Annotated in this window: 43 protein-coding genes (1 of these 43 running past the window's edge); 29 read left to right on the forward strand and 14 right to left on the reverse strand. The window is 35.9% G+C overall.

What is annotated here, in order from left to right:
- Positions 1–289 precede the first annotated feature (289 nt).
- The 17 genes from rfaH to I6F53_RS11090 all read left to right on the forward strand — a co-directional run bounded on the left by rfaH (position 290) and on the right by I6F53_RS11090 (position 19,312).
- Positions 290–784, forward strand: coding sequence for a transcription/translation regulatory transformer protein RfaH (rfaH, locus tag I6F53_RS11010; protein ID WP_197239567.1), 495 nt, complete (start codon positions 290–292; stop codon positions 782–784).
- Between the two features lie 439 nt (positions 785–1,223).
- Entirely contained in the window at positions 1,224–2,339 is a 1,116-nt protein-coding gene (locus tag I6F53_RS11015) for a polysaccharide export protein (protein WP_197239568.1), read from the forward strand.
- A 10-nt stretch (positions 2,340–2,349) separates the two neighbouring features.
- The gene (locus tag I6F53_RS11020) at positions 2,350–2,784 is read left to right on the forward strand and encodes a low molecular weight protein-tyrosine-phosphatase (protein ID WP_197239570.1); all 435 of its coding nucleotides are present in this window, start codon (positions 2,350–2,352) and stop codon (positions 2,782–2,784) included.
- A 15-nt stretch (positions 2,785–2,799) separates the two neighbouring features.
- Positions 2,800–5,046, forward strand: a complete 2,247-nt coding sequence (locus tag I6F53_RS11025; protein WP_197239571.1) for a polysaccharide biosynthesis tyrosine autokinase — start codon at positions 2,800–2,802, stop codon at positions 5,044–5,046.
- 387 nt (positions 5,047–5,433) lie between these two features.
- Positions 5,434–7,047 carry an aldolase catalytic domain-containing protein gene (locus I6F53_RS11030; protein WP_197239573.1) on the forward strand — a complete coding sequence of 538 codons (1,614 nt, stop codon included), beginning with the start codon at positions 5,434–5,436 and terminating at the stop codon, positions 7,045–7,047.
- Positions 7,031–7,687 (forward strand): HAD family hydrolase, encoded by a 657-nt coding sequence (locus I6F53_RS11035; RefSeq protein ID WP_197239575.1) that lies wholly within the window; start codon positions 7,031–7,033, stop codon positions 7,685–7,687. Before I6F53_RS11030 ends, I6F53_RS11035 begins: the two co-directional genes overlap by 17 nt.
- On the forward strand, positions 7,684–8,364 hold the full coding sequence (locus tag I6F53_RS11040; RefSeq protein ID WP_231616582.1) for an acylneuraminate cytidylyltransferase family protein: 681 nt from the start codon (positions 7,684–7,686) through the stop codon (positions 8,362–8,364). Before I6F53_RS11035 ends, I6F53_RS11040 begins: the two co-directional genes overlap by 4 nt.
- On the forward strand, positions 8,364–9,374 hold the full coding sequence (locus tag I6F53_RS11045; protein WP_197239576.1) for a polysialyltransferase family glycosyltransferase: 1,011 nt from the start codon (positions 8,364–8,366) through the stop codon (positions 9,372–9,374). Before I6F53_RS11040 ends, I6F53_RS11045 begins: the two co-directional genes overlap by 1 nt.
- Positions 9,375–9,451: 77 nt before the next feature.
- Positions 9,452–10,672, forward strand: a complete 1,221-nt coding sequence (locus I6F53_RS11050; protein WP_197239577.1) for a lipopolysaccharide biosynthesis protein — start codon at positions 9,452–9,454, stop codon at positions 10,670–10,672.
- A 70-nt stretch (positions 10,673–10,742) separates the two neighbouring features.
- Positions 10,743–11,801 carry a glycosyltransferase family 4 protein gene (locus tag I6F53_RS11055; RefSeq protein WP_197239578.1) on the forward strand — a complete coding sequence of 353 codons (1,059 nt, stop codon included), beginning with the start codon at positions 10,743–10,745 and terminating at the stop codon, positions 11,799–11,801.
- Positions 11,794–12,447: a glycosyltransferase family 25 protein gene (locus I6F53_RS11060; RefSeq protein WP_197239580.1), complete on the forward strand. Its 654-nt coding sequence runs from the start codon at positions 11,794–11,796 to the stop codon at positions 12,445–12,447. Before I6F53_RS11055 ends, I6F53_RS11060 begins: the two co-directional genes overlap by 8 nt.
- On the forward strand, positions 12,444–13,577 hold the full coding sequence (locus tag I6F53_RS11065) for a hypothetical protein (RefSeq protein ID WP_197239581.1): 1,134 nt from the start codon (positions 12,444–12,446) through the stop codon (positions 13,575–13,577). The genes I6F53_RS11060 and I6F53_RS11065 overlap by 4 nt, the downstream gene beginning before the upstream one ends.
- Positions 13,564–14,340 (forward strand): hypothetical protein, encoded by a 777-nt coding sequence (locus I6F53_RS11070; protein WP_197239582.1) that lies wholly within the window; start codon positions 13,564–13,566, stop codon positions 14,338–14,340. The genes I6F53_RS11065 and I6F53_RS11070 overlap by 14 nt, the downstream gene beginning before the upstream one ends.
- A gap of 21 nt (positions 14,341–14,361) precedes the next feature.
- A complete protein-coding gene (locus I6F53_RS11075; protein WP_197239584.1) occupies positions 14,362–15,246 on the forward strand; it encodes an NAD-dependent epimerase/dehydratase family protein in 885 nt (294 codons plus the stop codon).
- On the forward strand, positions 15,243–15,791 hold the full coding sequence (locus tag I6F53_RS11080) for a sugar transferase (RefSeq protein WP_197239585.1): 549 nt from the start codon (positions 15,243–15,245) through the stop codon (positions 15,789–15,791). The genes I6F53_RS11075 and I6F53_RS11080 overlap by 4 nt, the downstream gene beginning before the upstream one ends.
- A gap of 381 nt (positions 15,792–16,172) precedes the next feature.
- Positions 16,173–18,128 (forward strand): polysaccharide biosynthesis protein, encoded by a 1,956-nt coding sequence (locus I6F53_RS11085; protein ID WP_197239586.1) that lies wholly within the window; start codon positions 16,173–16,175, stop codon positions 18,126–18,128.
- A gap of 710 nt (positions 18,129–18,838) precedes the next feature.
- Entirely contained in the window at positions 18,839–19,312 is a 474-nt protein-coding gene (locus I6F53_RS11090) for a hypothetical protein (RefSeq protein ID WP_197239587.1), read from the forward strand.
- 144 nt (positions 19,313–19,456) lie between these two features.
- Here the strand turns inward: I6F53_RS11090 and I6F53_RS11095 are convergent, their stop codons facing one another.
- From I6F53_RS11095 to I6F53_RS11125, 7 genes are all read right to left on the reverse strand, one after another.
- Complete coding sequence (locus I6F53_RS11095) at positions 19,457–20,611, reverse strand: tyrosine-type recombinase/integrase (protein ID WP_197239588.1); 1,155 nt, start codon at positions 20,609–20,611, stop codon at positions 19,457–19,459.
- 260 nt (positions 20,612–20,871) lie between these two features.
- Positions 20,872–22,158, reverse strand: coding sequence for a hypothetical protein (locus tag I6F53_RS11100; protein ID WP_197239589.1), 1,287 nt, complete (start codon positions 22,156–22,158; stop codon positions 20,872–20,874).
- Positions 22,155–24,953: a site-specific integrase gene (locus I6F53_RS11105; RefSeq protein WP_197239590.1), complete on the reverse strand. Its 2,799-nt coding sequence runs from the start codon at positions 24,951–24,953 to the stop codon at positions 22,155–22,157. Before I6F53_RS11105 ends, I6F53_RS11100 begins: the two co-directional genes overlap by 4 nt.
- Positions 24,946–26,523 carry a hypothetical protein gene (locus I6F53_RS11110; RefSeq protein ID WP_197239591.1) on the reverse strand — a complete coding sequence of 526 codons (1,578 nt, stop codon included), beginning with the start codon at positions 26,521–26,523 and terminating at the stop codon, positions 24,946–24,948. Before I6F53_RS11110 ends, I6F53_RS11105 begins: the two co-directional genes overlap by 8 nt.
- Positions 26,524–26,536: 13 nt before the next feature.
- Entirely contained in the window at positions 26,537–27,010 is a 474-nt protein-coding gene (locus I6F53_RS11115) for a hypothetical protein (protein WP_197239592.1), read from the reverse strand.
- 146 nt (positions 27,011–27,156) lie between these two features.
- Positions 27,157–27,564: a hypothetical protein gene (locus I6F53_RS11120; RefSeq protein ID WP_197239593.1), complete on the reverse strand. Its 408-nt coding sequence runs from the start codon at positions 27,562–27,564 to the stop codon at positions 27,157–27,159.
- 79 nt (positions 27,565–27,643) lie between these two features.
- Positions 27,644–27,961: a hypothetical protein gene (locus tag I6F53_RS11125; RefSeq protein WP_197239594.1), complete on the reverse strand. Its 318-nt coding sequence runs from the start codon at positions 27,959–27,961 to the stop codon at positions 27,644–27,646.
- 891 nt (positions 27,962–28,852) lie between these two features.
- Here I6F53_RS11125 and I6F53_RS11130 point away from each other — a divergent pair.
- Together I6F53_RS11130 and I6F53_RS11135 are read left to right on the forward strand one after the other, a co-directional pair.
- Positions 28,853–29,185 (forward strand): hypothetical protein, encoded by a 333-nt coding sequence (locus I6F53_RS11130; protein ID WP_165725293.1) that lies wholly within the window; start codon positions 28,853–28,855, stop codon positions 29,183–29,185.
- A 240-nt stretch (positions 29,186–29,425) separates the two neighbouring features.
- Positions 29,426–30,037, forward strand: a complete 612-nt coding sequence (locus I6F53_RS11135) for a hypothetical protein (RefSeq protein ID WP_197239596.1) — start codon at positions 29,426–29,428, stop codon at positions 30,035–30,037.
- Between the two features lie 262 nt (positions 30,038–30,299).
- On the opposite strand, the gene I6F53_RS11140 is transcribed toward I6F53_RS11135, so the two are convergent.
- Entirely contained in the window at positions 30,300–31,430 is a 1,131-nt protein-coding gene (locus I6F53_RS11140; RefSeq protein ID WP_197239597.1) for a hypothetical protein, read from the reverse strand.
- A 590-nt stretch (positions 31,431–32,020) separates the two neighbouring features.
- Positions 32,021–33,388: an MFS transporter gene (locus I6F53_RS11145; RefSeq protein WP_166421173.1), complete on the reverse strand. Its 1,368-nt coding sequence runs from the start codon at positions 33,386–33,388 to the stop codon at positions 32,021–32,023.
- A 236-nt stretch (positions 33,389–33,624) separates the two neighbouring features.
- On the opposite strand from I6F53_RS11145, the gene I6F53_RS11150 reads away from it, so the two are divergent.
- Positions 33,625–33,843, forward strand: coding sequence for a hypothetical protein (locus I6F53_RS11150; protein WP_166421172.1), 219 nt, complete (start codon positions 33,625–33,627; stop codon positions 33,841–33,843).
- A gap of 118 nt (positions 33,844–33,961) precedes the next feature.
- Here I6F53_RS11150 and I6F53_RS11155 read toward each other — a convergent pair whose 3' ends face one another.
- From I6F53_RS11155 to I6F53_RS11165, 3 genes are all read right to left on the reverse strand, one after another.
- On the reverse strand, positions 33,962–34,513 hold the full coding sequence (locus I6F53_RS11155; RefSeq protein WP_197239599.1) for a hypothetical protein: 552 nt from the start codon (positions 34,511–34,513) through the stop codon (positions 33,962–33,964).
- Positions 34,513–38,343, reverse strand: coding sequence for an AAA family ATPase (locus I6F53_RS11160; RefSeq protein WP_197239600.1), 3,831 nt, complete (start codon positions 38,341–38,343; stop codon positions 34,513–34,515). The genes I6F53_RS11155 and I6F53_RS11160 overlap by 1 nt, the downstream gene beginning before the upstream one ends.
- A 426-nt stretch (positions 38,344–38,769) precedes the next feature.
- The gene (locus I6F53_RS11165) at positions 38,770–44,355 is read right to left on the reverse strand and encodes a tetratricopeptide repeat protein (RefSeq protein ID WP_197239602.1); all 5,586 of its coding nucleotides are present in this window, start codon (positions 44,353–44,355) and stop codon (positions 38,770–38,772) included.
- A 620-nt stretch (positions 44,356–44,975) separates the two neighbouring features.
- Here I6F53_RS11165 and I6F53_RS11170 point away from each other — a divergent pair.
- From I6F53_RS11170 to I6F53_RS11210, 9 genes are all read left to right on the forward strand, one after another.
- Positions 44,976–48,707: an ATP-binding protein gene (locus I6F53_RS11170; RefSeq protein ID WP_197239603.1), complete on the forward strand. Its 3,732-nt coding sequence runs from the start codon at positions 44,976–44,978 to the stop codon at positions 48,705–48,707.
- Positions 48,700–49,332, forward strand: a complete 633-nt coding sequence (locus tag I6F53_RS11175; RefSeq protein ID WP_197239605.1) for a hypothetical protein — start codon at positions 48,700–48,702, stop codon at positions 49,330–49,332. Before I6F53_RS11170 ends, I6F53_RS11175 begins: the two co-directional genes overlap by 8 nt.
- Entirely contained in the window at positions 49,332–50,579 is a 1,248-nt protein-coding gene (locus I6F53_RS11180; protein WP_197239606.1) for a hypothetical protein, read from the forward strand. Before I6F53_RS11175 ends, I6F53_RS11180 begins: the two co-directional genes overlap by 1 nt.
- The gene (locus tag I6F53_RS11185) at positions 50,566–51,432 is read left to right on the forward strand and encodes a DUF7281 domain-containing protein (RefSeq protein ID WP_197239608.1); all 867 of its coding nucleotides are present in this window, start codon (positions 50,566–50,568) and stop codon (positions 51,430–51,432) included. The genes I6F53_RS11180 and I6F53_RS11185 overlap by 14 nt, the downstream gene beginning before the upstream one ends.
- A 50-nt stretch (positions 51,433–51,482) precedes the next feature.
- Positions 51,483–52,274, forward strand: coding sequence for a helix-turn-helix transcriptional regulator (locus I6F53_RS11190; protein WP_197239610.1), 792 nt, complete (start codon positions 51,483–51,485; stop codon positions 52,272–52,274).
- 202 nt (positions 52,275–52,476) lie between these two features.
- Positions 52,477–53,424, forward strand: coding sequence for a hypothetical protein (locus I6F53_RS11195; protein WP_197239611.1), 948 nt, complete (start codon positions 52,477–52,479; stop codon positions 53,422–53,424).
- Between the two features lie 9 nt (positions 53,425–53,433).
- A complete protein-coding gene (locus I6F53_RS11200) occupies positions 53,434–56,046 on the forward strand; it encodes a hypothetical protein (RefSeq protein ID WP_197239613.1) in 2,613 nt (870 codons plus the stop codon).
- Entirely contained in the window at positions 56,043–56,231 is a 189-nt protein-coding gene (locus I6F53_RS11205) for a hypothetical protein (RefSeq protein ID WP_197239614.1), read from the forward strand. The genes I6F53_RS11200 and I6F53_RS11205 overlap by 4 nt, the downstream gene beginning before the upstream one ends.
- The gene (locus I6F53_RS11210; protein WP_197239616.1) at positions 56,228–56,524 is read left to right on the forward strand and encodes a hypothetical protein; all 297 of its coding nucleotides are present in this window, start codon (positions 56,228–56,230) and stop codon (positions 56,522–56,524) included. The genes I6F53_RS11205 and I6F53_RS11210 overlap by 4 nt, the downstream gene beginning before the upstream one ends.
- Before the next feature lie 331 nt (positions 56,525–56,855).
- On the opposite strand, the gene I6F53_RS11215 is transcribed toward I6F53_RS11210, so the two are convergent.
- Together I6F53_RS11215 and I6F53_RS11220 are read right to left on the reverse strand one after the other, a co-directional pair.
- Entirely contained in the window at positions 56,856–57,383 is a 528-nt protein-coding gene (locus I6F53_RS11215; RefSeq protein WP_197239618.1) for a hypothetical protein, read from the reverse strand.
- A 22-nt stretch (positions 57,384–57,405) separates the two neighbouring features.
- Positions 57,406–57,671, reverse strand: partial view of a hypothetical protein gene (locus tag I6F53_RS11220; protein WP_197239619.1) — the 3' portion only. 292 nt of this gene lie beyond the right edge of the window; only the last 266 of its 558 coding nucleotides appear in the window; its start codon lies beyond the right edge, outside the window; the stop codon is at positions 57,406–57,408.

The raw sequence follows: 57,671 nt of genomic DNA on the forward strand, positions 1-57,671 counted from the left end.
AAGTTTGCTGTTGGATCTGAGAAAAAAGAAGCAGCCTAGCATTCAAAAGCTAGACTGTAGAAGCCCATTGATCGACACGTAGTGGCGTCGATGGGTAGTTCACAAAATGCTTACGAACTTTCTATCATTCAATTTTTGTCAAGTGTTTTAGGGCAATACAAAACACCATTTGTGTACTAAATGCTCTTTACACGGCAGCTAGTGAGTCCGTATAATACGCCACACATTTGACTCAGTGTTGTGTTATTTGTGTTTAAATTGTGTTTAAAAGATTCGCTGAAGGATTAGCATGAAAAAATGGTATTTAGTATTTTGCAAGCCTCGGCAAGAAGAACGAGCTAAAACAAACTTATTTAATCAAGGAATTGAAGCTTTTTACCCAAAATTAACCACCGAAACATTGGTTAGAGGTCGTAGGGTCGTCAAAAGCGCTGCTTTATTTCCAAACTACTTATTTGTTTGCCTAGATTCACAAAATGATAATTTTTCTGTTGTGAAAAATACACGCGGAATCAGTGGGTTTGTGTCTTATGGTGCAATATATCAGGTAGCTTCGGTAAAATTAATAAATATTTTAAAGACCAATTGTTCTCATACCAGCGAATCAAACATGCCAAAAGCAGGTGATGTAGTAAATATAAATAACAACTCATTTAACAGTATAGACGCCATATATAAAGAACCCGATGGTGACATGCGCAGTATTTTGTTAGTTAACTTACTTAATACACAAATAGAAATGAGCGTAGACAACAAAGAAATAAAAATAAAAATAAAAAGTTAAACTGCTAAATAACAGTTAGCACAACATTAGCACAATCAAATTTGATATACGTAAGGTTACACCTTACCTAAAAGAGCATTAAAGCATAAAACCAGTACGTAGGAACTGCAACCTAGGGGCGGTAGCGTGCCTAAAGCACTTGTAAACGCGCAGCTTGCCGGCGTGACGAGCAAAGCTCGTAATTTCTGCTTTTGAGTGTTTACTCACTTACTCGCATTAATTTTTTATGTAAAATATTTTAATTACATTTTTTATAAATATCTTAATGAAAATACTGATATAATTTAAGTGTTAATTAAAGCTCAGTAACAAAGCTTTTTCAAAGCAAAGCCTATTGCTTCACAATAGTGCACATGTTTTAATTAACCTGTTAAAATACAAGTGCTCACCAAGGTAGGTGAGTAAGTGCAATATTTAAAAATAATTTTGGGATTCTACAATGGCGTTGAGCTATAAATCACTCGTTACTTCACTCGCATTTTTATCTATAACTGGGTGTACTATTATACCAGGTAGCCATTTTGAGGGGATTGACTCTGGCGAGCAAACACAAAATCTTGACAACGATCTCGAAAAAGTAAACATACAAATTATTGACTCATCACTAATAAGCCAACAAAAATTAACGCGTAAAGCGGCTAAACCATTATTAAATTCTAAAGAGTTAGACGTTAATGGTTACGAATATAAACTAGGCGTAGGTGACGTACTCACAATAGGCGTATGGGACCACCCAGAGCTAACTATTCCTGCGGCTGTACAACGTACGGCAGAATTTGATGGTTTCCGTGTTCAAAAAAATGGCACAATCACTTATGCATACGCTCCAAATATTGCTGCTGCAGGCAAAACGGTAGGGCAAGTACGCGAAGAGCTAGTTAAGCGCCTTGCACGAGTAATCGAAGACCCACAGGTAGACATAAAAGTAGTTGGTTTTAAAAGCCAAAAAGCTTACGTTACAGGTGAAGTAAACCAACCTGGTGTTTACCCTGTAACCGAGATCCCGTTAACACTTATTGATGCACTTAATCAAGCAGGTGGCCTAACGGCTGCCGCAGACTGGCGTACAGTTACATTTACTCGCGGTAATAAAACTGAAGTAATACAGCTAGAAGACTTTTATGCACACGGTGATATTTCGCAAAATCGTTTATTACAAAATGGCGATATAGTGCATGTAAATCGTAACGATCAACAAAAAGTATTTGTACTGGGCGATGTAAAAAAAGCAGGCTCAGTTACATTAACGCGTTATGGTTTAAATTTAGCTGAAGCATTAAGCGATACCGGTGGCTTAAATGAAGCAACTGCAGACGCCAACGGCGTATTTGTACTTCGTAAACGTAATTACGAACAAACAGGTATTTTAGCCGATGTATACCAACTACATGCAAAAAGTATTGCAGCACTCGTGTTAGCTGAGCAGTTTGAACTGCAACCACACGACATAGTTTATGTAACATCTGCACCACTAGCGCGTTGGAACCGTGTAATAAGCTTATTACTGCCTTCTATTGCTACTGTTGATAGCCTTGACGATATAAGCACTAATTAAGGGTTACAAAATGTTTGATGCTGTATTAGTGGTTTGTGCCGGTAATATTTGCCGAAGCCCAACCGGTGAGTATGTTTTAAAGCAAAAGCTTGAAGGTAAAAATATTAAAGTATCGTCTGCTGGGTTAACCGCACTAGAAGGTAAACCAGCTGACGCGACAGCAAAACAAATTGCACAGTTACACGGTGTAAATATGGATGCCCACCAAGGGCAGCAGCTTACATCTAGCTTAGTAGCACAAAACAGCGTAATACTCGTAATGGAACAACGCCATTTAAATGACGTACACGCTCGCTACCCAGAGGCACGCGGCAAAACTTTTTTATTAGGTAAGTGGATTAACAACGCAGAAATACCCGATCCCTACCGCCAAAGCCAAGAGGCTTTTGAACACGTTTACGCATTAATCGACAGCGCCTGTAGCGCTTGGCAAAAGTATTTATAAGGAATGGCTAATTTAATGAATGCCCAGCCGAATAACAGCTCTAATAGCGCTAGTAACAACAAAAATACAGCACAACCAACACAAGAAATCGATTTAATGGCGCTATTAGGCGCATTGCTCGATCGTAAATACTTTATAGTCGCAATTACTGCATTATTTATGTTTATAGGTGTTGTATATGCTGTACTAAGCACACCTGTTTACCAAGCAACCGCAATGATACAGGTTGAAGACGGCAGCGCATCGGTACCTGGTTTTGACGACATGGCCGGCATGTTTGAAAGCACATCGGCCGCAGTGACCGAAATAGAGTTACTTAAATCGCGCAGTATAATTGGTGAAGCAGTTGACACGCTAAACCTTGATGTAATAGCCGAGCCTAAATTATACCCATTTATTGGTAGCCGAGCATTTCGTAAATTTACCCCAACACAAAGCGGTGAGCTAGCAGAGCCAAGCTTTGGTGCTAGCAGCTACGCATGGGGTGGCGAAAGCATAAACGTATTTAGATTTGACGTACCGCGTTCAGCAATTAATCAAACATTTACTCTTGTAGCGCAAGTTAACAATAGCCTTGCACTTTTAAATGCAGACGGCGAGAAAGTGTTAGTCGGTAAAGTAGGGGAAGAACTTACAAACGGTAAGTTTAGTTTAACTATTCGTACTTTAAACGCGCGGCCTGGCACAGAGTTTACAATTACCCGAAGAGACCGCCTTAATACTATTTTAGATTTGCAAACTGCTATTAGCGCAAGTGAAAAGGGTAAAGATTCAGGTATTATAAACCTTAGCTTACAAAGCACTAACCCAAACTACGCTGAAAAAGTGCTCGACAAAGTAGCCGCTATTTATGTACGCCGTAATGTTGAGCGTAATAGTGCAGAAGCACAAAAATCACTCGAATTTTTAGAAGTACAATTACCTGAAATTAAAAAACAACTAGAATACGCAGAGGAGCGTTTTAATAACTACCAAATAAAACGCCAGTCTATAAACATAACGCTCGAAACCCAAGGTGTGCTTGAACAAGTAGTAAAGCTCGAAACCAAACTACAAGAGCTAAATTTAAAACGCCTAGAACTTGGCCGTAAGTTTAAAAAAGACCACCCAACATACCAAGGTATTTTAGAACAAATAGAAGCGGTTGAAAGCCAAAAACAAGAGCTTGTTGGTGAGGTAGGTAACCTACCCGAAACCCAGCAAGAGCTACTGCGCTTAAAGCGTGACGTAGAAGTAAGTAACCAAATTTACACACTACTACTAAGTAAAACACAAGAGCTTGATATAGTTCGCGCAGGTACGGTAGGTAACGTGCGTATTATTGACTTCGCTGAGGTAAATACGAGTAAGCCAGTAAAACCTAAAAAAGCATTAATTGTAGTAATGGCAACTATGTTAGGTGGAATGTTAGCTGTAGCTATAGTGCTAGTACAAAAAGCTATGCACAAAGGGGTGGAAGATCCAGCCGAAATTGAAGCGTTAGGCCTACCTGTTTATGCAAGTATCCCGCACTCAGATTACCAAGATAAACTAAGTGGCTTTGCCGAACGAGCTCGTAAAAGCAAAACAAATAAACCTAAAAGTATACTCGCGCTCGATAACCCAGCCGACTTAGCAATAGAGGCACTGCGTAGCTTACGTACCAGCTTACACTTTGCGATGATGGAAGCAAAAAATAACATTATTGCAATATCGGGCCCAAGCCCAAGTGTGGGTAAATCGTTTGTGTCGGTTAACTTAGCAAGTGTACTTGCACAAAGCGGTAAAAAAGTACTAATTATAGATGCCGATATGCGTAAAGGCTATTTACAAACTCAGTTTAATTTAAAGTGGGATGATGGCTTAAGTGACTACCTATCTGGTCGTTTAAACTTAGAGCAAGTTACAAAAACAACTAAAGTTGATGGTCTAAGCGTTATTACACGTGGACAAATACCGCCAAACCCTTCAGAGCTACTAATGAACAGTAACTTTAGCAAATTAGTTGAAGAAGTAAACGCCGCTTACGACATTATAATTATAGATACACCCCCAATTTTAGCTGTAACCGACCCCGTAATAGTTAGTGCACAAACAGGTACTACATTACTTGTGACACGTTTTGGCCAAAACCATATACGTGAAATAGAACTAACCCGTAATCGCTTTGAGCAAAATGGAATAGACGTAAAAGGTGTTGTTTTTAATGGTGTAGTTAAAAAAGCCAGTAATGCATATGGGTATTATGGTTACTACAACTATGAATATAAAAGCGATAAATAGCCTTTAATTTTTATAAATGTAAATAAAAATTATATAAAAAAGATAGGGCCTATTGGGCACTTTTTAGAACAACCACAAAAACAAGCAATTACAATGAGATAGTTGAAATTGACTGTCTCAATGTCGAAAAAAGTGTCTCAGTGGGTAGTTTAATTGCTGAGACACTATGATGCGAAGATGTAATTTATATTGGCTCTTATCAGCCTTATTCAACTATATAAAATAAATTCATTTCCTTGAACTTAATTTTCTCTAATTTCTGGTTGGTTTAAAATCACTATTAATATTGATAATATTGATAATATTGATAATATTTTGAGTAGTTTGATCAAGGTAAGTTACAATAAGTAATTATAATTATGAATTAAATCAAAGGAATTAAAACTCATGAAAATTCTCGATTGCACATTAAGAGATGGTGGCTATTACAATAATTGGGATTTTGATGCTGAAGTTGTAGAAGCATATTTAAATGCAGTTAGCGGCGCAAAAATTGACTACGTAGAACTTGGTTTGCGTAACTTTCCAAAGCAGGGTTTTCTTGGGGCGTATGCCTATACAACTGAAGCGCATATTAATTCGCTAGAACTGCCGCATGGTCCTATCTATGGTGTTATGGTCGACGCTAAAACTATTTTAGAATCTGGCTTTAGTATTGAGGATGCGATAACTAAACTATTCGTACCTGCTATTGATAGTAAAATTGGACTTGTACGTATTGCTGCCCATTTTCACGAAGTAGAAAAATCAGGTCCAATAGTTAAACAGCTTAAAAAGTTAGGTTATGTTGTCGGTTATAACTTAATGCAAGCAGGTGGCAAAGCTGATGACGTAATTGCAGATAAAGCACGCCAAGCAAAAGAGTGGGAGGAGTTAGATTCGTTATACTTTGCTGACTCGTTAGGTAATATGGATAGCGACGAAGTAACGCGTATAGTTAATGCATTACGTACTCAGTGGGATGGCGCACTGGGAATACATACGCATAATAATATGGGTAAAGGTCTTGATAATACTCTTACTGCTAAAGCATTAGGTGTTACATGGCTTGATACAACAATTACTGGTATGGGTCGTGGTGCTGGTAATACACAAACTGAAAACTTATTGGCAGTACTTGATAAAGAGGGGTCTACTTATAACTCAAAACCTATCTATGAATTAGTAATTCGTCATTTCGAGCCAATGCAAAAAAAATATGGTTGGGGTAGTAATTTACTGTACTTCTTAGGGGCTCAAAATGATGTACATCCTACCTATATTCAGAACTTACTATCAAATGCACATTACGGCACAGATGAAATTGTTGGTGCAATTGATTATCTAAGTAAGTTAGAAAGTACTACATCTTATAATGGAGCAGTATTAAATACAGCTCTTAGTTTTAATATAGATAGTAAAGATGTTTCTGGTTCTGAGATGGTATGTGACTTGTTCAATGATAAGCATGTACTTATATTAGCTAATGCACCGAGTACGGTTAAATATTTAGATGCTATTAAGCTTTATATAAATCAATTTAAGCCAGTAGTTATCTCAATAAATATCAGCGAAGTAATTCCAGCAGATATGATCGACTATTATGTCATATCGCATAATTCAAAATTTTTAGCTGATGCTAAGCGCTATCAAATTTTAAATAAACCTATTATCTTACCAGTACATCGATTTTCAAAAGACGAGCTAGAGCTCATTAACAAACTTAGTTTAATTGATTATGGTTTGACCATTAAAGAATCTACGCTAATAGCCAATAAAACTCATAGCATTGTTCCTTCTGATATCACCACTGCATATGTACTCGCTATTATGTTGGAGTCTTGTCCACTTACTGTTAAAACTGTTGGTTTTGATGGCTACGATAAAAATGATTCACGTCAACAAGAAATGATTGAAATTTTAGATTTATATAACAGAAATGAATCGGCAACAGACGTTATATCACTGACACCAACTACATACTCATTAATTGAAGGGTCTGTTTATGCACCCAATAACTGATTATGATGTATATATTTTTGATTGTGATGGCGTGATTTTAGACTCTAATCAGTTAAAAATTGATGCCATGCAAAACGCTCTTTCCACGGTTATTTTAGACCAAGTAAAAGTTAAAGAATGCGTTGATTATTTTCGGGTGAATTTTGGTCGTTCACGCTTTCATCATGTTGATGTTTTTATTGATAAGTTTTTACGATTAGATAAAAGTATGGTTGAGCAAACAAAGAAATCAATACTTGAAGCATATTCTTCACTTTGCAGGGCACTTTATTTAAAGGCGGAGTTGACTCCAAATGTTATTGAGTTTATTGAAACAATTAAGGGTAATAAATTTATTGCTAGTGGTTCTGAGCAGAAAGAGCTACAAGAGGTATTTAAATTAAGAGGACTAGATGTTCACTTTAATGGTATTTATGGCTCTCCAATTAAAAAAAATGAATTGGTTACTAATATACTAGAACTTACAAATAGTAATAATGCAATTATGTTTGGAGATGCCATATCTGATTTTGAAGCGGCTAAAATAAATAAAATTGATTTTGTTGGTTATTTACCTTACTCAAATGTAAGAGAGGAATTAGAACTTATTGCGACTAGAAGTGGAGCTTTAGCTATAAATAGATGGAGTGAGTTATTATGATTACTGCTTTTTTACCTTGCAGAAAAGGTAGTCAGCGTATTCCAGATAAAAATGTTAAACCATTTGCAGGAATTGAGGGAGGCTTGCTTAAAATAAAATTAGACCAACTGCTCGCATGTTCTCGTATAGATTCAATATTAGTATCATCAAATGATGATCGAGTTTTAGAATTTGTAAAAAAAGTTAACGATTCAAGAGTGATTATTGACCACAGGCCTAATGATTTGGGAAGTAGCTCTACTACTACTGATGAGCTAATTAAATATGCCGGTACCCTTGTTCCAGAAGGCCACATATTGTGGACTCACGTTACCTCTCCATTTATAACTACAGAGGATTATAATAGCATTATTAGAGCTTATTTTGAGCAGTTAAATCATGATTATGATTCGTTAATGACAGTGCTCAAGATCCAAGGGTTTATCTGGAATAAAGATGAACCTATTAGTTATAGTCGGAATGAATTGAAGTGGCCGATGACCCAAAATATTAAACCTCTTTACGAGATTGATAGCGGTGTGTTTTTGTCATCAGCTGATAACTATAGGCAATTCAACGATAGAATAGCGACCAAGCCTTATTTACTAGAACAAGATAAGCTGAAATCAGTAGATATTGATTGGCCGGAAGATTTTATACTGGCTGAGTTACTTTGGAATTCATTGGGTTATAAGTAATGAGCGATTTATTTTTAATTCGAAATTTATTATCGTCAACTTCTGCATTATCTATAATGCATCAATATGGTAGTGAAGATGCTGTATTTTCAGTTGTTAGTTGTAACAAGACGCTAGAGGATGCAATTAAAAATAGCATCCTGAGCGATGCTCATCATCAAGTGATTGATACATTTAAGTTAGACCTTATGCCTTTTAGATTAACTTCTCTATATAAACAGAGATTAAGTGTAAATAGTATCAAATTTAAAATATTACAGCTATATAAGGCTAGAGGTATAAACAAGCTTTTTTTAACATATCCGATGCATTTAGATTCTTACTTATATTATACAGTAGCAAAAAAGAACGATATTGAAATTTGTTTTTTTGAAGAAGGTCCTTGTTTTTACAGAGGCGGTTTGACCAAGCAGTATAGCGTTGTAAATTTTAACAGTTTCTTGCGTAAAATATATTTCAGAATTGTAGGCCTAGATTATGGCTATGGATTTAAGCCAGATACTTGGTATTCATCTCTACCAATAAAGAATAATTATAATAAGGTCAACTTAGTATATAGGAAAGTTGATTTACCTGATGAAGTAATGAATCTTTTCTTATCAAGGCCTGTTTCATGTGATTTTCCTGAAATCACATTAGCTGATGAAGTAAACGCGATAAAAGCTTTTTACTTTAACCTTGATTTAAAAGGTTGCTTATATATTAAATTTCACCCGAGAGAGTCAGAAGAGAAGAGGATGAAATTGTTATGTCTCTTGAAGGATGAAAAAATTTTAGTTAAACACTTAAATGTCGAATACTCATCAGAAGATATTGTTTATTCTATGAGTCAGGGGAATATAGTCGGTTATGATACAACTACTTTGGTCTACTCAAATAAAATAAACCCTAAAATACAAGCTTACTCAATTCTAGCTTTAATAAAAAATAAAGAGTCATCAGGATTTCTTCAAGAGTGTTACAGGGAGTATGAGGAAAAGTATCCATTTATTAAAATGATAAAGAAATAATATTGGGTTTACCAGATACTAGTGTTATTTGAAGTATCTAAATGAAAAAAGTGGCAGATTAAAATTACTGGATATATATGTCAAGAAACAAAAAAATGTCGCTCAATACTTTATTATATATTATGTGTGACGTCCTTGTAAAAGGGATTCCATTTTTGCTAATGCCAGTTGTTGCTCGATTTTTGACTGTTGAGGAATATGGACAAGTAGCAATCTTTCAAACTAGTATTGAGGTGTGCGTAATACTAACAATTTTAGGATCACACCAATATTACAGATATGAGTATTTTAAAGGGAAAGTATATAAAGGGGAATTGTTTTTACTTGTTATCATCATAAGTTTTTTTACATTTTTATTAATCCAATCTATATTAATTATATTTTATTTATTAGAATTATTTTCTTTAAGTCCTTGGTATTTAATTATACCCTCAACTGCATTTTTCCAATCAATAATTTCACTCTATATATGTAAATATCAAAATGAAGAAAAACCATTCCCCATAGCAAGAATAGTTGCAATTAATTCATTTGTAACTTTGATTTTATCAATAGCTCTTCTTGTATTTGGTTTCGGGGTGGAATCTAGGTATATTGCAATCTTTTTCGCCACTTTTTTAGTAGGTATATTTGGTTTATATAAGATATACAAAAGTTTTTCAGTCGATTTATTGAAGGGGGCATGTGTTAACTTAAAGAGCTGTTTTTACTTCGGTGTAAAATCTCTTCCTACAAGCCTAAGTTGGTGGTTTAGAACAGGATTTGATCGTTTAGCACTGCTTAATATTTTAGGTGCTTTTTCTGTTGGTACATATGCAGTAACTATTCAGTTTTCTTTAATTTTGACAGTTATTGGTGGAGCTGTTAACAACTCTGTTATGCCTACTATATTTAAAAATGTTGATAGTAATAATAAGAAAGCTAATAGGAAAATATTTTTATATGCACTATCTTTCTTACTAATTAGTTTATGCATATTAGACTTCTTTTTACCAGTAGTTATTGAACACATCTTACCTCAAAGTTATCATGATTCGATAGGGTTTTTAGATATAGCTCTGATGTGTGCGCTTTTTAATCTTGTTTTTTTAATTGGCTCTAATTTTTTAGTCGCTAATGGTTTCGCCGGGATGCTCTCTTTTATTTCAATAGTATGTTCAGGTATACATGCTGCTTTAGTTATCCTGCTTATTGATGATTTAGGAGTCCTTGGTGTTTTTTACAGCGGTATTATTTCATATGGTGTTGGTATTGTTGCACTCTATGTAGCTTATAAATTCATGATATATAGAAAATAATAGTAATAGTGTTTGGTAAGTTTAACTATTTCTGATAGCACTCATTATATAATAAACTAAGGTTTTATAAATGAAAGTCATAATTATTTCGCCTTCACTTGTATTTGGTGGTGGTGAGAATCACATAGTAACTTTGGCCAAAAAGTTAACACAGGGTCCTATTGATGTTTATTGTTTGAATGAAGAACTATTTCACAGACTTAAAAATATCAAAAGTGTAAAAGTTAAATTATTTAGAACTAGAATAAGTTTATTTTTACACGTGCTTTTTTTAGTTTTTCCCAAGAATAGACATCTAGTTTTAAATGGTTTATCTGAAAGTAGATTTTTATCTCTTATATTTATCTTTAATAAGTACACACTAATTTCTCATTCAGCGGAAGAGTGGGGAAATAAATTTGATAGTAGTATTAAAGATATATTAAGAACAAAAATAAATGGGTTTTTATTAAATCATAGAAGCAAAAAAATTGTTGCAGTATGTGAATACTCTAAAAAAAACTTATGTCGTAGTTTGCCATTAGCTGAGATAATACTGGTCTATAATACTGCTGAAAGACCTTCATCCTTAATGAAACAGTTACCGCGGAGTGACAAGCAAGCAGTAATATTTGGATACTTAGGAAGATTATCTGCGGAGAAAGGAATACATGTCCTTTTATCTGCCATTAGTAATCTTGAGTGCTCTAAAGGTATAAATATAGAGTTAAAAGTTGCTGGTGCTGGAAACTTGGAGGGCGAAATTGATTTTTCATCTTATTCAAAAAATGGGGTTAATGTTGAGTATATAGGGTTCGTTGATTCTAATGTCTTCTTGTCCAGTATAGATTGCTTATTGTTACCTTCACTTACCGAAGCTTGTCCTTTAGTCGTTTTAGAAGCAATGTCTAAAAAAATTGCTGTTATAGCTTCTGATGTTGGAGGGATTCCCGAATTAGTTGAGCACGGTGTCAATGGGTATCTATTTCAGAAAGCAGACTCAGTAAAGCTTTCTCAATATATTAAAGAAATAGCTTTAGAACCTAGTAAATTAGATTTATTTAGTGAAAATGCAGCATATGTATTTGAATCTAAATTTAGTCCGGAAATTTTTATTGAAAAGTATAACAGGGTTTTATTTAATGAATAAACTATCAGATGCAAAAGTATATGTTGTTTCAATGGCAGGAAATACAGAAAGAAGAGCTAAAATAAAGACTCAGCTCTCTTTAATTGGACTCTCACCTGAGTTCATTGATGCTGTTGTTGGGGCAGAATTACCATCTAGTGAGTATTTTAACCTTGCTGTTGCACGCAGGAAACGAGTACTAAGCCCTAATGAGTTAGGCTGTAGCTTAAGCCATCAGTTAATTTACACAGATATTATCAAAAAAAACATACAATATGCTATTATTCTAGAGGATGATGTTTCACTTGATGTGAGTAACTGGTCGAAGTTTAAAAATATTACTTTAAAAGAGGATGAGTTATACTTTTTAGGAGGTCAGGAGGGAATGAGAAGAGGTCGTTTGTTAAGTGCTATTAGAAATTATCAATTTGGGAAGTACTCTCCTTTATTTATTAGTTTTTTTTATCGTACTTGTTGTTATGTTGTAAGTAAAAGTACAGCGATTAAAATGAGTGAGCTAGCAAAACAAAAAATGTACTTAGCTGATGATTGGCCTCATATAAATAAGATTTGTAACTTTTCTAAGTTGGTTTTTGTTCCTGTTTTTTCACATCCAATTGATAACAGTGATTCTCTAATTGAACAAGAGAGATTATCTTTAAAATGACAAAAATAAATGCAAACAATAACTCATCTGTTGCTTGTGCATTACTGTTACTACTGTGGTTGCTTTCAAACTTAGGACTTCATGTATACTTGTTGTTTGTTTTTTACTTGTTTCTACTCTATATTTCTTCTGATTTGAAGGTGTATTTAGGTTCTGAGTATAAAGTTTTAATAATAACAACTTTAATCCTAATTACAGGGTGGTATAGAGTACCTAAAGAAAGTATTCACGAGATCGCTTATATTGGTTCCTTTCTATATTGTTTATCTGGCGTATTTGCAATAAGAGCTTATTTTGGTTTTAGTTCGTTTATAAGAGAGCGAGCTCTGTTCTATTTATGTGTTTTTTTTGCAGTAATTATAGTCTTACAGCAATTTATTTACATTATTTTCAAAAATTATATAGACCTACATTCGTACATAACACTATTCAGTTATGAAGCAAGATATCAAAATAACTTCCACTTATTATATCCCTTAATTAGACCTACTGCTTTTTTCCAAGAGCCTTCTAATTTTTCAATTGTACTAACTACATTAGCTTTTCTTTCAAAAGTTGAATCGAATAATAGATTATTCAAATGTTTTCTGTTTCTATCTATGTGCACACTATCTTTTGCAGCTTTCTTTATCGCAATTGTTTTATTGTCATATCAGTATTTTTCGAAAATAAAACAGTTTAAAAAATATTCTATTTATTTAATTATTATAATAACACCCATTATAGTACCCTTTTTATTGAATCAATTAGAGACATTAGACTTTGGTTATAATGCGGTTGGCTATAGGCTTCAAGTATTTGAACTTTTGTCGAAAATTTCTAGTTATGAATTCTTATTTGGCTTAGGGTTATTTTTTATAGAACACCCCATTAGTATTTATGAGTTAACTATGAATAGTTCTCATTTTAAAGACTCAGGCTTTATTGTTAATATTTTGATATCTTTTGGACTCTTTGGTGTTGTAGGATTCTTCCTATGGTTATATTCCTGTATGAAAAACAAAGAGTTAATTATCTTAATATTACTGACTTTATTTTTGAAATTTGATTTTAATATGCCAGCTCTATGGGTGGTGATTTTTACTATATCTTTTTATTCTAAGGCCATAATGCAAAATGAAAAAAGTTAAAATAATAGTCCCGATACATATTTCTAAAGGTGGTGGCATAGACCTCTTTCATGAATTCGTGCATACACACATTAAATTTCATACTCAGTGTGATTTTATACTGGTTTGTCAAGAAAAAGAGTTTAGCTGCGAATTATATGAAATATTACAAAAAGAAGCGTTCGAATGTTGTTTTATCTCAAATGCAGGGCCTAATTTTGGGGTTGCTGTTGGACGTAACATCGGTTTGTCAGCGTGTCAGGAAGATGATTATATTAGCTTTTTAGATTACGACGATAAACTGAACACTTCATATTTTAATTTTATTGATAACAAACTTTTACTCAAATCTTATTCTCTGCATATATTCAGCTATTCTATTGAGTATTTAGACGTGACTACGTTATATAAACCACCAACTCTAACAGCTGTTAATTATTTATCGACACATGCAAAGGAAAATTTCACGCCTTGCTTAGGAACTACCTTTAAATATGATGGGGTTATTTCTTTTGACGAAAATGATAAAGTGCAAGAGGACTATATTTTCTGGCATCTGTTACTTAAAAGTACAGAATTTGAAAAGGTATTATTCTCCGATATTAATTCAGGGGTTTACAGACCAAGAAAAAATAGTCGCTCATCAACACAGAGACTTAATATAACAAGTCGATATATAACATATAAGAAAATGGGTTATGGTTTTTTCTCTTTTATTTATGATTTAGTATTTAAAATGTATAGAGGTGTACGTAAATATGGTTTTAATATTTTTAAATTATAATGCACCTATATTAGGTTTTTTATGAGTATTCTATTAACTGGCGCTTCAGGGTTTATAGGTAGAGAAGTTCTACGCATCGCAAAAAGCAAAGTTAAGATCGTAGTTCGTAATTGTACTCAGTATTCAGGAACAGAGGATAGCGTTAGAGTTGATACTATAGACTCAAGCACACCTTGGAAGTCTAGTGATTTCCATGATGTAGAATGCATAATACATTTGGCAGGGGTTGCACACACGAATAGTGCCTCAAATAACTCATATGATACTATTAATTATGAAGGGACAATGAATTTAGCTGATAATGCAGCTAAAAATTTAGTTAAGAGGTTTATCTTTGTCAGCACAGCTTTGATATCAACAGAGAATAATAAGTTAAGTTATCAATCAACAATAAAATTACAAACAGAGCGAAGTTTAATAGCACTTTCTGAGAAAACGGGTATGGAAGTTGTGATTATTAGATCTACATTAGTATATGGCCGAGGTGCTCGCGGTAATATTGGTGTTTTAGTCAAATTGGTAGATAAAATTCCAGTGCTGCCTTTTGGATTGGTGTCCAATAAACGCGATTTCATTTCTGTTCAAAATTTAGCCGACTTGTTGATTGTCTGTACTAAACATCGAAGTGCAGCTGGTAGGGTCTTTCTAGCTACTGATGGAAAGTCAGTTTCTATAAAAGATTTAACAAATGCGATAGCAAAAGGTTTGGGCAAGACCAGAATCCAATTTCCCATACCAGTAACTTTTATACGTTTAATGGGAATAGTTTTTAGAAAATCTCATATTGTAGAGCAATTATTAGGAGATCTTATTGTGGATTCAACTGACACAAATAAAACACTCGGTTGGAGGCAACCTTATACAATGGAGGAATCTATGCTCTCTTTGGAGGAGATAAATAAATGATACGCTTACTCGATTTTTTGTTTTCACTTTTTGGTTTGTTTTTTGCTTCACCATTTTTAGTTGTTTTATATATAATAGGATTGTTTGATACTGGCTCACCTATTTTTATGCAAGAACGTGTTGGTCGAAATAAAAAGCCATTCACTTTAGTAAAATTTAGAACAATGACTGTTGATACCGCATCGGTAGCAAGTCATTTAGCAAGTACTTCATCAATAACACCCTTTGGTGGTTTTTTGCGTAAAACAAAGTTAGATGAGCTACCGCAACTATGGAATGTGTTAAAAGGCGAAATGAGTTTAGTCGGTCCTCGCCCTGGTTTGTTTAACCAAGTAGAGCTAACTCAAGCACGTGAAACTAAAAATGTGTTTGCAGTACGCCCTGGAATTACTGGTTTAGCGCAAGTTAACGAAATTGATATGTCTACCCCTGAACTACTTGCTAAAACAGACCGTGAAATGATAGACACACTAACAATTGGTAACTATTTTAAATATATACTAATGACAGTGACTGGTAGTGGCAGTGGTGACAGGGTTAAATAGCGCTTACTGTTTATAATAGTACCTAGATCCGATCGTATGGACTGTATGGACTATTAGGCCTATTTTTTTCGCTATTTTAACACACTAATTTTTAACATTTTTTCTTAAAAAGTGTCTCAGGGTGAGACAGTATTGAGACACTTTTTTCGTCACTTTTCCCGCCCCAATAGCCGTATTCCTTCTTCATTTCAATTACCTTGATTAAATGTGCATCCAAATTCCTTAGCAAATAGGGATTGCACATACTCATTAAATATTTGCATAATTAATTTCTTTTTTAACTACTTACAGTCGTCTATTCTTTGTTATAATCTGAGCTTACATTAATATAAAAATACAATATTGGACTTACCCAATATTAGAACCGCAAAGGAACTTGCCGTGGATAGTTTCATCCGTTCTGTTTTGAGTGCTTCTAGGGCTAGAAAACGCCTTATTACGCTTTTTATCGACTCGATTTTTATTTTTATTGCTTTTTGGCTTGCCCTTATCGTAAGGCTTGATAGCCTAGCGCCTCTTTATAATACAGATAACTGGCTATTACTTAGCTTATTAATTCCCATCAGTTTGTTCATTTTTGTTAATTTAGGACTGTATAGAGCCGTACTGAGATATATGAACTCGCAAGCGGTTTGGGCTATTGTACTCGGAACAGTATTAACGACGGGTTTCTTAGTTTTATTAGCCTTTTTCACAGGGATCACTATCCCGCGAACAATGCCATTTATTTTTGCGTGGTTATGTTTATTAACGGTAGGTGGCGCACGTATCTTAGTGCGAGCCATTATTAGTAAAATGACGATGAATAAGAAAGAGTCTGTTGTTATTTACGGCGCAGGTTCAGCAGGGCGACAATTAGCCACCGCGTTAGGTGCAGGCCCAAATTACTATGTACGTGCTTTTATAGATGACGATACGACTAAAAATCACTCTGTCATACAGGGTATCCCGGTTATCAGGTTTGAAGATATTTACGCCTTAATTGCTAAGGGGCAAGTGACTAAAGTACTGCTTGCTGTTCCTAGCGCACCGCGTTCGCGTAGAAAAGAAATACTTTCTCAATTAGAGCCTCTTACTGTCAAAGTACTCTCTATTCCGGGTATGGCCGATGTTGTTGAAGGTAAAGCAAAGCTAGCTGAAATGACTGAGGTTGGCGTTGAAGATCTATTAGGGCGCGACCCAGTTACACCAAAAGCTGATTTAATGGCTGCTAATATCGCAGACAAAATAGTGATGGTTACAGGGGCGGGGGGCTCAATTGGCTCAGAGCTGTGTAGACAAATAATTAAACAAAAGCCAAAGAAACTCGTGTTATTTGAGCAAAGTGAATATGGCTTATATATCTTAGAAAAAGAGCTTTCAGAGTATATTGAGCATAATAGCTTGGCTATTAAGCTGGTACCGATAATGGGCTCTGTTCAACGCATTAACAGACTCGAAACCGTAATGGTCACGTTTGGTGTACAAACTGTTTATCATGCAGCGGCTTATAAGCATGTACCTTTAGTTGAGCATAACGTAGTCGAAGGTGTGCGTAATAATGTATTTGGTACTTATTATGCTGCGAAAGCTGCCGTTAACGCAGGTGTTGAAAAGTTCGTACTGATTTCAACGGATAAAGCAGTGCGCCCTACTAATGTAATGGGCGCAACCAAACGTATGGCGGAGCTTGTGTTACAAGGTTTAGCACAAGAGCAAGGCAGTAAGCACAAGACGCGTTTTTGTATGGTGCGTTTCGGTAATGTTCTGGGTTCTAGTGGCTCTGTAGTACCCTTATTCCGTAGACAAATTAAAGAGGGTGGCCCTTTAACACTTACTCACCCTGATATAACACGGTTTTTTATGACTATTCCTGAAGCTGCTCAATTAGTGATACAAGCAGGCGCTATGGGGAAAGGCGGGGATGTGTTTGTTCTCGATATGGGCGACCCTGTTAAAATTAAAGATTTAGCCACAAAAATGGTTAGGCTTTCAGGGTTAAGCGTTAAAAGCGATACGAATCCACATGGTGATATTGAAATAAAATGCACCGGATTACGTCCTGGCGAAAAACTTTTTGAAGAACTACTTATTGGCGATAACGTTGGTGAAACAACGCATGAGCGTATTATGACGGCAAAGGAGGTGATGCTTCCTTTACCTGAGCTAAATGTATTCATCGAGGCGTTAGATATTGCTTGTCACAATTTTGATAATGAAACAATTCGTCAACTACTGCTCGATGCCCCAACAGCGTTTAACCCTACAGATGGTATATGTGACTTAGTGTGGAAAGCAAAAACGAAAAAAATGAGTGATGAAAAGCTTGTTGATAATATTATTAATTTAAAGCGCTAAGTTCAGATCAGAAGTTAACTCTAAGTTTAGAGATTTACGCTATGGGCTTATGTTAACGTTATTCTTATTTTTAGGCGCGGCTCAAAAGCCGCGCTTTTTTTCATTTTGTAATATAGTTTTTTTATAGTAATCGAGAAAAATAAATTATAAGGATTGCTCATGTTACGTAAGTATTTCGGTACCGATGGTGTTAGGGGAAAGTGGGTACGTTTCCTATCACGCCTGATTTTGCAATGAAATTAGGCTGGGCAGCAGGAACCGCTTTAGCCTCAAGTGGCAAGAAATCGGAGTTTTTCAGATAAGTTGTGGCATTTTTAAGTTTTGTTAGGGGCAGGTATTGTTACTTTATACACTATAAATTTGCTCTATTCGCAGATAATATCAATAGTGAAGGTGTATACGCTGAAGGAAAAAGTTTAAAAAGTGGGGCTACCCTGTGAAATATATGATCTCTACGCCATCTGCATCCAGAGAATACACAACGAGTAAATAACCATCCTAATGAAATATACTTGTTAATTATAAAAAAACATAGACTAATGGGTTGGTTTTTGTAATATTGAATGAACTTATCAAGGAATGATTAAGGGTAGTAATACTATTTAAAACATTTATTGATGAGAAAATACGTTTAGGCTGTGAAAGATTTAGCTTAAATTTAAAATATTCTATAACAACAATAAGTGCTAGATATTAAATAAGGAAATAAAATGAAGAAATTAATATTAACTACTGCAATCGCATCAATCATGTTAGCAAGTGGTTGTACTTCAATACCAGCAGAACAAAAAGACTCTGCTGGATATAATGAAATTCTGCAATTCACTCCTCTGGAAGACAAAGCTGTACTGTATGTTTATAGAAGAATCGATTCAGATCATCGTGGTCAAATCACGACTATTGACATTGGAAAAGAGGAGTTACCTACAGTGAGCGATTGCGTGATTAGGCATATCGTCGACGGAGGAGAGTTCAATATTGAGCCAAATGGGAATGGCTTATTTGCTATTGAAAAAGAACTCGATCTATCATCTCCGAATGGCAGTGTTAGTGTCATCGAGTTGAAACACAGTTTTCGCATCGGTATACCAAATGTTAGTGAGCTCTTTTTAAGAAGTAAAGATGACCTGCGACGCGCTATCGAAGAAGACAACTTATGTGTAATAGATGGAGTGAACTTATAAGGGGCTGTTTGTGAGCTTAATTGTAGGTGATAGTTACAGTGATTAAAGAGATAGTTTTCACTTTTGAAAACATGCCGTATTGAATAGGGATATGAAGCCTTTTAAACTCAAAAGGCTTCATAGAATGATTAACAGATTTTACGCTCAAGCAATCCCACGCTCTATCATCATTTCACTAAACGCAAACCCATCTTGTCTAGAGGCATTCGCAATATAAGGCGCATAAACCTCGAATAATAATCGAGTATCACTGTGTCCGAGCATATGCGAGATATATAACGGGTTTTCATGCGCAGCGATATGCAATACAGCAGCTGTATGGCGAGTCTCATAAGGACGCCTACGTGATAGCCCCGCATTTTTCAATGATGGATACCAAAGCTGTTTACTCACAAAGTGGTTATCGAGTGGGTTACCATTGTAGGTAAACACAAATTCAGTATCAGCTAGGTCTTTTAAGCGGTTAAATAGCGCGTATAAAGTATCGCACATTTTTAGTTCTCGCCGTGATTTAGGGGTTTTTACATCACAAAGCTCACCATTGACCCAGTTATGGCGAATACGAATAAGGCGATGATTAAAATCTACATCTCCCCAACGCAAACCATGAACCTCACAGCTACGCATCCCAGTCCAAAAGCGCAGTTTAAAGTAATCTTTCCATTCAGTGGGTGTTGCATCTAAAAAGTGCTGTACCTCATCAGCGGTTAGCGGGTTTGAGTCAGCACGTTCTTCTTTGAGTGTTTTATAACGACGCATAGGGTAGGGGAAATTATGCTCTTCGGCGGCTAAACTCAAAATAGCGATGAGCGGCCATAATATTCCATTGATGCGTTTATTTGTAAGCTTTCGACGGCCATTCTTTTTTATCAACGTTAGGCTTTCACGAAAAAAGTCTACATTTGCTAATGTGATTTCACTGACGAGTATATTTCCAAATTCAGGTGTCAAATACGTATCAAGTATATTGCGCACGACACTTTGATAGCTATTTTTCCATTTTGCTTTTTGACGATCGAACCATTCATTCGCGTAATCATTGAAAAACGGATAAAGACGATCGGGATCTTTGGTACGTTGTAGCGTCTCAAACTTCGCCACCTTCTTACTCTCAGGGAAATAATCACGATACTGAAAGGTTTCTAAAGCAATTTCTGCATTGATCTTCTTAAGCGTCGCATGGGCTTTTTTTAAATTAACAGGTGTTGCCATGAGTTTAGTGCCTTCACGAAAGCGCTGCCCATAAAGGTGTAAATCATATTGAATACGCCCGTTAGGACGAATGCGAATGTGAGCCATAATGGCCTCCATCAGTTAGTGGATCTATAAATAGATCTATCCCTCACCAATGGAATTCGTTAGAATTAAGCCATCGGCTGGGTTCGGTTAAAAGCGTCGCAGCCGATACGGGGTAGGGAGGTTGCACCCTCTTTACCCCAACTGCTTATTTTATTTTCAATTGTGCTAATACTATATACTAAGTATTAAAACGCGCCACTATCAAAATAATTACTCATAAATATAACAAGAGCTGTTTATTTGTCCATTATTTTTCAGGATTAATACTCTTCCTCTTTACCCATAATATACCCAAATAAATCTTTTTGTACTTCCTGCTTTTTGTTCAGTGTATTTGTATCAGCTTGACTTTGATTTAACTCTTCAAGTAACGCTACAACTTTAGGAAGCTGGCTCTCATCTTTCTCAATCGAAATAGTGCGATGTGGTAGTGTGTTCTCAAGTGAAAAATACACACCTAATTTACGTTCGCCGTTTTCGTACTTAAGAATGTCGAGGCGCGTACTGGCCGCTTGGGTTAAGTCGCTAATGTTAATGCCCAATAGTGCTTTTAGTGAAAAGCGATATAATGACTCACTATTTTTTGTTTCGCTACACGTTTCAGTTACCGTGATTGGGTGTACAAATTCATAAGGGGGTGTAATAAATGCAATAACGGCTTCATTACCGCTTAAGTATAAGAATGCATTATCGGCCTTTTTAATGGTTTTATACTCAGCTGAGCAGTGACTAACTTCCCCTTTAAGTTCATAGAAATTTACTACAACATGTTTTTCGTGAGTAAATTTAAGCGGCTTCTTTGAAAAAAATTCTTCAACGCCGGCCAATGAATAAGTGAGTGTGGTTTCAGGCGTTTTAAAAGTGAGTAATTCACCCTGCTGGACGAATTCGATTACATCGCTCTCGGTATTCTTACATAAATAATTAAGCTTACGGTTAATTTCCTCTGTTAAAACTATAGAAGCGGGTAATTCTAGGTTGTCAGGTAAGTGCACTTCTTCAACATCGCCATCTCGCTGTATTCGACAATGCTGTTTATCTACGTTCATTTCTAAAAATTCAAAAGGCATTCGTTCAGATGACTCGTATATCACGCGCTCTAAAGAGGCTTTAGGAACGGGATAAGTTAGGCGTTGTGAACTTTCTTTAAGGTAAGTTAAATGCTCTTCATATACATCGACACACTCACATCGACGCAATGCATTTTCGTTGCTTTTCATGTCTTTATGAATTAATTCAATTGAGGTTACACTTGAAGACAAAGTATGAACATTTAATTCAATGTCTTCATCTACATTAAAATAGTATGGCAGCTGCTTTACAAAACTGCCGTCAATTGAAAACTGAGCGTCTTTTAAATGTGTAGAGGACGTATCAAGTATAAATGTACAATATGAACATAAAGGAGGTTTACCAGCTATGAATGTCATGGAGCCTTCTTTTTTACTTATTAATACGGTTACTAGGCTATCTGCATAGCGGGTATCAATATTCTCAGTTATGCTCTTAAGCGGTGCTGTTTTGTTACTAGAAATATTAATTTTCATGATTTTACCTTATTGCATTGAAATAATTGAATAAATTCTTTTGCGAATTTGAGTGTTTTAGATGATAGTGTTGTTTTTGGTGTTAAATTAATCGTTAATAGTGATTCTCCTTTAGCATGTTTAGCAATTTGAATGGCTTCATCTTTTTTAGAAAATAATGTTTTAAGTAACATTACTTGCCGTTCGTCGTTGATTTTCTGATTAACAGAAAGGGTAAAGGTAATACTCAACCACCCCCAATCTTCATGCCTAAACACAGTACTAAACGCACGTGCATTTTTGCTGTTGCAGGCAAGCGAGATTTGTAACGACTGATCATCATCAGAAAGTACGATGGGGGGTAAATTTTTTAGAGCCGTTCGCTGTTTTTTATGGACTGGCTGAATATGATGCATACTGCCATTACCCCATATAAAGCTCAGCGCACTTAAGTCGAGTGTTTTATGTTCAAACATGGCTTTAAAAATAAAACCCAGTAACGAGTCTTCGCTACTATGAATTGATTTTTTCCACATTGAGGCAAGGTCAACAGTTGTACTCGTTTTTTCCGCTTCATTCTTTTTGCCAAGTATGACCTCTCTGAGCTGGTTATCGCTCAGTTTTACTGGTTGACTGCGTTTTTTTCCCAGTGTTTTATTGGCGTATTCAGGGCTAAGCCTGAGTAGTATTCTAGATAGATCGTTAGATTTAGGGCTTAGTCCTAATAAATAGCGCAGCTCACTGTGCGTATGTTCATGCAGAACATACGGTGCATGGGCACGACTAATGATAGGAAGTAGCCATTCAATATCATGTAAATACGACCACCTTGTTGTGTCATAGTAGAGGTGACCAATTTGCAAACCCATTTCATCTAAAAAAGCAGCATCATTCACTTCGTTAACAGCTCTGCCTTCAAACCAATAATCGAAACGAGTAGTCACCGAGTCGTTTGAAAGCACTTCTTGCTCTAATGGGGTTTTTCCTCGGTGTTCATTTGGTGTAACGCTCACGAAATGCAGTGTTTGCAGCATAAATAGATGTACACCACTGTGGCGAAGGTGATGAAAATTAAGATGCTTACCAAATAAACACCTTAAAGCACGTGACACCGGTAATAAATAATAAAGCTGCCGTGAATGATACTTTTCACCTTCAAACCCCAATAAAGGTTGGTCGCGAGGTATTTTATCTTTTATTTCAAATAGATATATAAATAACTGGCGGTACTGCACAGGAAGTGTGGTGTTCACCATACGAGTGGTGTTGCTTTTGGTGTTGCCTTCTGGTGTATTAGTTACTGTGATCGTTATAAGGCCATTACTTCGCTTAAATAGAATATCTTCACGGCGTAACCTTAGAACTTCACCACGGCGCAGCATAGCGTAAAACCCTAATAACGCTGCAATCGCACTAAATAAACTACGAAAAGGGTTGTTAGTTTTGCTAGATAAAAGCACTTCAAGTAGACGGTCAAATTCGTCAACAGTTAATCGACCAGGGCTCACCGATGATGCTACCAGCGGCGAGCTAAAGCTAGATAAATCGAGTGTATCTGTTTGTTCTTGGTAGCTTAAAAAGCGTAAAAAGTTATAAAAGGTGCCTTTTACTATATCGGAGTCTATCGAATCATAGACAGTTTGGGCCCACCCATTAATAGCCTCTTCGCTAATAGCCTCTGCGTAACACAGAGGGTAGGGCTCAAGTTTACTTTTAAGTGAGGTATAGTTTTTAACAGATCCTAGTACAAGGTTCGCTTTTTTTACTCCCCCATACACAAGCAGTTGTTTTGTGTAATCAAATAACAAGCGCGGTAGAATATTATTGGCATCCCACAGCGGTGTTTCGACAGAGCTGAAATCTTCTGAGTGTTTGAGCAAGCCTTCATGAGGCCAACGCACTGTTTTTTGTAATTTAGTTAATGAATCAAACCACTTGGTATCCCAATCGATAGTATAAATCCCGGCCTCTTTTATTTTTGGTAGGGTAATGGGTTTTGACATGCCAACATGCCGCTCGGGGTTAGCCAAATCCTTAATGAAGATAGGCGGTAGCTGAAAGCGAAGGTACCAATGGATTTGAAATCGTTTCGGCCATATTTGCTTTCTACTACAAGCAGGTACTCCATTTTTTTCTAACCAACTTGATAAGTCTGCATACAAACTCTTTGTGCTTATTCTTGGAGGTGATTGCTTATAATAATCCTCTAAGAAACGATAGCTTTCGATTGATAAATAATAATGAGTTTCTCTTAATTCATCAGCTCCATACCCCATGTGACTAATAGCAAGGCGTGGATTACTTTCTTTATCTATGATCGAATTCCGATTATTTAAAATAGCGCTGATATGCTCAAGCGATAAAGGGGCTACCTCAAACCCTATTATTAATGCCATAAAGCACGGTGTTAATGGCTCCCTTGTATCAAAAAAATACGTTTTTTGTTGTTGGTAGCATGCAAAAATTTTATGTGCATGCGCTGCACCTTTTGCAAGCTCTTCAAAATATTGATGGTTGGTGTCACTGATTGTGTTTTTTATAAGTTCTGGTAATTGCCAATGACACGCTTCTCCCAAATAAAAAAGAATCCCATCAAGCGCCTGCTTATATGCTCGTTGCTTCCCGGTCGGAATAGCATTGATCTGCTTAGTAATCTTCCTTAGATCGGTATTATCGATAATACGCGTTTTCTTTTCTGTTATTTGCCAATGCGTTAATACCCAAAAGATGTCATCTTCTGTTGTCTTTAATGGCCAAGATTGGAGTAAATAATCAGCGACTTTTTTTGCATGCTGATGTATAAATTTTTCAGACATAAGTTAAATCCTTCAGTCCTAAACGCTTCGGTAGTGTATTTAAAAAGCTTTTGATTCCTTCGAATCGAGCTGGAAACAACATATCGCTTCCGAGGCGCTCTCCCAGATTTTCATGCCCCATCAGCCGATCAATATCGTTGTCATATAGCTTGTCTGAAAACATATGGCTATTAGCACAGTGACTAAAAAAGTGGCGCAATTGATAAGGCACTACATTGGGCCAAATTTGATGCATGAATAAACGAAGTTCGCGACTTGTTAGGGCTTTCGGGATGTTTTTCTCACTACACGTATACCAAAGCTCATCTAATTCAGTATGTATGCTGAGCTGTGTACGAATAACTGATTGTAAGGATAAGTACTGTTCAATTTCTTGCTGCAAATAATCACAGAGTATGAGTTGCCTAAGAACACCTTTATCTTTGATAAATACAACACCAGAACCTGAGTAATAAATCGATAAAATACTGATGCTATGTGTAGGCCTTGCGCCAGTAAGAACAATAAACAACAATGCAATTCGATAGGTTGCTTTATTATAGTAATCTCGCAGCGCCGATTGATTTGCTAAATATGCTTTTGAATGAGAGCCTTTAACCAAGACTTTTTCTTTAGCATTTACAACTAACGTATATACCTTTTGGAAAAAGTGACTGACGTGGTTATCTTCAAGTGACCGAACACTGCCTATTAAAATAGCTGGAATGCGCTTTTTATCACTACTGTTTTGTGTGGTATCGAGTTCAAACTGACTTATCCCATCAGATTGCAATAAATAGCCGGCCTTTCTTATTGACGCCTTAATAAGGTTTGCAGAATACTTTTTTAGAAAGAGCTCAAAATATACGTGGAGTTCAGCCTTTCTTGCTGCGTTAATAAGGCGTGATAAGTAGCGGTTATGCGCATCAAATATTTTGCTGCGGATACGATCAGTATTTAACTGTTGGTAATATATCGCGCTAGAATGATGTGCTCTATCATCAGTTATTAGCTGCGATCGAACAATTGCACCTAGAGTGTTATCCGCCTGAGCACAATTAATAAAATAATGCTGGAAGGTATTTTTGTTAACGCGAGGGTTATTTTTTAATGTATTCGGTGTTTTCCATGCTACCTTCATTAGCTCGAATAAATGTGCTTTATTTTTGAGATTTAAAAAAGGCGTACCGTAAGTTTGATCGCTAATAAATTTTTGAAAAAATGCATTTAAATAGGTCGGCATAGGTTGCCATAAATACACAATACGGTTTTTGTATTTACAGGGTCTCGCATACTCAGCCCATGATACTGTGCCATCATAAAAAGTGCGAAAAGTGTGTTTTTTACAAGGTTTCGTGGCAGATATTTTTATAAAATCAGGAATATCACTTGCCGAACTAATGTGCTTCCAGCCTCCTATTAACCACATGAATAGTGCTACTACAGTCATAGCAGGGCGTGCTTTAGCATCAACTCTAGCAAGCTTTATTAACATAATAGCTAATGTTGTGCCGTGCGCTAATGCATTAGGGTAGCGACCACCGGCATTACTCAAACGGTTACTTCTCGCAATATGCTCTGATATGCCCATGTTTAGCACTCCATTACCGAAAAGTAGAGGGAGATGTATTAGCTATATTTGCCAATACATATTGTTTAGGTGTCGCTATTCCTTGCTCTTTAATGCAATTAAGACGGTGTTTAATATTCGTACCTAAATTAGTTTTTGAAAAAAGCGTCAATGCACCGTCAAATAGTAGGGTTGTTAGAAGAACTTGCTCGATAACTTCTCGCGGGTAAATAAGTAGTCTTAAGCTTAATTTTGCTTTTAATGGATGTGCTTTAAAGCGTTCAAGTATGCTGCTTGTTGTAAGTGTTAAATAGCTATTATCGTCAGTATCAATAATCACAGCTAATGGGTGCAAGTCTAATAATGACTGTACTATTTCTATAGGTAAGCCACCGATACTTTGATTCGCTCTTAGCTGTATCACATCATTTTTGGTTGATTCAATTAGTAGTGGATGAGGTTTTAATTTAGCCTTTATAAGTGGAATCGATTTCTGTTTGTATTTCATAATTACTCTCCTAAATTCATTAAACTAACAACCTGTGTTAGGTTGCTGCTTCGTTTTACTCTCATTGAAGATTCACTTAACAACCCTTTCTTGAAAAAAGCTTACGTTTGTCCATTAATATGAGTATGTGTTTATTTGTACCTTTTTCATGGTGTAAATACAGATGTAGTTTTGCATTGCCTAATATGTAATTGCTGCGGTAAAGATCTGAATTCGGGTGCAAGTAGTGCTGGCTTTATTAACGCAAGGGTAGAAATTACTGGCTCAGCTTCATCATAAATAATGAGTGATGTATTTAGCTTAAGTGATGCGTCATGACTGCGAATAATTTCAATTAGAGGCATAGCAGCTAATAAAATATACAGCCCTTCGTCTTCCGTTTTAAGTACGGGGATGGGACAAAAATCAAGCAAACATTGAAGTTGCTCAATTGAGAGAAACTGAATGTTTGGAAGTTTTGACTGCGTAAACTTATCATCTGAGTGTAAAGTCATCAGCGTTGAATGTTGTTGCAATTGAAGTGAGTTTAACGGCAACTTTTTTGTCTTTTGCATAATCGTAATTTCCTAAAAATATAACTTTAAGATGATAAATAAATTTTTCTATCATCAAATGGAATTGCTCTTTTGTTTATTAAATCACGGGAATTAAGGGGTCACTGTCAAAAAAAAACGCTAAAATCGACATTTTTTGTCCACTTACCACTTTTTTGCTGTTTATTTCGAAATTAAACGCCAATTCCTGTTTTTCAAATCTAATTAACATCACCTTGATGCTCACTTTATTTCTTCGCAGGAAATCAAGCGGATGCTTCAAAAAAATGGCTAATGGAAGACGCTGCATATTTGAAAGTTCTGACTGCATTAACTCATCGTCTGAGTGCAAAGTCGTCATTGTTGGGTGTTGTTGCAATTGAAGTGAGTTTAACGGCAACTTTTTTGTCTTTTGCATAATCGTAATTTCCTAAAAATATAACTTTAAGATGATAAATAAATTTTTCTATCATCTAATGGAATTGCTCTTTTAGTTATTAAATCACGATAATTGAGGGGGCACTGTCAAAAAAAAACGCTAAAATCGACATTTTTTGTCCACTTACCACTTTTTTTGTTATTAAAATGTAAAAATACATCTTTTTCTAGTGCGCACCACATTTATGATAAAAAGGATAAATGATGAATAACGTTAAAAAGAAGGGTACTTTTTCAAAGTGACTCAGCTGTAAAAGACACGTCAATTAACGCTAGATTCTATGTTTTGCAATTTAAGAATTGATCAGGTTAACAATGTTGTGGGTAGACGTTTTAAATTTGATTTTTAAAAGTAGATTTACGCAGTGATATGTATTTTGCTTTTGTGCTTAATTAAAGTGTAAAAAGACTAATTGTATGCAGGGTAGGTGTTGCGAAATATTATATTAAATAATGGCACATCTAGATTCGCAATTTGCGTGACAAATAGCGCTAATATATCCCTATAGTTAATGTTTACTCGACATATTAGGGGAGGGTAGTCATTTTTAGCAGGATCCTATTAAGCTTAATAAGCTAAATTGACAATCATCTAGTGTCAATTCATTTGCCTAGCTACCGGTATTAAAATTCAAACAGACAGATGATATGAAATGTATTTTGTTTTATGATAGTCGGGAATTACTAAAAATCATATGAGTTCAAAGGGAAGTTGGATGTTTGACCACAACTAGTGTAGTGGCAAAATGTATAGCTTAATTGATTATTCAACTTGTCCATTACTTCCTTAGATCTAATATTGATTATTTTAGGCATCATGTGCCTTATTCCAGCGTTAAATTTATAAGCTAAATAAATTAGGGAAGTATCAATGAAAAAAATAATTGCAGGATCAATCATTGCGGGTGTTTTAACTTTAGCGGGTTGTGCATCTTCAAGTCCATGGGATGGCATGCCTTATCAAGAAGCGAGTGCTTGGCAGGGGATTGGCGTCCAGGCTTATGATGCTAGAATTTTGCGAAGCAATGGCTTTACACCAACAGATACTAAAGAGTGGGTACAAGCTGGGATCAAATCACCACAGACAATAGTTGATTGGAAAATGGCCGGTTTTACGCCTCGAAATGCATCAAAGTGGATAAGTAAAAATTTCACATTAGAAAAAGCAATCGAGTTTAAAAAACAAGGTCTGACAGTACAGTAATAAGTCGCTATTCGAATTGTAATTAAAATGCCTTGCTGTGTTAAAACAGCAAGGCATTTTTTGTTTGTAGATAGAAGTAAGCGGGTAATAACGTTAATGCATAGAAATATCACTAGTGTAAACCTCTATTTATACTAGCTATCGTTATGTTAAATAGAGCATTAAATTAAATCCCGTATGGAATAACCTGAAATATTGACTATATTTTCTTATATTGAAACTAAAATAAAAGGAAATAATATGGCTGGCTTAAAGGTCCTTGTATTAGAACCTGCAATTTACTTACCATCAGATACCCATAATTTTAAGCAAGATAAAACAGTCAAGCTAATGGGACTTTGGATAGAACACGCTAGTTTTATAGAAGAGGTTGACTTAAATAAATATAATTATAGCCAGGGGTATATTGAGGGAGTTGATAATTTACTAATGTTTTCTGCTGTGGATTCGACACCGGTCTGCGTTGATGTAGGTCGATTCGTTGATAAAGATACAGCGATTGTCATTAAAACTCAATTTATCGTACCTTTTAAAGGTAAGGAAATAGAGGTGCTACATGAGCATGCAATTTCATTCACTTCAGGGATGAAATGCGTTTCAGATAATTTATTTTTTACTACATCTCTCGCTGTACCAGCACTCTTTCGCTCTCATGGCAAAGAAATCGCTGATTTAATAAATAAGCCTTATAATGAAACTAAAGAGGACTTAACAACTTATAGCAATTATCCTAATGAATATGTGGAAACGCTAGCTTTAGTAAGTGAAGATGAGAAATTTGAAATGTGGTACAGCACCACATATACCGCACTTACGCCTAATCGGACAGGCTCAGTTATAGCGTTTAAATAATTAATTCAGTACTTGTATGAGTTATAGAGTGAACCATATTTTTATAAACTTGCTACGGTAATCCCCCTGAAAAATAATAGAAGCCAAACGTAGAATTTTCTCTTATTGTAAACACAAGTTAAAATTATAAAAAAGCACATTTTACAGAATATGAGGTCATACTTTTAAGTCAAGGTAAAGTTCGTGATCTATAAATCCCTTTTTCTATATTAAAAATGACCTAATATTATTAAAACTTAGGTCATATATTTTTAAGGAATTATCATATCATTTTTATATAAATGATATTACCACCTTCTTTTACTTCGTATATTTCCTTATGTTTTCTATATTTTTCATGCTCTAATGTTATTTTATACTTCCCTACTGGCACTTCCATACCATAAGTATAATTTTTGAAACCCTCAACACTAATCTTTACTCTGAATTTATAACTAGGCAGTATAAGTAAACTACCTTTCCCAGTGCCAGTTAATCTTTTATCATCTTCTTCTTTCTTTTTTTTTGGGTCATAACGAGCTGAAATTATTTCTGGAGAATAATAAGTAAAACCTTTTTCGTTCATACTCATCTCTTTATACCGTTCTTCTCTTAATTTATTTCTTTTTTTATTTTGTATAATTTCTTCTTTTTCTTTTCTAATATCCTCTTTTTTCTGTTCAATATTTTTTTGAACTTCTTGATATTGCATATAAGGAGGAATAGAACCTAATAAAAAAGCAAAAATAACAGCAAATATAGAATAACTATTTTTATCTTTTAATGTTAAAAAAATAGATGTTAAAGAAACCATTATAGGTAATATGTAACCAGAAAAGATAAATAAAGGAACAAAAAACAATGAAAAAATACCATCTTTAATATTTTTACTGTCTCCCATTTCTAAAAAATCAATTTTGTATAAATATACCGTTATAGCTATAGAAATGGCTAAACCAACAAATGATACAATAACAAATGGCAGTGATGATTTGTTATTGTTTAAATGTTTTTTAAAGCTTTCACTAAATAATAATGATGCTGTGCCAGCAATACAAAGTGGTAGAAGAAAAATAACACCTGTTTCTAAACTAGCATGAAATACCTTAATACAGGCTTCTATACCTTTATATATAAAATATATACCCGCTCCTGCTATAAGAATACGTATCAAATTACCTAATTTATATGTACTTGAAAGTCCTGTTTTATGTATGCCATTTTCAGAATACTTAACATATGTTTTATCTCTTCTATCTTCCTCCCCAAGAGAAAAAATAAAAGACATTAAAAGTTTCATAACAAACCAAAAAAAATACAAAGAAGAAAGTATAGGTATAGTAAAAAATATATACCATTTGGAATAGGTGTCTTCTGAAAAATCCTGTTCTTCAGTAATTTTTTCTTCTTTCATTGTAGCTCCTAGTAAAGATTTATTTTGAATTTATTTTTATTTTAAAAAATGTTTAATTGATAATTGTTTTTATTAAAAAACATAAAGATCTTCAAGGGAGATACCATTCCTTTATATGGTTTTCATCGCTTTTAGATATAATATTATAGTTAAATTTTGATTGGTATAAATTTAATTTTTAATGTGTTATTACAAATGTAATACTCTTTAATTAATTAATATGTTTGATATCATAATTGATTGTACTTTTGAATGAATTAAATTTTTATTCGAAAATAACTTCAACTTTTCTTTGTAGCTTGAACAGTTTTTATTTAAAGTGGAGTATTCAAGTGCAACTTATTTGTCAAGAAAATATTTCATTAAATGTATACCAGTTTTTATATTCTTTTGTTTTTTGAAATGTTTTCAAAATTATTTAATGTCCATCTGTAATCTTCTGATAATGATTCTTTAGAACTCAGGGCAAGAGCATTAAAAAGCTATGCGTAGTACAGCCTACCTTGAAAAGGTATTGAACTAATAGACTTTTTTCATGTTCTTGCCTTGTATTTTAAGGTAGATACGCAGTAAATAATTAATCTATCCTTTTAAGCTCGTCCTCGCAGCGCAGAAATACAACTGGCAAGAATTACAAACCCTAGTGACACTGTAAACGCCAATGAAATCGTACTCATTAATGCGTGGCCATTTTGTGCTGAAAAGGTGCTGTCACCAAGGTAATAATGCACAATTAAGTTGATTATGCTCATACCAAATAAATTACCAATAGTGCGCGATAAGTTCATTGAGGAAGATGCGACGCCTAGCTCACTTTTATCTATAGCACCCATAATGGCATTATTGTTTGGGGTCGAAAATAAGCCAAACCCAACCCCTAATAATAACAACGAGCCGCTAATGTAAACTGTGCTTGAACTAATGGATAACCGGGATAGCAGAAAAAAGCCAACGAGAACAATTATACATCCTAATGTGGCAAGTAAGCGTGGCTGTACTCTATCGGCAAGTCTACCTGCCAGTGGTGCCATGATAGCCATTGAAACCGCTTGGAGTAATATTATTTGGCCAGCATGAGCGGGGCTTAATCCTTTGATATATTGCAAATACAAACTTAACAAAAAGGCGAGTGAAAAATTACTAGCATACATTAGAAATGAAGTCGTCAACGATAAGCTGAACACACGACTTTCTAAAAACATTTGTACCCTAATTAAGGGGCGCCGACTGCGACTTTGGTGAACAATAAATAGCATTAAACAGGTGATTGAAAGTACTGTTAAAAGCCACCCAGCTATATCAGGCAAATCACTTAACCCTAATACTAAGAACAGTGCAAAGAGCGAGAAAATAATCGTGCCCCACCAGTCAAACGGCGATTTTTTATCGTTTTTCCACTCTCCATGTAAAAACAGTTTGATGGCAGCTAGTAGCAAAAGCACAAGAGGGATTTGTGAGTAAAACACGGCCCGCCATCCCCACATTTCAGTCAGCCAGCCACCGACCGCAGGTGCAGCGCTCAGCCCTATGTACACACACGCCGCAGAGGTCCCGAGTGCCATCCCGCGCTTATTATCAGGCGTGACAGAAGTAATGATGGCAACACCAATACCAAAAATCATGGCACCAGCAGCCCCTTGTATAAAACGCCAAAAAAGGACCCATTCAATAGAGGTCGCTAACGCACACATCAGCGAGGCCACTGCATTTAAACCTAAACCAAAAGCATACACACGTTTACGGCCATAATTGTCTGCCATTTTCCCGCACGGAAGCATAAACATTACGCTGCTGAGTAAATACAATGTAGGCATCCACGCGATCATTTTGGCATTAGCGTGTAAATCTTCGGCAAGATTTGGAATAGCGATATTAACGCCTGCCATACCAAGCGGTCCTATAATAGATCCGCTGCAAATGATAATAAGTGCAATAGTAGTAGTGGGAAGTTTAAACAAGCTGAATCCTTCTATTTCCGAGCCTTAAAATGATACGTGAAGATACTTGGTTGTACAGGGTTTTAAGTTGCTGAGGATGTCCAAAGACTACATCAACTTGAGTATATATAAATGTCGTTAATTTAAGAAATAACCTTAGCCACAACTTTCAATATCACAACAAATCCACAAGGCTCTAGCACCTTTTTAATGGGTGGCCAAATTAACTATGCCACTACAATCTACAATGCCGAGGGGTGGGTTTTAATGGTCAAGAGCAATATTCGGCTGTAGTTGGCAATAATGCTAAAACACTAGGTGAAGCATGCAAGAACGTTTTTTTTCGTGCTGTCCGCATGACTGAATATCAAATAAATATAGCGTCTAACTTTACAATAGAAGCTGAGTTTTCTGATTTAGATGGTTATGTCGCTATTACACGTGGGACAAGCTTTACCAGCTTTATTGAAGGTTAATCAAATCCATATGGGATTTTAGAAGTTGGTCGGCAGTACCCTATAAACTTACTTTACTCATTCTTGAATGGCTAACCTAATCCCCGTGAATAGAAGGAAGTGATGTCACGGGGAGAGCTTACTCGAGATCGCCAATGAGATAATCAAGCATATCTACTGTCTCTTGAGAATATTGTTTTTGCGCCTTTATTGCACTAGCGAAAAAACTTTTAGTATCATCAACCTTGCCATTATCAGGGTTAAGCAGTAACCAAATTTTATGAAGCCTGTCACGCTGCTCTTCACTGGATATAAAGGCTATCATGTCTATGATTGGCGTAATACTCGTCATTTTAGTGTCACCTAAATATAAAGTTTGACGAAATTGGATGCGCGAATGCTCTTTAGTTAAACACCAATACCCTGAAGAATAGGTCTCATTTTCTTGTAACATATACTTTAATAGGGTGACGATGTCGGGCTCTTGGTAAGTAACACCCGTATATTCAAAAAAGTCACATTTATAATCCGCGACGACATGTAAAATTGTGCCGCCTTTCTCTAGGTATATGCTTATCGTATATACATTACTTTTTTCAGGACTTATGAATACATCGTCTTCCACTGAGTATACGTAAGATAAGTAATAGATGTTGAGATATTGAGCAAGCTCATCGTGCGTCATTGCCATTACGCATCCCCTAATAGTGTTAAAATTTGGTGGCCCATCAAGGACTCTTCATCAATCAACTTTTCAGCAACGACTTCGAGTAATGAATAGTGTTTAATAAGTAACACTTCCACTTCTTTTTCTGCCGTTTCAATCCATCTTTTTACTGCATTTTGCGCATTCGCAAGTAAGTCACTCTCTTCAAAACGTGTGAGTAGGCCAACATTTAATGGCCCTACAGATGGCTCTATTCCCCCTTGATAAACTGCATGCATCGCTAATTGTGTGGCTTTTTCAATATCGTTACTTGCACCCGTGCTTATTTCATCTGCAGAGCCTGTGCACAGTTTTTCTGCAATTCTTCCGGCAAGGAGCATTTGTAGTTTGCGCATTATAGTAATTTTTGAGTAGCTCTCATATTCATCAGGCTGTCGTGTGGCGACAAATCCAAGGGCTTGATTACGAGGCTCTATAGTAATGAAGTCAATATGTTGTTTAGGGAATAAAAGGTGGTGCGCTACTAAATGACCGGCTTCGTGATAGGCTGTTTTACGTTTTTCGTCTCCGCTTAAAAATAAATGTTCAGAAGGGGAGCCATACCTCACTCTGATCATTGTTTTTTCAATAATCTCTTTAGTCAGCTGAACATCATTTGATACCGCAAACTGTATCGCTTCTTTTAATACCTGCTGAATTTCAGCAGGAGACATCCCTTGTGAAAGTGCAACCAGATTAAGTAGTTCAGCATCAGTCCAGTTTAAATTATGCTGTGAGGCGTATTGAGTGAAAAAGAGAGTACGTGCTTCTTTATTGGGTAAATCACAATATATAGTCTCGTCAAACCGCCCAGGGCGGGTAATTGCACGGTCGAGTTTTTCTGGGTGATTTGTTGCAGCTAATACAAAAATTTGGCATTTATCATCAAAACCATCCATTTCGGTTAATAATGCATTGACTGTTTGGTTTGCATCTTGAGCGGCTCCTGAAGTGCCTGCGGTTCTCGCTGCAGCAATAGCATCTATCTCATCAATAAAAACAATAGCGGGTGCATATTTCCTTGCGGTGGAGAATAGTTTTTTAATATTTTGTGTTGTTCCACCATGATGTGAAGCTGAAAGTTCAGCGGCTGATACACTGAAAAAAGGTAAATCACATTCACCGGCGACAGCCCTTGCTAGAAGTGTTTTACCTGTCCCAGGGGGACCTGCAAATAAGTAACCTGCGGGTACTGATATGCCAAAGTTATTCAGTTTTGATGGTTGTTTTAACCATCCAATAACATCATTAAGGCGATTCTTAGCACGCTCGAGTCCAATTACATCGGATAGTTTGTCAGTGGGAGCTGATTGAGAGAAAAAATCACTTTCACGTAGATCATTGGAATAAATAAGTTGTTGGGTATTTAAGTCATGAAAGGTCACTTCAATACCATCTGACGACTTCTCAACAGAGATGTTATATTTGAGCATTTGATTTTGATTACACATGCGAGTTAGCGAATATTCAGTATCAATGTAGAAATTAATCCGTTTAAACATATCTACCAACGCTTGTGTGACAGATACCGCATCTAAACTAAAGTGCTCTCTGACTTCTTCGTGATTAGCACTGTATCTTTTTTTCGAATCACTTATTAATTGATAAGAAAATAAAATTAGCTCAGGGTTTTTACTAGACATCTCATCAACTAGTTCAGCAAATCTATTTGCATCCAGTGAATCAACATCAATTAACAGGCTCTGAGGTCTTAGCTTTTCAAGAAGGTGGGGTATGTCGTTTTTATTAGCGCACAGGGTGATGCTTTCACTACTTAATGATTGGTTTATAGCGTCATAAACACGCTTATCATCATCTAACACTAAAAAAACATTTTGACTCGCTTGGGCGAAATCATCACTGACATTCACATTAATAAAAATATTACTTTGTTCTTCGTCTAAGTATGAAATTGATTTTTGTAATATGTTTGCTTGTATTTCAGGGAGTGAGTGCTCTATTTGTCGCATGGTAATTTCAGGCGCTAAACTTTTAAGTAAGAAACGTGGAAAACTCTCTGGCCATTTAAACGTTATGCCACCCATGCCGAGGGTGTCATGAATCAATACTTTTTCGGCAGCCTTAATAAAGTGATTTACTTTTAAACCAGAAAATAAAGCCGAATAACCTTTTGATAGTCGGTTCACAAATTCAGGCGCTAGACTTTGTCCCGTCTGACCATTCTTAGATGTACGAAGTACATCAAATACGTTTACTTGATGATGTTGGTTATTTTTATTGAATAACTCTTGCCCTAAGTTCGTCGTAAAAATAATAATAGACTGAGTAAAGTCAATTTCTTCTAAGCTGGTCGCATCTTCTGTATACCCAGAGTCTAGAATGGTTAACAACGATTGAATTACATTAGGGTGTGCTTTTTCAACTTCGTCAAAAAGTAATACTTGGCGAGGATTTATCCTCACTAAATTGGTAAGTAACCCAAGCGAAGCATCAGTATATTGGTTACCCGCGCCAACTAATTTTTTTGGATCGTGCTCATGGGTAAAATGTTCCATATTAAATACATTAAACCCGTAGCCTGAGCTTTCAACATCATTGAGTAATTCAGCAAAACGAGTGGCAGAGTATGTTTTACCCACGCCAGAGGGACCAGCGAATGTATAAATCATTCGAGGACCTTCACTACGATGCAGGCATGATGATAAATATCCTTGAGCGATGCCTTCCATTGCCTTTTTTTGACCAATGATGCGATCACTTAACGCGTCTTGTATTCTTTTTGATGTTTTTAATGATTTTACTGAGCGATTCTTACTGTTATTAATTGCTTTGAGCTCGTTAATAAACTCATCGTCTATCTCAAGTATTGATTTAATTAACAGGTTAGTATCGAGGGCATTACCATCAAACGCTTTATTTAAAGATGATTCAATCGAAGAATTGAATCTAAGGTTAAATACAGGGCGCTTAGCTTCGGCATACCAGTTTGTTGTACTGCCCTTTTCAGAATCGAAAGTGCGCACATCGACTACATCCTCGATGTTCTCACGGTAATCATAAGCTTGCTGTGGAAAAATAACTTGATAATGAAAGCAATTTAGCTCTGCCGCTAAGGTTTCGAGCATGAAAGGGACGCTTAATATGGCTGAAAAAAAGATATCTGGCGAGACGCTATCTAGCTTTAATCGGGCATATTCATTATTCGAAATACTCAAATCTGAGTTTTTTAAGAGATGGTTCGCCGTTGAAACAATGGTTATTTCATCAAATAATTCTCTAGTCTGTTTTGATAGTGAAGAGTAATGCTTTTTTATATCAAAAGGAGGCGGGGGGGTGTGTTTGATTGTTTCAATAGCACTCGCCGTGTGTGTCTCTTTGTCAAATAACCGAATTGTTTCATAAAGAGCAGGGACAGGGGCTTTTCCATCGTATTCCTCAGAGAAAAAACATTTCATCACCTGTTCAACAGATATAGTGTCTCCCTCTTCGGCGGCGAGTTTACTTTCATACCGATGAGTAGTAACAAACTTAGTTATGCATAAACTATCATTCGGTTGTAATGACGTCATAACTTTATACATAGGGAAGCCAGTTAACAATGAGTTGACACAATTAGGATGATGAAAAATGATATTTTTAGCTTCGAATCCGAATAATGAATCTTCCTGTAAAATGAGTTCAAACGTTACAAGTTTATTTTCGAGAACGGTGTCTTTCAATGACCAGTTCAACATGGTTAAAATAAAAGGTATTAAGCTGTCTGTACCAGACAAATGATCATAGTCTAAAATCTGTTCGTTATACGTTACTTTTTTACCGTGAAAGAAATCGCCTACTACATTATTAAAAGACATAACCACATTCCATTTTAGTTAAATTAAAGTAAGTTTAAGGTGATTTACTACCACTGTGTATTTATAACGGAATGAAAAATATAATGAAACCTTTATTTTTCAATATTGTTTATAAACTAGATTCCAGTTGAAAAATATAGTCACCCGAACTCGGAAGAAAAATATGAGAAGCTCAATTTTCATTTAATTGATAAACACGTTAGAGATAGTAATCCCTTAAAAAGCTTGTGTATTAAAGAATGATGATGAGATTGAGCCCAGATTATTTGGTGGGTGATTAGTAGTGAATTTTTATAGATAGCGCTCTGTATATAAAAATGTTGACGCATTTTTATTGATACTCATAACACGAATAACGTTATTACAAATAGTATGATGACCACGGTTGAATTTTTGAATCTAATTCACCGTGGTCAAATTTAAGCGTTATTCGCCCTGATTAGGCTCTGCAAAATACTGAACAAACAATTGATATTTTTCGCTATCAAGTGGTTTGTTAGATTTTGATAACTCAATATAAGCAGAGAAATCCTCATTTCCGTGTAATAAGATATCTATTTGTTTTTTATACTGACTCGCAAATTTCTGCAGCATTATTGTATTAAACTCATTTGCGGCTTTATCGAAATCAAAAGGTATAGGTTGTGATGAATGATTTGATGCTTGAGCATATTTAACAAAAGGATAAATAAACTCAGCGCATTGCTCAACCTCTTCGATAGAGTCTAGAATAAACAACTTAAAGTATTGACTCAAATGTTCATGCGCGGCTTGATATTGCTCTAAGCGTAATTGATAAGTCGCTATTGTATTTAATGTGTTTAGGTATCCTTGTAAGCCAGAAACGTGGTTAGCTTTATATAATTCAGCCGTAATAGTTAATTCTTTTTCACTAAGTTCAATGGCTGCTGTTAACTGGTTATTGTCGCTATAACTTTCGGCTAATTTTCTCAAATTTTTTGCGTAAGTCTCTATCCATGCGGCATTATTTTCTTGATAATGTAGTGCAATAATACCTAATGCTTCTTCTTCCAACATAATCGATTGTGATATTTGGTTGTTATTGAAATAGCTTATTGCTAAGTTCTTTAAATTATGGATGTAAATCTCAGCGTATTCAGTACTATCGGCTTGATAGAGCGGTTTAATAAGCTTTAATACTTCAACTTGAAGCATAATAGCTTGTGGTAATTCATTGTTTCGTTCATAACTTGGCGCTAAGTGTATTAGGCTCGTGATGTAATCATTTCTCCAAAATACTTTATCGCTTTCATAGAGTTGTTTAAGAATCGTTAGTGCCTTTCTTCCAAACACAATTGCTTGCGCTACTTGGTTGTCCTCTCTATAGCTGTTCGCTAAATTATTTAGAATGATGGTATAATCCTCTGCCCAGGCAGCACTATGGTCTTGGTATAGAGGCTTAAGAATCGTTAATACCTTACTTTCAATCACTATTGCTTGCGGTATTTTATTATCTTTCTTGTGGAACAATGCTAAGTAATTTAAGGCTTTGATATACTTTTTAGCCCATGTAGTATTGTTGTCATTATAAAGTACCTCAAGAATCGTTAACGCTTCAATTTGAAGCGCAATCGCTTGTGGTAATTGATTATTTTTATAATAGCTCACAACTAAATTATCTAAGCTATCAGTATAAATTTCAGCCCATGCTGTGTTATTACCATTATAAAGAAGCTTAAGAGTGGATACTTCTTCAATTTGTAGGGTTACCGCTTGTGGTAATTTGTTGTTTTCTTTATATATCGATACCAAGCTTCTTAAACAAATAATATAGTCTTCAGTCCATACATCTTGCTCTAATAGGTATAGCTTTCTATAAATATCCAAGGTTTCTTCTTTAAGTTTTATAGATTGCAATAGCTTGTTGTTGTCAGAGTGAATTTTTGATAAAAGATCTAAACTTTGAATATAATTTTCAGTCCAAATTGTTAAACCTTTTTGGTATAATTGCCTATAAATAGGTAGTAATTTCCCCTGAAGTTCAGCGCACTGTGGAAGTTTATTACTATTGTAATAAAAAAGTGATAAGTGGCTAAGGTGCTGAATGTAATTTTCATACCAAGCATTGTTATTCTCTTTATATAGATTAGTGCAAATATCTAATGCTTCTTTTTGTAGCTCGATAGCGCTTTCAATTTTTTGATCATCATAATAAATTAATGATAGGTTACTCAAGGTAGCCATGTAAGTTTCAGCCCACGATTTCGTGTCTTCTTGATAGAGTGCTTTATTAATACAAAGAGCTTCACTTATAAGGTCAAAGGCTTCTAACAAGTGTTTATTTTTTTTATAGGCCAGAGCTAAACAATTTAAGCTCATCACATAGTCTTCTACCCAAGCCATTTTATTATTTTGATATAGTAGCCTAAGAATATCTACGGATTCTTTTCGATACATAATTGCCAAATCTAATTGGTTATTACTTTCATAGCTATCCGCTATTCCACTTAAGATTGTGGTATATTCTTTACTCCAAACTGCGTTATTATCCAGGTATAATGGCTTAATAATTGATATGGCCTCCTCCTCAAGTTTAATTGCTTGCTGCAATTTCCCAACACAAAAGTAACTTTGTGCTAAGTTAATTAGAACATGGCTATAGGTTTCAGCCCAATTCTCAGTCCAATTTTCAGTATTCTTTTGGTATAATACTTTTACAATAGCAAGAGCTTCTTCTGCAAGTAAAATGGCTTGATTATATTGTTTATTTGTATTATAGCTAAGTGTTAGGCTAATCAGGTTAATAGTGTAACTTTTAGCGAAAGAAGTTTTATTCTCAACATATAATTTTTTTTGAATATTTAGAGCTTCTTCTTTAAAGGTTATTGCTTTTGTCAATTGATGGGATTTTTCATAACATACCCCTAAGTTTATTAGACACCTAGAATAGCTTTGAGCCCAGATGACCTCATTATTTTTATATGAACCTTTATATACATTTAGTGCATCTTCCAGTAGTACCGTAGCTTCAGAAAATTGGTTATTTTCACAATAAATATATGCCAAATTATTTAGACTTAAAGCGTAATGGCTACTCCATAAGAATTCATTGTCCTCGTATAATTCCTTACGGATAGATAATGATTCCTTAAGTGGTGGGATTGCATGTGCCAATTGATTGTTTTTTCCATAGCATAAAGCTAAATTATTCAAACCGATAGTATAATTTTTGGCCCAAGATTTTTTATCATAGGCATAAAATTGCTTACAAATAGCTATCGATTTCTTATTTAATCTAATGGACTCAGTTATTTGATTACTAGCGTAATAGCAACTAGCTAAGATCCTCAGATTAACAGCATAGCTAATAGCCCATTGCTTTGGGTTGATTTGATAACAAATACTCAATAGCTTTTGTTCTGTCATTTTAAAGAAAATTAACTGCTCAAAACAGGCGTAATTTAGGTTCAGATCTGGTTTGCCATAAAAAGGTTGCTGTTTATGTTCGTGTGCTATTACTGAGAGTATTAGCTTAAACAGTGCTTCTTTCGCTTGCTGATTTTCTTCGATAAACACAGTGTCCAGCAGGTATTCAACTTGTTTTTCAAGGAATATATTGAGTAAACCATGGCGGTACGTGTATTTATCTCCAGTGAGCGCAAAGCGGCTTAATATTTCATAGACCTCATCGATAATAACGTAGTGCTCAGCGGTTAATCCGATTTCTTGGTCGCTCTGATTAATGTGCGCCCGTAATGGTGCAAGTAATACGTTGTTATTGTGTGCTATAGCTTCAAGCGATTTCTTAACTATGTCTGACGAAAAAGGGGCACCAAGCAAAGATGAAAAAAGTAATGTATTGACGGCAGCATTGCCATGCGTAGTAAAATGGATTTTTAATAGGTGCAAGCGCTCTTCAAGCACTGCATACGCCATTAAATTAAACCGCTGCCCAGAGGCTAGCTCATTTACATGTGCTAATGAGTCCTTATATTTAGCTTGCAGAGTCGAAAAGGTCTCTGTTAGCGTTGATTCAATATTTTTAAGCTCTGGATTAAAGCGCAGTGGAGCATCTAAAATGAGTCGCTCGAACGTGTTTTCACCGTAGAGCTTTTTATCACACAGCATGTTGATGGTTTCAACTGCAAATAATGTATTGACCTCTGTTGCTTCATTACCTGACAGCGCGGTAAAAATTGAATTGGTCAATGCCGCATGTTGCGATGGCTCACCCTTGATTACCTGACTGATAAGCGCTTCAAGCACTGATTTATCAAAACCAGCCAGTGGGATAATAGCAGGGCGTAATTCACTTTCCACTTCTTCACTATAAGCTTCATAGCCTTTTACCTGGCACGCTTTCAATAGCTTTAATGAATAAGTATGTAACGATTGATGTGTAAGATGCTTTTTAAAGACTGTAGCACCATCACTTGGACGTAATGTTGCAACGATATATAAGTCAGGCTGCTGTAGTAAACGCGTTAAGATATACTCGCTTGAAGTATCATCTATCCATTGCAAGTCATCAATGAACAGCACAATGGGTAAATTGTTAGAGCTAATATTTTTGAGTTTGATAAGGGCTTTATCTAATTTATCAAACTGCTGTTGTTTTGCATCACCCTGTTTATTATCTATATCTCCTATACCGATTTGCTGAACGTGTTGAATGTGTTTATCTACATTTATTCGCTGAAACCCAGTATCAGCAACGGCTAATGCCTTGTCTGCACCAGAGAAAATGACACCAATAGCTTTGTAAGCATTGTCTTTTGAGGCCATGCTTTTTAAAAAGTTAACTCCTTTGTCTTTTAAGCCCACCAATAACTCAATACGCTTAGCTTCATCGATAATGCTCTTTTCTAATGAGCTAAGCCCCGTATTACTAGAACTATGCCCAACCTCATTCACGAGGGTGAGGGCAATAATGTCATCGTGCGCCTGAATGTTGTTTAAGTGTTGATTGACTAAGGCTGTTTTACCTATACCAGGCTCACCCGAAATTACAGATAGAGTAGTTGGCTGCCTGTCTGTAAAGTGCCTATTTAACTGTTCAAGCTCGTCGCGCCGCCCCACAAACAAGGATGACTTAACTGCGACCATAGGAATATCACTACTGGGCTTTTCTAACATGGCATAGCGTTGGGCAAAGCGTCGTTGTTCAACCAATAACTGTTGTTTGGGGTGCAATACTTCATCAACCTCACCATACAAACTAAATGCTTCATCAGTGTAGGTGTAAATAACAGAGAGCCCGATATGTTTATCATGATCTTTTTGATTTTTAGCAAAAGAAAATAACAATGAAAGTAAGCCAATTGAGCTGTTATCAAGTTTATGAGGGTTGTTGATATAAATAAGTTTGGGTGCATCTAGAGCAATTGCTAACAGCAGCTTAAAAGCTAACTGAAAGGCATCAATGCTTAGGCTTTTAGAAAAGGTGCTTGATAAGGCGGCCAGCTCGGACTTCGCTGATGCAGATAAGTGTAACTGCTGCAGGCTGATTTTATTAACAATATCGCCCAGTTTAATACCGGCGCTATCACTTAATACACCTTCGACACCGCTGAGAATTGTCTTGGAAAGGTCAAGTTGATCGACGACGACATCTGTCAATAAACTGGAAAATTGTTCACTGGCCTCATTGAATAGAAAGTTTAAGCCTTTATCTAGATAGCTTCCAAAAAAATCATTTATTAACCCACCGCTGGCCATTGAAGCGGCCATTTTTAAAGACTCTTTAAGTGTCGCTAAACTCTTGATCCCCTTGACGTCGTCACGTAATTTCTCAAGGAGTATTTCAAGTAATAAAAAACGCTCTCCTGAGGCAACATTATCCCCATCAATAATGAAAATATTACTCCCTTTTGTTGAGTCTTCTTGGTTATAAATACGCTCGGCGAGTGAAAGAGGGAAGTATTTAGCATCTTCGCTCTGAAAGTTGTGTAGCTTTTGTATTTCTTTTGCCGTTAGCTCAATGAGCAGTGGCGTTTTTTGAGAGCAGAGCAAGTCATTATAATAATTAGAAAGGTATTCAGGATATGACATTAATTTAAATTCCTTTTAGAGTGGGGAGGGCGCATTGGTATTTTTATCCATTCCATGACTACTCAAAACATTGGTCGTTTTCTATTGACTGTTAAAAACGTTTCGTTAAACAGTAATAAACTTAAAAACAGTATTAATACGTGTATCGAGAGAAATGTATTAATTGAACTTACTGCTCAACGTATTTTAAATCAAGTATTTGAAGGGAATCTATGAGTGGCTTTTGCCATTACTTTGTATTCAGCTCTAAAAACAGCTGAGGGCTTCAATTTAAGGACACTAGTTTCATTTCCTTTAATGACAGTACTTGAGTAACGAAATATTGCTTTGTTAAAAATCAACGTTTGATGGTAAATGGTAGTATTTCAAAGTGTTTTAATACCTTAAGGGTCAATCTTAAATCTAAACACTATGGAATATAAGATGTAACTCGTGTTTATAAATTTTATCTTAAATTGCCGAGAAAACCTCATGATCAGAGCGAAGTATACTGCATAATCTTATGTTTAGTCTGAGTTAAAAGTTGTCGAGTAATTACACTGTTTAAATGCACAGTTTTTAACCATATCACTTTGGTGTACATTAAAACAATGTACTTAATTAAGCTTTGGTGAATCAACATGGAAACGGGTTTAGTAGAAATATATCTGCATCATTCATACTTTAAAGGAAGATTAACGGGGGTTGAATGCTTAGGCCATACAAATAATACAGGGGGGAACGGAGCTGGTAAAACGACGTTACTTAGTCTTATACCGGTATTTTACGGTATAGAGCCCAGTAAGGTGGTAGATAGGGCTGCGGGTAAAGTCTCTTTTGTAAATCATTATTTACCAACAAAAAAATCCATGATTGTTTTCGAATATAAAAAAGCAGGGGACTATAAGTGCGTTGTTCTATATCGCTCAAACGACTCAATAGCATATAGGTTTGTCGATGCGCCAGCCAGTGAAGCTCTATTTGGTCAAGCAATGTTAGATGCATTGCATGATTGTGGTAACGCAAAAAAATGGTTAAGAGAATGTGTATCTAACAAGTATGATGTTTCAAAACAAATATCGACGAGTATTGATTATCGATCAATCATACAAAATGATAAGCAACGCTTAAGAACACGCCGAAGAACAGAAGGTTCACTTATCCCGTTAGCGCATCAGTACTCTTTATGTTCAAGTGACTCACAGATGAGGCATATAGACTCATTGTCATCAGTACTCATGCGTCATGACAAGCTTTTAGCACAATTTAAGTTGATGGTTGTTGACAGTTTTTTAACCGATCAAATTGAAATAGGTGAAGCGCCTTATCACAAAGAAGATATGGAGTATGTTAGTAGTATTGAGACGTTAATTGAACTGGAAAAGCACAAAGGTAAATTTTCAGAATCAATTGCTCAATATGAGGCGCTAAAAGAGTCATGGGGCTACTTGCTCTCATACCAAAATAAGCTCAAAAAAGAGCTATCCGCGAATGTAAATCTGCTAGAAGAGCAAAGCCTCAAGAGAAAGCAGCTTAAAATTGAAAAAAGTGAACTCGTTAAAAAATTCCAAGAGCAGTTATCACTGCTTAACTCAGCATTTGGGAGGGACTTTAATAAAGCCGAAACTAAAAAGAGTTTAATCGATAGCATTTACGATGCGCGTGAAAAATGGGATAGAGAAGTCGACATTGTATCTAAAATAGCTGAATACGAAGGTTTAAGCTCCTTAGAAGATAAAGCTGAAAAGGATGCAAAACACTTTAAAGCATTACTAGAGTCTGCTCACTCTGAGAAGCAGGCTTACGATGCAGAAGTAAGTAAACATGAAATGGAAGCAAACCGAGAAGAGTTAGCGTTAACGCAAAAGATAAGTGAACTCCAAGAAAGCTTACATCAACTTGAACTCGAAACGCAGCAAAAAGAATTGCAAAAGAGTGAACAATTTAACCAAAAACAATATGTGCTTAAGGAAAAGCGAAACACTCAAAGTAAAGCATTATTGGAAGCTGTTCATTCATTACAGATTGAACATCAAAAAGCGAGTAATTACACACACGAGGAGCTGAGTTCGTTAGATAGTCTTAAGAAAAAAGTAGTGGAGTTAAATCGCTTTTTAATTAACGAGCTTTATGTACAGCAAAAGAATGCGCAAGAGCAGCTAGATAATAAAAAACAAGAAAGAGATAAATTATTAGCCCAGCGAAAACAAAAGAATAATGAATTAGACAATAAAAGAAATAAAAGAATTGAGATCACACACCGATTAACCCCAGAGGATGGTACTGTCCGCAGTTATTTAAACCAAAATTTAAAAAGTTGGCGTTCAACAATTGGTAAAGTGATCAGGCCAGAGTTACTCACGCTCAAAACATTATCGCCAGGTATTGCGGATGCTTCAGAGCATAGCTCTTTTTATGGTGTGCTTATTGATTTAGAGAATATACTACTGCCAGAAGAAGCGCAGTCGGATGAAATATTAAGCCAACAGCGAGAAGAAATAGGTCGTGAAATTGATAATTTAATCACAGATATTAAAGAGATAGATAAAAAGATCTCAACTTTAAATAATGATGTGAATACTATTGGTCTAGGTATCGACAAACTACTGCGAGATGAGCAAAGGTATAAAGACGATATTGGTAAGTTTGAACTACAAGAAAAAGCAACAATACACACTATTAATAAAGATGTGTCTAGCCGGTTACGAGTACTCGATAATCAAATAACGCAAGCCATTGAAGATCAGCATCAATTTGATAATGTAACAAAAAAACAAGAATTAGAAATTCATCACCAGTATCAAGAAGAGCTTATTGCCTTTAAAGCAAATGCCTCTGCAGCGTACTCGCAAATGGTTGAAACAATTTCAGCGAAAGAAGACGCTATAACGGTGATTAAAAATGACTTGAAACAGCGTCTAATTGAACTTAAAGATGCATTTAATTGTGTACTGAAAGATAAGGATATCGACCCAAAAACGGTTCAAGCCGCCAAACAGAGAAAAGAAGAGTCAGAAGCGAAATATACAGAGGTAAAAGCGTTCTCACACATTATTTCTGATTATAAGGTATGGGAATCGTCTACCTGGGGTAGAGTTGAGTTGTATGAGTCAGAGCTATCACTGCTCAATGAAAGCATTTCGCAAATTGAAAAAGAAATAACAACAGTGACTGAAAAGTCCAAGCACACTATTGAAGAGAAAAACTCAGTATTAAATGAGTTGGACAGGGCAATTGAAAAACTAGAGCAGATGAAATCTGCTATTGATTCTGCTTTAGAGGATATTGAATTACATAGTCAGCTGATCCCAGTGGGTCATCAACCGGCGCAATTAGATGACTCAATACCAATCGAGATGATGATCCAATCAGCGAAAGAGTCTGTAACGTCTATTAAAACACTCAGATGGAAAATTAGCTCAGCGGTTAAAAAAGTAGGTGAAATATTATTAGTCACAGGGAAATCAAATAATAAGGTTCTGCATATTTGGCGCAGTATGGAAGAGCAGCGCATTGCTGTATCGGCGCATGAAAAGTTCAGTGAAGACCTTTATATTGAAAGCGTAGTCGATGTCAAAGTGTTAATCGAAGAGTCAATACCCGATATAAAAGCCGTTATTTTGGAATCAATAAAAACGGTTGGTGAAAGGTATATCCGCTTTTACCAAGCACTCACAGGGTTAAAGAAAAAAGTAAAAAATGTGTCTGCTAAGTTAGTTAAAGAAATCAATACTTCAAACAATTTCAATGCATTAGATGATATTAAAATTGAGCTTGTTTCAAAAGTTGATGAATTTGATCTTTGGTCTGAGTTAATCGCATTCAATAGGGTTTGGGAACGCTGGGGGGAGCTAGGCAAAGATAATTTACCTGAAAAAGATTTTGTAACGACTTTCTCCAGTGTTATTTCTGAACTGAAAGGCAGCAAAATTTCAAGCTCCATTGAGTCTTTAGTGGATATTGATATTTCTATGACAGAGAACGGTCGATTAGTAAATATAAGAACGGATGCAGACTTAAAAAGCATCAGTAGTACGGGTATTTCAAAATTGGCTGTTATTGTCGTTTTCTGTGGAATGACGCGCTATTTGTGTAAAGATCATAACATCACGATTCATTGGCCTCTAGATGAACTCGGTGAGCTGTCAGATGAAAATGTTATGCTCCTTTTTGATTTTATGGATCAGAACAATATTTCACTATTTTGCGCGCAGCCCAATCCATCGGTTGTACTATTGAGATATTTTACTTCTAAAAATCATGTGGATAAAATTTTAGGCATAAAGAAATATGTATCTAGAAAAACAAGCAAGCAAAATCCTCTGATCACCTACAGAGTAGAGCAAGTTGTGGGGAGAGACGCTAATGTCTAGTCGTTTTGAACACTGTATTGAAGCATTATTAAATCAAAATATCGTCTGTGAGGTGTCAAATTCAGACTGTTTTTCATATTTAGATACGCCAGATAATGAAGAGTCAGTAAATAATTTCCTACACCGTATAGGTAGAAAGGTCGCCAGAACGAGAGATCGCAAAGGGTTTTATTGTGTGTTCAGTTCGATTGAAGATAAAACAAAGCGAAATGCTGTTGAAAAACACTTTGAATATATCATTATTAATTTAGAAGGGTTAATTGACTGGTTACGTTTAGTCCGTAATGCAGATCATGAATCAAGGCCGATAGAAGCAGGCATGAGAGTTAAGGAATCTGCATTACTTGCTGCGATAGAAGAGTCATCATCACTTAAGTTGCAGTTAGAGAACATTGCACATAAGTTTAAAAGAGCACAAAACTCGACTGAAACGAAAACGAAACTGCGTTCAATATTGCAACATTTAGTAGATGAAAAGTACCTGACTTCAATAGGCGGCAGCGGATCTGTCTATATAGCCACGGCAAAATGGTCATTAATTTACGATCAACTAGAGTTTATAAAACTATATGAGGGCATCGAAGGCGAAAGTGATGGTAATGAAGAACAAGCGGAGTTGTTCTAATGGGAAGAAAAGAAGATTCAAAGGCTGCCATCAGAGCCCTCAATAAGCATATAGATGTTATCGATGAGTCTTGTTATATCGCAAGAGGTCAAATTGAAGACTTGCCAGAAAATGAGCAAGTGATTAACTCTTTGAGCAAAAACCGATTAGCCTATTATTTAGATGAGTCACTAGGTGTTCAGTTACACAGTAAAGTCCGTGGGTTATTAGACCATGTCACAAGCAGGCACCGGTTTAGAGAAAGGCATGGCGCTTTTTCAGGGTTGATAGAGGACCTAGAAAATACCATCCAAAGTTATAAACAAGCTAAAACTCGCCGTTATAGTGATGGTGAGCGATTCTTTGATGAGATACGTGAAACAGTTATGGAGTTGATGGATACGCTAACAGACACCGTTAATATGTTTCATCACATTATAGGTGATGAGTTTAGTGTCGTTTGCGACATTGATGAAAAAATTAAACAAACATCTCGTTGTAAACAAGAAATAACAAAGTTAAACCATGTGTTCAATCAGTTAAGCGTCGATAAAATGAATAGCTGGGTAGGGGTTGACCTTCAACTTGAAAGGTTGCTTATGAAAGTTTTAAAAGCCCATGTCGATAAATGCTTAAAAGATTTAGCTGCGAGTAACCGTAAATTGGTTAAAATGCTAGATAAACTGATGAAAGATAAAAGTGCTCAACGATTAAATAAATTAATTGATTCGTTTCATGGTAAATACACATCAGAGCCAGGTTATAGACCCGATATATCCTCTTTTTTGAATTTGCCTGTTTGTGTATCTATTGCTGAAAAGTTACCTTTAGGTGGTTATGGCGATTTAGATAGTGCGAGAGATGAAGATCTATTGATAGATGCGTCTTTATCAGCGCTAAAAAAATCTGGAGGCACGCCTAATCAATTAAATACCGAGGATGAAAGCGTTGTTATTACGGATGAGCGAGGTGTTGAACTTGATGAAAAAATTGATTCTCTGATTGAAAATGTAGAATTCTTTTTTGATGCATTATTCGATAGTGAACACACTGACGATCTCTCTGCGATAAAGGCATATTACCAACTAAAAGTTGCCTCAAGCGTTGAAGATTGGATGTTGATGATAACGAGCTACTTTGAAGCTCAGCGAAAATCCGTTCTAAAAATTGCAAACGTGCAGGAGTTAAGAGAAATAATCCCTCCATTCGATGGGACTGTTTATGTCACAGACATAATTTTTAAAAAGGTCTCAAATGAAATTAGATAAAAAGACCGTGCGGGCTGCTCAGCGATTAATTCAGAAATCTCCGCGAGTAGTTAATGAGTCTGCTGTTCTTAAGACGATAGTAGAAGAGCTAGACATAGCAGATATCAGAAATAAGAAAATTTATTTTACTGCTGAAAATTTAGCTTACATTGAAAAGTACTTTGATAATGCACTCGAAGTACCATTATTAGCTATAGACTTAGATGTTGATACTCGGTTTATTGCAGCTAAAAAGCTGAAAAATGAAAAATGGGCGAGAGGAGGCGTTTTTGATGGGATGTTGTCTATGGCAGGTAAAGCGCCGATCCCCGTTATTGGTTCAACGGTACATGTTCAACCAGGCATCGTTTATTCAATGCGTTATGAGAAACTAGATATTACTAAGATTCATACATTATTGATTGTGGAAAATGGTGAGCTAATAACAAACTGGGATAAGGTCATTCCTCATCTTCCTAAGGAATATCAAAATGCACTTATTTTATTTAAAGGCTATGGTGAAAACCAAAATCACCTTAAAATAATACTCAATGAACTTAACCCCAGTGTTAATGTTGGTATCTTTTTTGACTATGATGCTGCAGGCATTGATATGGCTTTGAAATATTCTCAATACTGCTATACAGACATAGTTGTGCCGACATTCTTATCTGACAGTATTTTAATGAAATCAAAAGCTGAAGAATTCGAAAAACAGTTTCCTCAGTTGTTTAGAAGAATCAACTGTCAAAAAACACCCCCACAGATCAAAGCCATGTTAGAAGATATGCAAAAGAGAAAGTTAGCAATTACACAGGAGCACCTCATCACTCACAGTACTCCTCTTGGTTTAATAAAAGGCGTGAAAATATAATGATCAATGGGGGCTTAGGTACAAAAGGATCCAGATTAAAAGCGATTGAAATGTTTGCTTATTGGGAAGGTGTAGTAAATGCATCAACTTTAGCGAAATTGTTTAAAGTTACCATTAGTAATATTACTAAAAGCTTAACTGAGTATAGAGAGCTATACCCAGATACACTCATCTACAATAAAAGCTTAAAAAGGTATGAACCTGCAGCATCTTTTTCGTGTCATTATATAGATGGCTCATGGCAAGAGTATGCAGCCTTTTTAAGGATCAATAGTCAAGTTTATAAGTCTGATTATTGGGGAGCATTGGCAATCGACTTTGGCCCATTATATACAGGCTTTGTTGACCCTAAAGTTGTCAGAATGATTACCCAAGCTATTACTAAAAAGTACGCTGTTAAAATTACATATTACTCACTATCTCAACCTGCCGGTAAAGAGCGAATAATACATCCAATAGCATTAGCTGATAGCGGGGTACGCTGGCATTGTAGAGCATTCGATGAATTTAGAAGAGAATTTAGGGACTTTCATCTAGGTAGAATAACGCAGGCTAAATTAGTTTCACCTTCGACCATTGATGCTGAAAAAGACACTGCATGGATGACGTCAGTTGAATTACATATCGCGCCGCAACCGAGTTTAACATGTGAGCAAAAGAATGTAATCATGATGGATAAAGGACGGGGGGAGAGCTTTTCAGTCACAGTAAGAGCGGCTATGGCTGAATACTATCTCCTGTTTCATTTAATTGATAAACACGTTAAAGATAGCAACCCCCTAGAAAGACCTTTGTATTTAAAAAATTATGATGAGATTAAACCGTGGTTATTTGGTGGGTGATTACCAGAACACTTTCATATGAGCAAGTAAATATTCTGCCTTGACCTGAACACTACGTGAACCATTAGTCGATTAATAATCCTCTTGCTGTAATTATTAATCTGGACTACAATTGGAAGCCATTGAGTTCATTGGCTTTTAATCTAAAACTCTATAACTAATAAAAAATTAAAATTTACAGTGATGAATAGGGTAGGCAAGGATGCTAAAAAACACACGATATTTAGGACTTTATGTAGTCATTTTACTGATGCTTTCAGCGTGTTCAAGTACTGATCCAAGAGAAATGATCCCCAAAGTCTATAAGCAGAAAATAAAAATTCAACAAGGCTATCAACACAGCAGCACCTTGCCATCTGATCAGCGACTATTACATGCATTGAAACAGCGTAATTTAGTGATTTCTGATACCGGTCAAGTCTTACCGATGTTTGCAGGCTTGTGCAATGCACAACTCTACTATCGTGTTTCATCTAATACAGTAATGCCTAGTTTTGTCGGAAAACACCGTGATTTACTGTCGGGGTTTTATTTAGAGCTTAACACCGCAGACAACAATTGGTTTTTAATCAAATCGCAGACAAATAAAGATTCAAAAGAAATGTTATCAGGTGTTGTGAGTAAGTTAAAGACACGCCTTAATGAACAAGACTTAATTATTTTAAAAGTACCCGAAAACACACCCCAAAGCGCTTTAGTAAATCTAGAGAGTTATGCGAAGCAGCTATTCACAAATAATCGAACACAACTCATCACCTCAATAAAGCCAAAGATTAAAGGCTTAGAACGAGCGCTTATCGTAGGCAATGATGTGCTAGCTGATTGCAGTAAAAATGCAGACTTTATTACAAAAGCACAGACTGAATATACGCCTACAGACAGTCTTGCTGAACTTGTACTCTCCCTACCAAGTAATGCTGATTTTAATCAATTAACACACCAGAAAGTATTAATGTCACAAGGTCAATATCTTACCATTGATGCTAAAACAGTGAACTATTCAGCCTACCTAAAAGGCATCAATAGGGATAGTTGCCAAACAATGTCACACTTAAACCCCGACTATATATACTGTTTTGAGCGCAAACAAGACGCTAGTGATTTAATCAGCGATGGTCCATTTATTATCGAAAAGAAATCAAAGAAGTAGACATAAACCATGACTCAACGCCAGAAGCTCACCATAGCAGAGCACTTTACAAAACACCTAAAGCTTACCGTTCTGTTGGTTTGTTTCAGCATTTATGTCGCATTTGAATTATCGCTAAACTTACTTTTAATCGATTTATATTCACAACCGCTGTCAAGCATCATGGGCGATAAGCGAATTGCTGCTGAACGACTAGAGTTATTTGGCAGAGTGCTATCGGGGTTTGGTCTCGCACTTGCTATCGTTAGCTTTGTTAAACCGACAAAATTTAACATACTCGGTGGTGGAGCTAATGCCAGTGACACACAAATAAATGAATACGGTAAGTGGCTAGTGAGACCATTAGTCTTATTGCTGATTTGGCTTTTAATAATCCCATTTCTACGTTTGAGTGTCGATGCAGTTGTTGACACTACAAGTAACAAAAGGAAATTAGCTGCGGTCAGAGCCATTGTTTATAAAGAAGCTTACCTTGCCCAAGCCGTTCAGATTCAAGGTTTTCCAGAGTTTGACGAAATTGCCCAAGACGAAGCTAGACGAGACTTATTTGTTGCGCTTATCCCATCACTTGCCTATTTCTCGACAGGATTTAATTCTTTAATTGAATCTAACCTAGAAAACATGGCCAATCATTATCTTTTAAACCGTCAAGAAGAGGTTTTCTTAAATGATGGTGTTACAAGAATTAGACAATTTGATCGCTTATTTCAAGAAGAGTATAGTCTTTATAAGCGTGCTAACGAAGCCTATTACAAGCTCTACAATCAAGAAAAAAACTTTTCAAAAATTGAATTGCAAATTCATACTCTGCTTACCAATGCTAACGAAGCAGTAAATTCACATTGGCGGCTTTATGTTGAAGGTCTAAAAAGTGTTAAAGACTACAACAAACAATACGCAGAGAACGGAACTATTCGAGATACATTGCGTAAATACCGGAAAAAGTGGGGTAGCTCGCGCTGTAATTCAACGTGTAGAGATGAACAAAAGCAGTTGTTTGCAAACTATTTAAACGGGCTTGAGTTTGAAAGCGGTAAAGCCTTCGGAATATATTTGAGCACTGATGATATTAATTTAACCAAAATTATGAAGTCTACTCCTTCACTTGAAATTATGTTTGAAAAAGGCCGAAAGCACTTTGTTCATATGGCGTTTGAAATTGAAGAGGAAGTTACTTACGAACAATTCTTTGCATCAGATAAAGCGAGGCAATTTATTGTTCAATCCATCCAAAAAGCGGGCACGGCGATTGACAATGATTGGCGTTTAAACGACATATCGAGTATTCGTAACATTATTGTTGAGGGTTATCGCGGGCAAGCTAAAAAAAGCTGGCAAAACTATATACCTAATTCTCGTTTTGCATTAGAAAAGCCAGGTCTTGATAGAGTCGCCTTTGCTCAACTACCGATTGTAAAAACTCATGCGCAAAGGATTTTAGGGGAAGATTTTTATCTCCCTTCATTTACAGCGGGAATTTCAGAAAGCCGTTATCAACAGCTATGGCTTGATAGCCAAGATAATATTTCGTTTATAAAAATGGCAACATCGACTGCGGCTGCGGCTGCGTTTTCCCCGGGTGGTTCAATGTTTGAATTGGGAAAAAATGCCGTTACATTGGCGGTGATCCCGCCAGTGAGTATTGCTGCAAGTTTATTAGCAATTGTCTTGCTGTTTATTAAGATATGTGTTTATTACTGGCATAAGCATAAAGCTTATTTAGTGGTTGCACTCTTTTCAGGTACAAGCTTGTTAATAATGCCAATTGCTGTGTCGATGACTAGCGATAACTCTTATCAAAATATGATGACACGTTTCGCCAAAGAATTCAGCTCAATAGATACCTTCGACAAAGCTTTTACAATCGGGTTTGCTTACGTATTAGATGCAGAAAGCGGCATCTACTCGCAATATCGAGATCTTGAGTTTGTAAAAAGTGTAAGGAAACTGATCGAAAAGCCTTCTCGCTTAAATTACCGCACAGAAAGTGTAATCGACGCAGGGAAAATTAGTATACCTTTAGACGAATCATATCAGCTAAGCGCACTTCGAAAATTTGATAACGCCTTGAATGACACCTTTGATTTTGTGCCAGAATTAATGGGTAAAGGAAAAATAATTGAACCCTACGATGCTAATATCACCATATTAAGCCAAGATATGAACGTAGGCATGTATATGGGATTGCGATTAGCTGATGGTCAAGTCAGCTCGGTAAGTATTCCAAACTTTTCAGAAGATCCTAATATTGGTTTGTTGCTAGAGCAGCGCGTATTTTTTGACCCTGATTGGAGTAAGCTCGCTATGCAATATATCCGTAACCTTAATGATCCAGGATACTGGTTAGAGTTGGCCAGCGGTAATATTGCCAAAACCTCTTTGTTGCCGCAGATTGAAAAACGCATGCGTACTTACCTTAATAACAACACAGCTGCACTGAACTTTATTCAGAGTTTAGTGGCTAAAGGCCACGCCAATATACTGTTGCTAGAACTTGAGCGCTCAGATAGGTATCGCTGTTTTGTGATGGGTACTATGAATAGTGATTTTATCAGTGATTCAATCAATGGCGTGTATAACAATTATGAAGAATTACCAAACTGCGGAGTGAGGTTGCAATGAATAAATTAACAAAAAAGCTACTTGACTTTATGGGCGAAAATATAGTCCTGATCATCATGATGGCCGGTATTTTCTTTTCACTTCAATATTTTCATTCTCAAGAAAGTCAGCAATTAGTTGACCTTGTGAAACAAGCTGAAATAATCAAATTTAAACTCGCTTTATTAACGGAGAAAGGCGCATGACAGAACAAGAAAAACCAAGACTTATTACTTTCAAGGTTGATATGACAACTTTTTTAGCCCTGTGTGCTGCGCTTTATCTAGCGTATTCATCTCATAAAGCTAACCTGAAAAATACAGAGAAACTTAGCGCACTATTGGTTAAATATGAGCAGACCCTAGACAATGCTATTAAAAGCGATAAAGCTACATTACAGAACTATCAAGAAAATGTAAGAAAAGCGATGAGCTCTTTGTCTCCTAAAGAACGCGAGTTTATGGACACTTTGTTAAGTTTAGATAACGGAGCTGACTGAAAGTGAAAAGGAGCTGCTTAGCCTCCGCGAATTTTTCTTGGTGCTAATTAGTCAGTAGTAGTTACTCTGTAAACTCTTCGTCGCTGGTATTATATATTTGTGTTAATGATGATTTGAACAAGCGGTCTTTCGTTGTGTTAGATAAATGAAGTGTGGTTTCGTTCAGAGCTGCTAAGACAAACACTTGAATATGCTGTGTAAAAAGAGTTTTTACAGTTTAAAACCTGAGGGATTCCAACTAGTTAGCTTTGGGTGTCGATAATAGCTAATGATAAATAACTAGGCCAATATTGTAGTATCGACCTAGCGGTCTAAGATTTAAAATTTGTACTTACAGAGGTATTATTAAAGGGTCGATAATTTTTCCCGATTTAGCGTTTATTGTTAATACTTCTTCTGTTTTTGGGTCTTTTATTTTCACAGTTTCTTTATTAGCAAGAGCAGCTTTAGCTACTTTTATAACACTACCTGTATTTGGGTTTTTTACAATAAGAAATCGAGATGCATTTTGAGATAACTCTTTTGCTCCTTGATTTTTTACGAAATGAATATCGAGAGTCATCCCAGCTGTTACACCCGCGGTCGCCGAAACTCTAAAATTGTTAATTTCATATTGCGAATTAGATGCAATCAACTCAGCATCTATATCTTCAACAGTTTTTACCGAAGCAGTAGTAAAATCTTTTACTTTTGATAACGCTGAAAAGTCTTTTAAATTTTCTTTTGTATCAGCTGCTTTTTGTTTAACTGCCGCCGTAAAACCATCACTAGTATCTTTCAAATTTACAGAAACGTCCTTTGTTTTGTCTGAAATTGAAGACATGTTTCTAGTTGCACTTTCTTTTATCTTATTAAGCATTTCTATTCCTTTTTATTTAAGACTAATAGTCATCGTCGATATCAACAGCTACTAGGTCAATGTCACCATCACCATCAGTGTCTACACCTACAGTATCAATGTCACCATCACCATCAGTGTCTACACCTACAGTATCAATAATGCCATCTCCATCAGTGTCTACACCTACAGTATCAATAATGCCATCTCCATCTGTATCAGCGGCAACAACATCTACGAAACCATCTCCATCCGTATCAGCGGCAACAACATCTACGAAACCATCTCCATCTGTATCAGCGGCAACAA

This window comes from Pseudoalteromonas sp. SWN29 (assembly GCF_015864465.1).
Classification (GTDB): Bacteria; Pseudomonadota; Gammaproteobacteria; order Enterobacterales; family Alteromonadaceae; genus Pseudoalteromonas.

What these genes read in the sequence shown, in the direction of transcription:
- I6F53_RS11165 (WP_197239602.1), bottom strand. Translation starts at nt 44,355, where the DNA reads ATGTCATATCCTGAATACCTTTCTAATTATTATAATGACTTGCTCTGC.
- I6F53_RS11060 (WP_197239580.1), top strand. Translation starts at nt 11,794, where the DNA reads ATGAATAAACTATCAGATGCAAAAGTATATGTTGTTTCAATGGCAGGA.
- I6F53_RS11105 (WP_197239590.1), bottom strand. Translation starts at nt 24,953, where the DNA reads ATGTCTGAAAAATTTATACATCAGCATGCAAAAAAAGTCGCTGATTAT.
- I6F53_RS11045 (WP_197239576.1), top strand. Translation starts at nt 8,364, where the DNA reads ATGAGCGATTTATTTTTAATTCGAAATTTATTATCGTCAACTTCTGCA.
- I6F53_RS11095 (WP_197239588.1), bottom strand. Translation starts at nt 20,611, where the DNA reads ATGGCTCACATTCGCATTCGTCCTAACGGGCGTATTCAATATGATTTA.
- I6F53_RS11035 (WP_197239575.1), top strand. Translation starts at nt 7,031, where the DNA reads ATGCACCCAATAACTGATTATGATGTATATATTTTTGATTGTGATGGC.
- I6F53_RS11135 (WP_197239596.1), top strand. Translation starts at nt 29,426, where the DNA reads ATGGCTGGCTTAAAGGTCCTTGTATTAGAACCTGCAATTTACTTACCA.
- I6F53_RS11180 (WP_197239606.1), top strand. Translation starts at nt 49,332, where the DNA reads ATGGGAAGAAAAGAAGATTCAAAGGCTGCCATCAGAGCCCTCAATAAG.
- I6F53_RS11040 (WP_231616582.1), top strand. Translation starts at nt 7,684, where the DNA reads ATGATTACTGCTTTTTTACCTTGCAGAAAAGGTAGTCAGCGTATTCCA.
- I6F53_RS11070 (WP_197239582.1), top strand. Translation starts at nt 13,564, where the DNA reads ATGAAAAAAGTTAAAATAATAGTCCCGATACATATTTCTAAAGGTGGT.
- I6F53_RS11140 (WP_197239597.1), bottom strand. Translation starts at nt 31,430, where the DNA reads ATGAAAGAAGAAAAAATTACTGAAGAACAGGATTTTTCAGAAGACACC.
- I6F53_RS11155 (WP_197239599.1), bottom strand. Translation starts at nt 34,513, where the DNA reads ATGGCAATGACGCACGATGAGCTTGCTCAATATCTCAACATCTATTAC.
- I6F53_RS11160 (WP_197239600.1), bottom strand. Translation starts at nt 38,343, where the DNA reads ATGTCTTTTAATAATGTAGTAGGCGATTTCTTTCACGGTAAAAAAGTA.
- I6F53_RS11020 (WP_197239570.1), top strand. Translation starts at nt 2,350, where the DNA reads ATGTTTGATGCTGTATTAGTGGTTTGTGCCGGTAATATTTGCCGAAGC.
- I6F53_RS11210 (WP_197239616.1), top strand. Translation starts at nt 56,228, where the DNA reads ATGACAGAACAAGAAAAACCAAGACTTATTACTTTCAAGGTTGATATG.
- I6F53_RS11110 (WP_197239591.1), bottom strand. Translation starts at nt 26,523, where the DNA reads ATGGGCATATCAGAGCATATTGCGAGAAGTAACCGTTTGAGTAATGCC.
- I6F53_RS11130 (WP_165725293.1), top strand. Translation starts at nt 28,853, where the DNA reads ATGAAAAAAATAATTGCAGGATCAATCATTGCGGGTGTTTTAACTTTA.
- I6F53_RS11080 (WP_197239585.1), top strand. Translation starts at nt 15,243, where the DNA reads ATGATACGCTTACTCGATTTTTTGTTTTCACTTTTTGGTTTGTTTTTT.
- I6F53_RS11205 (WP_197239614.1), top strand. Translation starts at nt 56,043, where the DNA reads ATGAATAAATTAACAAAAAAGCTACTTGACTTTATGGGCGAAAATATA.
- I6F53_RS11025 (WP_197239571.1), top strand. Translation starts at nt 2,800, where the DNA reads ATGAATGCCCAGCCGAATAACAGCTCTAATAGCGCTAGTAACAACAAA.
- I6F53_RS11200 (WP_197239613.1), top strand. Translation starts at nt 53,434, where the DNA reads ATGACTCAACGCCAGAAGCTCACCATAGCAGAGCACTTTACAAAACAC.
- I6F53_RS11015 (WP_197239568.1), top strand. Translation starts at nt 1,224, where the DNA reads ATGGCGTTGAGCTATAAATCACTCGTTACTTCACTCGCATTTTTATCT.
- I6F53_RS11055 (WP_197239578.1), top strand. Translation starts at nt 10,743, where the DNA reads ATGAAAGTCATAATTATTTCGCCTTCACTTGTATTTGGTGGTGGTGAG.
- I6F53_RS11120 (WP_197239593.1), bottom strand. Translation starts at nt 27,564, where the DNA reads ATGCAAAAGACAAAAAAGTTGCCGTTAAACTCACTTCAATTGCAACAA.
- I6F53_RS11125 (WP_197239594.1), bottom strand. Translation starts at nt 27,961, where the DNA reads ATGCAAAAGACAAAAAAGTTGCCGTTAAACTCACTTCAATTGCAACAA.
- I6F53_RS11190 (WP_197239610.1), top strand. Translation starts at nt 51,483, where the DNA reads ATGTTTGCTTATTGGGAAGGTGTAGTAAATGCATCAACTTTAGCGAAA.
- I6F53_RS11030 (WP_197239573.1), top strand. Translation starts at nt 5,434, where the DNA reads ATGAAAATTCTCGATTGCACATTAAGAGATGGTGGCTATTACAATAAT.
- I6F53_RS11050 (WP_197239577.1), top strand. Translation starts at nt 9,452, where the DNA reads ATGTCAAGAAACAAAAAAATGTCGCTCAATACTTTATTATATATTATG.
- I6F53_RS11090 (WP_197239587.1), top strand. Translation starts at nt 18,839, where the DNA reads ATGAAGAAATTAATATTAACTACTGCAATCGCATCAATCATGTTAGCA.
- I6F53_RS11170 (WP_197239603.1), top strand. Translation starts at nt 44,976, where the DNA reads ATGGAAACGGGTTTAGTAGAAATATATCTGCATCATTCATACTTTAAA.
- I6F53_RS11100 (WP_197239589.1), bottom strand. Translation starts at nt 22,158, where the DNA reads ATGAAAATTAATATTTCTAGTAACAAAACAGCACCGCTTAAGAGCATA.
- I6F53_RS11185 (WP_197239608.1), top strand. Translation starts at nt 50,566, where the DNA reads ATGAAATTAGATAAAAAGACCGTGCGGGCTGCTCAGCGATTAATTCAG.
- I6F53_RS11195 (WP_197239611.1), top strand. Translation starts at nt 52,477, where the DNA reads ATGCTAAAAAACACACGATATTTAGGACTTTATGTAGTCATTTTACTG.
- I6F53_RS11065 (WP_197239581.1), top strand. Translation starts at nt 12,444, where the DNA reads ATGACAAAAATAAATGCAAACAATAACTCATCTGTTGCTTGTGCATTA.
- rfaH (WP_197239567.1), top strand. Translation starts at nt 290, where the DNA reads ATGAAAAAATGGTATTTAGTATTTTGCAAGCCTCGGCAAGAAGAACGA.
- I6F53_RS11175 (WP_197239605.1), top strand. Translation starts at nt 48,700, where the DNA reads ATGTCTAGTCGTTTTGAACACTGTATTGAAGCATTATTAAATCAAAAT.
- I6F53_RS11115 (WP_197239592.1), bottom strand. Translation starts at nt 27,010, where the DNA reads ATGAAATACAAACAGAAATCGATTCCACTTATAAAGGCTAAATTAAAA.
- I6F53_RS11075 (WP_197239584.1), top strand. Translation starts at nt 14,362, where the DNA reads ATGAGTATTCTATTAACTGGCGCTTCAGGGTTTATAGGTAGAGAAGTT.
- I6F53_RS11215 (WP_197239618.1), bottom strand. Translation starts at nt 57,383, where the DNA reads ATGCTTAATAAGATAAAAGAAAGTGCAACTAGAAACATGTCTTCAATT.